This window comes from Paenibacillus sp. 01T431 (assembly GCF_056398625.1).
The window spans coordinates 1-57,671 of record NZ_JBFTPT010000005.1; the positions used below are offsets into that span (position 1 = coordinate 1).

Below are 57,671 nucleotides of genomic sequence, written 5' to 3' on the forward strand. Positions count from 1 at the left end.
AACAGACCGTTCGAGACTACATCACTTACTATAACGCAATTCGTATTCAAACGAAACTAAAGAACCAGTCGCCGATTGATTACAGGCGACTGGCCGTTTAAACTTGAAGGTGTTTTGATCCCTGTCTCACAAATGGGGGTCAGTCCCGAGGACAGAATGCTTTTTTTTCGAATGCACCGATACGAATTTACTATGGAAAAATTGGACATCTACGAACTTTTATCGAAGAAAGAATTAATAATGATGGCAAGACACTTTTGGCCGAAAATTTCGAGTTTACATGGATAAAAGAAGGCGTCGTTGCAATTATTCTTAAAGGAGAAGAGCAAGATGATAAAACATTAGAAATTACTTTTCCTAATTGACTTATTTGTGATGAGAAATTCAACATTTTTTCAAAATACTCAGAATATCGCTTGAGCTAACGGCCCGGATACTTGAATTTGAATCATTTGGCGAATAATATTAGAATTAAAATTACTTAGATACTGGAGAATGTAACAATGCAAATTCGTGCAATTGAAGAAAAGGACAATCAAACAATAGAGCGAATTATTAGACGCTCATTGGAATCATTTAACCTAAACATTCCTGGAACAGCATATTTTGACCCTCAACTCAGCAATCTGGCACAATATTACAAGGAACAACCAAATTCAAAGTACTGGGTTGTAGTGAATGAACAAAACGAAGTGGTAGGCGGTGTGGGGATTGCACCTTTTGGGCAGAAACCGGGAATTTGTGAGTTGCAAAAGCTATACATTACACCGGAAGCTCAGGGTATGGGTCTGTCAAGTGATCTTATGAAAGTAGCACTCGACTTCGCCAAGGAATACTATACACATTGTTATTTAGAAACATTGAAGAAACTTCAAGCAGCAAATCTCCTCTACATCAAATTAGGTTTCCAACAACTTGAAAAACCATTAGATGGTTCAGAGCATAATGCTACAGACGCTTGGTTTATAAAAGAGTTATCGATTTTGGATTAGTGCATTATCCCGAAGGTGATGTTAGCACATGGCTGGAGATTTTTGGGACGATAGTTCAATTAACTTTCAGATTTAATTAATTTAAAATAAAAAAAGTGATTCAGCTATTGGAACACGTTAGCGTGAAAACAATGAGTAGTCTGCCGCAGCAGCTGCTCATTGTTTTTTCTGTTACTCTACGGTTGTTTTTCATGTAGTCAATCCTATGGATTTGCCTTCTAATTTCAACGAGACAACAAAGGAGCACGGGGCCTTCCTACTAGACTTGTCTTCTGTTCACTGAGCTGAGAAAGAACCTACAGTATTGTGCAGTAAATGTCGGGAAGGGAATTACCTTCTCTGCTATGCTTTGAGTAACGAGGGGAGGCGATATGATGGATGTGCTGGCGAAACTGAACAAAGCTTTAAGCTATATTGAGGAGAATCTTACTGATCATGTGGACTATCAGGAGGCAGCGAAAATTGCCTGCTGTTCAGAATATCATTTTACACGAATGTTCTCATTCCTTGCAGGCATTACACTGTCGGAATACATCCGCCGAAGACGCCTAACTTTGGCAGCACTCGAGCTAAGCCACAGTGACATCAAGATCATCGATGCTGCGATAAAATACGGATATACCTCGCCGGATTCCTTTGCTAGGGCTTTCCAAAGCATGCATGGGATTAATCCCTCGGAAGCCCGAATCCATGGACAGTCCCTCAAAGCCTTCCCTCGGATGACGTTTCAACTGACTATCAAAGGAGGAAGTGAAATGAACTACCGAATTGAAGACAAAGAGGCTTTTCGCATCGTGGGAATCAAAAAAAGAGTGCCAATCGTATTTCAAGGGGTGAACCCGGAGATTGCATCGATGTTTGAAGGACTCACTCCAGAAATGATTGATAAGATTAAGAGTTATTCGAATGTTCAACCTTCAGGACTAATCAGTGCTTCCACGAATTTTAGTGAAGAGCGGTTTGAGGAGAAAGGAGAGCTCGATCATTACATTGGGGCGGCCACAACGAAAGATGGGGATGGCTTCGCCCAGTTGGAGGTGCAAGCCTCTACATGGGCTGTATTCACAGCCGTCGGCCCTTTTCCAAGTACGCTTCAAGAGATCTGGGGGCGCATTTATTCCGAATGGTTTCCATCCGCGGAATATGAGCTAAACAATGGGCCGGAAATGCTCTGGAATGAGCATAAAGATGTAGCATCACCGCAATTTAAAAGCGAAATATGGATACCCATCATAAAGAAGTAAGCGGCGGGAGCGTTTAATGAAGCAACAGAGAACTATAGTTAAATGATAGACAGTGATGGGCAGGTACTTCGGTAGCCTGCTCATTTCATTATTCTAACGGGAAAGATAGTGGAATTATTCCTTGGGGCAAACGTAAGATATGAATATCAATTTTGTGAAAAAAAGGGGTGATTTGGTGGTTATATTAGGAATTTTTGCAATTGTATTTTCGATTTTCTTCATATTTTTATTAATTTTTGGACTTATACAGTGCAGGAAAAATAACTTCATTGCAGGCTTTTACTTCTTTCTTATTATTTTAATATTGAAGATCTATGATTTTATTGCACCTTTTACAATAAGTCGACTCATTAATTCTTATGATGCGAACCGTACTACATTACCGCTTGGAATGACATTTGGAGAGATGATCACAATACTGAATATCATCCCTAGAATCATAGAAGTTGTTGCTTTTATCTTTCTAGTTGTCGGACTGTATCGAGTGTGGAGATCTAAGACACTAAAGCTATGAAACTGAGATAAGTGATTGTGCTAACGGGGAGGATCGTTTATTGAATGTGCGGAATACTTATAATGTTAGGTGTTTATGCAGTTCGCAAGAAGCATGATCTGATCAAAAAATAAGTTTTGTTTCAAGGAGGAAAAACATGGATTACACTTCACCATTTGAAGCGGCGTTAAAGGTGAAACGATGGCCTAAAGCTACAATAGCGACGGGTCGTCGACATACCGTTGGTCTCAAATCGGACGGAACGGTGACGGCAGTGGGTGATAATAAATATGGCCAATGTGAGGTGAGCGGCTGGAGCGATATTGTGGCGATTGCGGCAGGTAATGTTCATATGGCGACGAACACGGGTAATTCTCATACAATCGGGCTTAAATCTGATGGCACGGTGGTTGCTGTGGGTTGGAATAAGCATGACCAATGCAATGTAGATGACTGGAGCGATATTGTAGCGGTTGCGGCGGGATGGCGTCGTAGCGTGGGGCTTAAATCTGATGGCACGGTGGTGGCTGTGGGCCGAAATAATGAAGGCCAATGCAATGTAAGCGGCTGGAGTGATATGGTGGGAGTATCAGCTGGTGACTGGCATACCGTCGGGCTTAAATCGGACGGCTCGGTGATGATTGTGGGTAATAATCAGTATGGCCAATGTAATGCAAGCGACTGGCACGACATAGTGGCGGCAGCGGCAGGTTACCTTCATACCGTCGGGCTTAAATCTGACGGAACGGTGATGGCTGTGGGTTTGAATAAGCATGACCAATGCAATGTAAGCAGCTGGAGCAGTATTGTGGCGATAGCAGCGGGAAGTAATCATACAATCGGGCTTAAATCTAACGGCACGGTGGTCGCTCTGGGTAGGAATGAACATGGCCAATGCAATGTAAGTGGCTGGCGCGATATAGTGGCGGTAGCGGCGGGCTGCGCTCATACGCTCGGTCTTAAATCGGACGGCACGGTGGTTGCTGCAGGTGATAATGAATTTGCCCAATGCGATGTAAGCAGCTGGCGTGGCATTCAACTGCCGGGCAATTAGTTTCAATTTTGATAATACATATAAAGTTTTAAGTCGGTGGGACGTCTGCGTGGAATGTTTCATGCACCCTTGTGTGATAAAATTAGGGTATGATTATGGAGAAATATGAGAGAATGCAGGTGAGAGATTGAAATATATTTTCATTAAACGATTTGGAATATTAGTAGCAAGTCTTTGCATCTGGTTTATCATTCACACTACTTTCGTGATAATAGATGGGTTGAATGATAAATTGAAACCAGTTGAGGCAGCTGTAGTATTAGGAAATAAAGTAGAAGTTAATGGACAGCCTTCTGAGCGGTTAAAAGCAAGATTAGATAAGTCCGTAGAGCTTTATAAAGGGGGCTACTTTACTTTTATTATTGTAAGTGGCGGTATTGGTAAGGAAGGTTTCGATGAAGCAAAGGTTATGAAATCATACTTAATAGATAAAGGATTACCGGAAGATAAAATTATAGAGGATAATAATGGGTACAACTCATATATGACCGCCCAAAATACCAGCAAGATAATGGATGAATTAGATTTAGAGTCTGTGATGGTTATTACTCAATACTTTCATATATCTAGAACAAAATTAGCGTTTAGAAAAATGGATATTAAAGAAGTGTACTCAGCTCATGCCAAAGTCTTTGAGTTTAGAGATATTTACTCCTTAATACGAGAATTCCCAGCATATTATAAGTATCTCTTAAAATAATGAAATAAATAAAATGATAACCTTACCTGCATACAAGTAGGACGGAATCAGCTTCACATCTCGATAACTAACGGGCAGATTAACGCTATAAGCTTCTTAGGATTAGTAAGCTTAAATAAAAGAAGTATTCTCATGTGAATTCTCTAAAGTAAATAAATACAAATTCCACATCAGTTAATCCATTTTCTATAAATCTTTTTAATAGTATATTGAGGTAAATAAAGTGATTATTCACTTTGATAAATCCGAAATTCCTTTGTCGGTATCATTTTATGGCTTCGTAAGGATGGCAAAACCATCGAAGTATGGGAGTTTAAAACAGATGTTCTGGCGTAGTTAGTTTTATGAAAGGAAGGTATAGGGGTGAGTATTTATTACGCTTCAAGCAAAGAGGATATCACTAAGGATGCACTCCAAGAGTTATTTCTTTCGGTAGAATGGGAGTCTGGCAAGTATCCAAACGAGCTTTTACAAGCAATTGGAGGGTCTCATTCAATTGTTACCGCTTGGGAAGAAGGAAAGCTTGTCGGTTTAATAAATGCTTTGTCAGATGGTGTATTAACGGTATATTTTCATTATATGCTTATTAATCCGAGTTATCAGAATATAGGTATAGGTAAGGAAATGATGAATATAATGCTTGATAGATATAAAGGGTGTAAAACAAAAGTATTAATTTCTTATCCTCATGCAGTGGATTTCTATAATAAATTTGGCTTTAATACAGAGGATGGAGCTACACCAATGTTTATCTCAGAGTTGATATGATTGAACTAACAATGAACAATAGTTCAATAATTAAAGGGCTGCCGTTAATTAACGGACAGAATAATTTAATTACTTCACTAATACTTTAAGTATGGAGAATATGCGTAGTTTGTACAAGAGACGTTATATGAAAGGAAAGTAATACTTAAACTAAGGAGCGAATAGGTGTGATCATTCAATCTATCACAATATTATGGGATAAAAAGGTCAGAGGAGCTCCACACTCTACTTTGAGGAATAGATTTAGCAAGTCGTTCTCAATTCCAGATATGTTGATAAATTACATTGGAAGCACTACGATTCCTTTTCAGGAAATACTAATTACTCAAAATGAAAATGGATTTGAAATTGAAAGTAATAAAGTCGAGTATCTTGACTCACATCGAAATGATTGGAAGATAGCTAGTACTGAAATACAAAACAAGGATGACAAACTACAAGTATATTTTAAGTATTCTGATTCTTGTGGCAAACCTGTTCGTTATGATTCAAGATATCAATACTTATCTGAAAATGCGTTTATACTTCAAAGTAGTGAATATGGAAGGATTATCTATAACGGTAGATTAGTACACGAAGATACAGGAGATTGGATTTATCAGTTAAAGATATTGAATATTTATAATGGTCATAGTGATGACAAAGAGATTTTAACAAAGGAATCACCTTCGAAAGCTTATAAACAAATAGAAGTGCTTTTTTAGTATTTCACGAAGGCATTCCTATCATATAACATCATATTCACGCTTCGAGCCATTCGGATCTCGGTCCGGCAGAATTTAGAAGTTGATTCGAAGATGGTATTGGCAGCAGCAGGGAATTGGAATCAGACGAACATACCCTCACCGCATCACAGTTAGTTCAATAAAATAGCGACAGTCTAGGACTCTTTGTTTTCTCGTCCTTGGCTGTCGCTATTTCAATTTCTAAGTTCAGTCCAAAACTTATTTTATGGAGTCTAACGGTATGACAACTCGAAAAATCGGGTGGAATAAAGACATCCATTCTAATACTATTTATTCTTTTTACATATCGAATCATGACTGCTGCTTTTTCTTACCATGGAATTGAAAATTTATGACGCGTGCTTTTCCAATTCAACGTACCGGTCACGACTAGAGCAGCGAAATAAAGAAACAAGGAACAGAAGATTGAAATGATTACGCACCATAACTGCGGCATACCGTGGCTGACTAGCTGGTTATAGGTCAAGTGTCCGCAGATTGCCATTAGCATCATGCAGATCCCAACCTTGATATAAGGACGAATGCTCCCATAAAATCCGATCGAACTCGAGATGGAAAAAAAGTTCAATAGCGTTTGTATCAAAATGCCAATACCGATGCCGAACGCAACACCAACGATTCCTAATTGACTGCCTAACACGAAGACCGAGACACCCTTAAATACAGTAGCTATTACGTAATTCCATAGAGCTGCTTTCGCGCGACCGAGGCCAAGTAGAATCGCATGAAGTGGAGCATCGAAATAATGTAGAAAAAACATAGGCGCAAGTATTTTTAGAAGTAATCCTGCTTCAGGCGCATTATAGACTTGTGTCGTTAGTGGAGTTGCCCATTCGTACAGGATAACGGTTGCTGGCGCACCGATCAGAAGTCCCAATATCATAGCTTGATTCATCCGCTCATGTATGAGCAAACTGTTCTTGTTCACCGTGGCCTCACCAATCGCGGGAATAAGAGCGGTGGATAAGGATTGCGTGATAAAGCTCGGCATGAATAATAGCGGAAACACATAGCCGGCCAGCAGACCGAATTGCTTCGTGGCTAAAGCTGTGCCGATGCCGTACAGGCCCAGGCTGGTTGTAATAAGAAGCGGCTGGAAGGCGTTGTATAACGAATGAATGATACCATGACCAGTCGTCGGAAGTCCGATTTGCAGCAGCTCGGCGAGTGTGCTTCTTCCTTGCTTCAGATGGCTCGCCCAAGTCTCGCCCGATACCTTCGATTCACCATATAGCTTATAGCTTGTCATCAGAAATAAGAGGCTTATCGCTTCGCTGACGACAGAGGCAGCCATTGCACCAGCAGCTGCGTAAGCAATTCCGTAAGGCAGCAATAGGTGTACCAACGCTAGCACACAAGCGATTTGAACCGTATGCTCCAGCACATCGGAAGCTGCAATGGTCTTCATCTGCTGCATTCCCCGAAAATACCCCTTTAATACGGCGGAGACTGCGATAATCGGTGCGATGGGTGTAATCGCTAGCATGGCGTAATAAGCCCGCTGGTCGCTTAACAGAATTGACGCGATCCACTCTGATCCAAGTAACGATATGGTCGTTAGCGCTACGCTCAAAACGCCCGTAACTGCGAGCGAGACATACAGAATGCGCCTCACTTTCATCCGTTCGCCGCGTGCCTGGGCCTCTGCGACCAACTTGGAAATTGCCACCGGTAATCCAAGCTCCGTAATCGTAATGACGAGCGGAACAAGCGGATGCGCCATCATCAAGATGCCGATTCCCTCTGCGCCCAGTACGCGAGCTATATACATGCCGCTGATAAAACCTAGAATACGATTGATGAAAGCAGCAACAGACAAAACCAGAGTACCTCTCATAAACGATTGGCCGAGTTGTGACATGACTTGTGTCCTCCTGTTAATCTAATACATAAATGTATTCAAAAAATTGAAAAGCATGCGAACAAGCTCAAGACGCTAGCCAGGCGCCAGTGGTGTCATAAGAAAATAAAGTCTTAGGCAGACGATGCTTCATTAAGCTAACAGGTAAATAATCATCAGGACGAGGCTGCCGAAATAAATCGGCAGCCTCGTTGAGCTAACGGGCAGTTTATCAGGGTGGACAAGAAAAGTGAGCTGCACGATCAGTCTCACAAGTGGTATCCATGGTTACCACTTCATGGTTACGTGCTAAATAAGCGTCTTACAAAATTGTAAGGTAGATGTAAGGCAAAGCGATAGCTTAGGCCAGTTTGGCAGGATTATATTGGAATAAACAAAAATAGAAGTTTTTTAAAAGGAGAATCGAGATGAGGCTGTTTGAACTGTTGCTTTTATTGTCAAACATCGGCTTGTTTGCATTAACAGTCCTATTAAGAAAAGGACGGCGTAAAATTTCAGTATTCGTTGCAAGCGGGATCGCCACACTTTTACTAGTCATTCATTGGACGGTGGAAGGATACAGAGTTCAGCTATTCTTCCCGTATTGCATAACGATCATTTTTTTAGCCATTTCAGGTTATAGCTATTTTAAAAAAAACGTCCCAAAAAAAATCCCGCGATTCTTGTTGGGTTCAGCTAATACCGCTATAGGGCTAATGCTGGTCGTTACAGCGGGTCTCATGTATGCTTTTCCTGTATTTAAACTGCCTGAACCGACAGGCGAATTTAAGGTAGGAACGCAAACTTATCATTTTGTGGATACAGAGAGGGAAGAGATTTTTGACGAAGCCAGAGATGGTAAGAGAGAATTGATGGTTCAGGTATGGTATCCGGCTCAAGGTGGCACCGGGAAGTACGCTCCCTTTATTCCCGATCCCCAGATTTTACGTTATATGGCCGGGAATTATGGCCTTCCCGGGTTTACTCTTCAACACCTGAAGTACGTATCCAGTCATGCTTATTCGGGGGCCGAAGTTTCTTCGGCACAGGCTTCATACCCGCTGATCCTTGCCAATCCCGGGTTCGGCTCTTCCAGGTTCCTCCATACGTCGCAAGCCGAAAATCTCGCGAGTCACGGATATATCGTGGCAGTGATCGACCACACCTACAATACATTTGCAACCGAGTTTCCGGATGGTCGAATCACGACCAGCACAACCAACGACTTATTCTCGCCCGACCATGATTACCGGACGGAAAGCGGAAATCGCGACAAGTTGGGAAAAGTTTTAACCGACGATGTGGCGTTTACGCTGGACCAATTCGAGCTCATCCAATCGGGGCAGATTCCAAGTCATCTAAAAGGGAGGATTGATCTCGGACATGTCGGGGTGTTCGGTCATTCCATCGGAGGAGCGACGGCCTATGACGCTACTTACGATCCACGAATAACGGTTGGAATAGACTTGGATGGAGCGCTTTATCGACTGCGTGAGAGAGAGGGTCTGCGTAAGCCGTTTTTGTTCATGAACTCGCAAAGCGAATTCGAAAGATTAAAAATGGTGAAGGATAACCACGCCTATACGGAGGCAGAGCTTAAACGTATGGGCAACACAAGAGAGTGGATGGATCAAGTAACGGAAGATAAAAAGGTAGAGCTTGAACGGATGCGCGAAACGGTTGACGTAGGGGGACAATTCCTCTATATCGACAATACGGAGCATTTGAATTTTACCGACGTACAGTTCATTTCTCCGATTTTCAAAATTCTGGGAGTTACAGGGAAGATTGCGCCTGAAAGAGTGAACTCCGTTATCAATGCCTATATGCTGGATTTCTTCGGTATTTATCTAAAAAATCAAGGCGGAATCTTAATGAAAGGACCGGATAGCCGCTTTCCGGAGGTGAAGTTCGTAACCTCGCTGCTTTAATTCCGATATCAGGTCTCATATTAAGCGTTAAGGGCTGCCACATGGCAGCCCTACGCTGCGCTAACGGGCAGTAAGGACCAATAAATAGGAAAATATAAATGATCATTTTTCTCTTTTTTTGGATTATAAATTCAGAGTATCATTGACTAGATAAATGGTCAGTTCCTTACTTATATCAAAAAAAATCTTCGGAGGTGCAAACCGGACACGTTCATTTAATAACACAGCGTCAGTTTGACTTCGATTCCTCTCAAAAGACTGCATTTTTTAGGGTCAGTATCATACAGCGTCAAAAGGACTTTAGCATTCGCCGCTTCCAAAACTGCTTTCTTGAAATTTTGAAATCGGGCATTCAACGATGACGTCAACTTTACTGATTGCGGTGGCGAACCGCTAGAAGCCTTGTGTCGGCGAAACGACAAGCGCACCTGCCGCACAAGTCTTGTCCAATATCGACCGGAAGGAGCATCAAGAAAATGCTACTGTTGTTCACTCCGTTTCTTCTCCTAGCGTTCACCGCCCTCATTCGGGCGGTGTTTACGTTCGCGCGAAAAGCTGGGGAAAGCGAACAAGGCGAAGGATTGACGTTAACCCGGCTCGTAGACGGCATTCTACTTTCGATCGCCTCGTTTCTCCTGATCGTTGGCTTCATATTTGATGTGAAAGGGGTACCAGGAGGAGCGCCGTTGAAAATGTACTCAGAAACCGGAGAGCCATTATATGCATACGCATCTCTGTCCCACAAGCATAGTGCCGTACTTTGCGTAGACTGGTTGCTCGGCTTCTTTTCCTATTGGGCGCTGAGAATCTATCATAGGAAGCTTTCTCCAATTGTATATACTTGCTGCAACGTCTTTTTGGTTCTTTGCATTTCGCTGACCGCAGTCTATTTCATTCATACCGGCTTTTCCAATTACGATTTTAATGAGATCTTCTCCGTGTTGCTTCTTCAAACCGGGAGCTTAACGTCTTGCCTGCTGTATCTGGCGCAGCTCAAGCGCTCATTGGACGTATGGAAGGCGTTCGGAAGGGAGGAAGATGCGGAGACGATGCCCGCCTGGCAGCGGCCTCTGCATCGCTTCATCATCATGCGTCGCCGGGCAATTCCGGCGCTATGGATCGCACTGCTATTCCCCGTTCAGCTTGTTGTTCAATTGCTTCTAGTCTTGTTCGGGCAGCGGCCGGATGGTGTAGTTCGGGCGTTTCTGGATACGAGCGGCTTCTACTTATCGAGGCTGCCGGCGCCACCGCCGGAAATGGTGTCGGGGGATGGCCATTATTTGTGCACCGTCGCCGCTCTGGGACATCGATCCCTAGTCAAGCCGCTTAGGCCGGGAACCAGGCACGGCATGTCTATTACAGTGAATCGCCAGCTGATGATCGCTAACGCGTTCGAAAATGTGCTGGAACAGTACATGCCCGCCGGCCACCGGACGATTCGCCGACTATACGACAAATACGGCTATCCGGTAAGTCGGCAGATTCGCACGAAGACAGCAGCTGATGTGATCTATGTGGCGATGAAGCCGCTGGAATGGTTCTTTCTGCTCGTTCTGTATACCGTCGACATTCGCCCGGAAGACCGGATTCAAGTGCAATACAGTGGATTCGGTAAAAAGAGTAGTCGACCGGACGCCGAATTGACAGGGTAACGCTGAACATAAAGTATCGGAATGGAAAACAATATTATTTACTCAGCAATGAATCATGAGGCATTAATTTATTCAAGCGGATTTAAGCTAACGGATAACGTTAGTTCAATTAAGAACAAAGGCAATCGACCAAAATGATCGGTTGTCTTTTCTACACTAACGGTCGTAAACAAATATAATTTTGCAAAAGAATGATGATACTCTAAGTTTTTATCCACGTCCAAAATTAAAAGATCGGATATAGATCGTTTAACTAACTGGACAGGTTAGTTGGATAAAAACAAAAGAACCTCGGACACAGCTTATTTCAAGCAGTGCCCGAGGTTCTTAGTATTGGAATTGTCCTTAAGCGGCGACGTCGCGTCTCGTAAACAGTAACCAAGCTAAGAATTGGAATACGATGTAGTAGGCGACAAGTATCATAATCGAGAACGTCAACGTCATTTCCGGTCTTAGCGGCGTCGCACCTTGCATATATTGCGTCAGGTCGATGTTGGAGAAGAGCAAATACTTGACCCAGCTATAGCCGCTGAGAAGCGCCGATAGCGTATTGCCGACCAGCATGAACAGAAGCGAGAAGGCTATGGCCATCGAGGAGCTGCGGAACGTGGACGAAATCATGAAAGCCATCGTAACGTACATGAGCATGGATACGATCGAGAAAGCGTATTTCTCCAACGAATTCAACAAATAGGAACTTTCTTGGATAACTCCGCCATCGGTAATCGATATTTTCGCTTGGCTTGTTCCTTCGAAGCCTTCGAGAATACCGCCGGCCGCGTAAGCAGACGCAAATGTCAATATGAGCAGCAGAAGCGCGAACCCAAGCGTGGCGATGTATTTGCTGATCATAATTTTCGTGCGCGAAGCCGGACCGACAAGCAGCAGCTTGATCGTGCCCCAAGTAAATTCGGCCGCAATCATATCGGCAGCGATAATGACGGTTAGAATCGTCGCTAAAATAATTAAGTATGATGATGTATCTACATAATTCCACAATGACAATTCGTTAGGATTTGTATTTTGTTCCAAATAATATTCATTGAGCTTGATTTCGTTAGTGAAGTATGTTTTGTCCTCCTCCGAGAGTTCTTTGTTTTCTTGAAGCTCCTGCTGCATGTTGCTATTCCGTTCGGTCAGGTTGTTTTGCCAGTCGATCGTATTATTTTTGCCTGATTCCCACTTCATGATGCCGCTCATCAATGCGATTGTAAAAACGAGGAAGGCGATCATAAGCCATGTACGAGGACGACGATATATTTTCATATTTTCGTTTCGAATTAGATTAGACAGACTAGACAACCATCTCACCTCCGGTAATTTCCAAGAACTGTTCTTCAAGCGACTTCTGCGCCACTTGAATGCCGAGCACGTCAATCTCCGAGCTTACAAGCAGCCTTGTAATATCGGGGATGGCAGCTTTGTCAGCCGCAATTTCGAGCTGATTGCCTTTCACCGTAATGCGGGATGCATCGAAGATGGCGGATAGCAGCTGCTGAGCGGCAAGTAAATCGCCGACTTCGATAACAATCTTCGACTGTATCGAATCGCGAGTTTCCTGCAAAGAGCGAATATCGATGAGCTTGCCGGCTTGTATTATCGCAACCCGGTCGCACATAAGCTCCATTTCGGACAGAAGATGGGAAGAGACGATGACGGAGATGCCTTCTTCTCTCGTCAGCTTGCGCAAATAATCGCGCAGTTCTCGAATGCCTGCAGGGTCGAGCCCGTTTGTCGGCTCATCAAGGATGAGCAACGATGGACGATGCAGAATCGCTTGGGCAACGCCAAGCCGCTGCCTCATGCCGAGAGAGTAACGCTTAACCTTCTCGTGAATACGGTTCTGAAGTCCGAGAAGCTTAACGACCTCATTAATCCGTTCCTTCGTAATGCCTTTATGCCGACGGGCAAAATGAACAAGGTTTTGATAACCGGTCAAAAATTTATACATTTCCGGGTTTTCTACGATCGCTCCTACATGCGTCATAGCAAGCTCGAAGTGCTCGCGGACGGATATGCCTTTAATTAGGGCCTCGCCCTTCGACATCGATATCAAGCCAACGATCATCCGTATTGTTGTCGTCTTGCCGGCACCGTTCGGTCCGAGAAATCCGAATACTTCGCCTGCGGGTATATCGAAACTAAGATTGTCGACGATCTTACGTCCGCCAATCGATTTGGTCACGTTGCGAAGCTTCAAAACGGCTTCTGTCATGCGTTAAAACCTCCTAGTATTATCTTACATATGGAACTATACTGGAAGTTGCTTTGTCATAAAATAGACCTTTGATCAGGATTTCTCCCCTGCTTAGGTCGAGTATGAACGTTTTTCAAAGCATTTTTTAAACAAGTACTTAAAAATATGCTTGATAAAATAACTATGGATTATTTACAACATAATGAGGTATCTCTCGGATTTGTACTAGAGGGTATAGGTGCACTTTCTGATCATTACCCTGACTAGACAAAACCCGAAAGATGATCACTCTTTCTAAAGTGTCTATCTTTCGGGTTGCAGTTTAGCCACGGCAGCTGTTAATCTAACGGGCAGGTTACGCTAATGAGTATTCGTTCCATAACCGTGATCCGATATCTTGCCAAAATTGCATTAGAAGGAATCCCTGTTGTCAATAGAGAAGTCATTTAAATCAAATATGCTCGTTGCAGGGAGCTAGAATAGGAATGAAAAAGATCTTCATTATTGGAGTTGTAGCTAGTGGTAAGACGACATTGGCTAAACGCTTATCGCAGAAAGTTAGTGTACCTTGTTATGAACTTGACTCCATAGTCCATCATCAAACACCCATGGGACGATATAAACGTTCAGCAGAAGAACAAATTGAGGTTATAAAGGAAATAGATATACACGGTACATGGATATTTGAAGGAACAGATAGAGAGTCCTATCAATGTTTGTATGAAATGGCCGATACAATCATATTTCTTGATACTCCATTGTGGACGCGAAGGATAAGAATCCTAAAGAGATTTCTTAAGCAAAATCTTGGTATTGAAAAGTGTCATTATAAGCCAGACATCCTGATGTTGAAGATGATGTATAAATGGACAAAGGATTTTGAACAAAATAGAAGCGGTTTCGAAGCCAAGTTGAAAAAATACAAAGAGAAAGTGATTAGGTTAAGAAATAATAACAACCTGGACTTTACCTGAACGAATATGACTAAGGGATGGGGGACGTTAGTTGAACACCGAAGGGGCTGCCGCGTGGTAGCTCATCGTTAACAAGATACTGTTGTAAAATGAATACATTAATTGATCTAAAACAGTTGGTGTTTGTGATCTTTATAAGGAGTTTTATGAGAAAACTAAGAAAACACCTGTTGAATCTAGCTTTTGGTGAGTTAGTAGCGGCTATTTCTTTTTTTGTTGTATTTAAACTGTATCTAGATTTAGGATTCGCAAGCTTGCTTGCGTTTTCATTTCTTGTGTTGCAATTAATTCAAGGTGTGCTGTATTGGGTATTTAGATCTCAATCATTAGGTAAAGAGAAATCATTGTTAATGCGGAAAATCCTAATCATGCTTAGAAGAATTAATTTTCTTTTGGCTGTGATAATTGTTATTTTGTTGTTAATGCTTGCACAGAATAAAAGAGACTTATTTTTTGGTATGTTGATTTATGTTTTTTCCGTGATAGAATACATAAATTACTATTGGTATCGTTTAAGCTATGGGAAGTCGGGTTTCAATATTAAATTGCTTATTCAAGCTGGTTTAAAGCCTTCGATTATTCATAAATTAATAAAAAGAAAATAATTCTCTAAACTATCGGATAATAAGAATTCATTCACAAAGGGCTACCGCTATAAGCGATAGCCTTTTCAGCTAAATGTCCGGATAGCGGTTGTTATCGACATGTTCCAGATCAATCGATGTATTAGTATATAATGATAATTGAATAGGAGGGCGTTATCTAAATGGTATATATAGAAACAGGAATAAAACTATTTGTGTTTATAATAGTTATTTCTTTATTCTTTAGTTTGGTACGGTTCCTTGTCCAAAAATATCTAAGTGATTTCTTTCAAGGTTTCTCTGAAAAAACAATAAAAGTATTTAGGTTACTTAAAGGAAAGATTCAAAAAACAGGCTGACCATATGATTAGCGTTTTGAGAAACCGATCTATTTTAAGCATATGCCCAATAATGCTGAGCGTAGAAAAAACGTCAAATTGTTGGCGCTGCGCTATTTATCTGGCAGGGTATGTAAATCAATTTGCGAAAATTTCAAAAAACATAAGGGAAGAGGCAACATAGCTTTTTGAAACTAGGATAAAGGTTAACACAAAGGAAACCGCCTAGTATTTGACATATGACTTTGCCATATGTTAGCATAAATTTAACTTATACGAACGGAGGGGTTACGTGTGTTGATCTAATTCTTCGATACTTTTTGCACAATGAATTGGTTTGTGGTTTAAGACTATTTTGTGTGCATCGTAATCGAAGATTAGTTTGCCTTCACGGTAACCTAGTTTAGTTTTATATCATTGGGGAGAGGGGGAACCCTACCTTTATGCCATATAAACTAGATACAAAGGAAATGGATTGAACCTTTTATGATCTACCCGATGATTGGACTGATAGTCTTCCATAGGGTAATCATAATACTGTGTTCATTCTCAAATTCTTTTTCGATTACAGTATGCGCACAGGCCTATGGCCTGTGTTTTTTTATTTTGTAAGAAATATTGGAGGGTTCCATATGAACGAACAACTAATAAAAGTAGATGGGATTAATATATGTGCAGACAGTTTCGGAAATCCAGATCATCCGGCCATCTTGCTAATTATGGGGGCTCAATCCTCCTTGATTTGGTGGGAAGAAGAATTTTGTCAGCGTTTGGCAGATGCAGGACGTTTTATCATTCGTTATGATAACCGAGATGTTGGACGTTCAACAACTTATGAGCCTGGTCAACCGGGTTATACTTTTGAAGATATGGCAGATGATGCAATAAGAGTATTGGATGCTTATAAGATTGAGCAAGCTCATATCATAGGCATGTCCATGGGCGGTATGTTGACTCAAATGATCGCTCTGCGGCATCCGGAGAGGGTTAAAACCATTACCCTCGTTTCAACGTCCAATTTTGCTCCGCATCTCCCTCCGATGGAGGAAAGGGTTATGGAGTTTTTCTCGAATATGGGGGCTGTAGATTGGACGAACAAACAATCGGTAGTCGAATTTGCCATTAATAGATCAAAGATTCTGGTCGGTTCAAAGCATGTTTTTGATGAGAAGAGCATTGGCGCATTGGCGGAAAAAGAATTTGTTAGAAGCAACAATATCGCCAGCATGGGTAATCACGCCTTATTGGCAGGTGGGGAATCCTATCTGGTTAGGACGAGTGAAATCATTGCACCTACTCTGATTGTACACGGTACTGAAGATCCCATTATCCCTTATAAACATGGAGAAAATCTTGCTAATGAAATTCCGGATGCGGTTTTACTGACATTGGAGGGTACTGGACATGAACTTCATTATGATGACTGGGATATAATAATTACTTCTATTTCCAAGCACACATCAATATGAAATTAATACAAGCCGATTTATCGTATGGTTAAAGGCTTATTTCATGTTTTCTCTATGCGGATCTTCTCCATTTGAAGTTATGTTATACTTGTTAGGAAAAGGGGGTGCTTACTGATGGAAAATCTCTTAAGATTATCTGGTACTTCTTCCACTCATGCAAAGCCTGTTATTGGAAAAGCGTTACTTTGCGTGGGGCGAAACATTTTATAGCGCTGAATAAGCTTTTCTAATATTTTGGCTTTGCACCTTATTTTTAATTGTCAAAATAAGGAGCGGGCGAAGTTGAAATATATTAATGCAACAAAGATATTGCCTGAAGAGCTAATTATGGAAATTCAAAAGTATGTTCAAGGAGAGGCTCTTTACATTCCTAAGCAAGAAAAGGAATATAAAAACTGGGGAAGCTTGAGCGGTGGTAGACAATTACTGGATCAGCGAAATGCCGCTATTAGAAATGCTTTTATGAGTAAGAGTAGTATCGAGCAGCTTTCGAAGGAATATTTCCTCTCCATAGATACGATTAAGAGAATTGTGTATTCACATAATGAATAAAGAATAACGGGCACTGGTGAGAATTTCTCATCAGTGCCTTTTTTGTGTTAACAATGAATCTAAGCCATTGTTGACATATGAATAGCTGTCTACATTATTTAAAATAGGTTTAGCATGTGAGAGTGTACATGATAGTTGGAAATTAGCTGACGAAAGAAAGTTAGAAAGGGCTCTGATTTGTGCATAAAACGATGAGCAGCACATCATAATGAATGATGTGTATAAATAGAAAGCGAGGAAATTAAAAATCATGAGTGAGCAAAAAAACAGAAGCAGACATTTAGTTGATCAAGAAATTATCAGCGCTGTTGATTTATTTCCAACAACTGATCTTTCTGAATCAATGTTAATAGAATCGCGCACAAATCAAGCAAAAATGCTGCCGCAAATAGATGTTACGCAGTTGTTCCCAGTTACTTTTGAAGAAAAAACAGTACCAAGTTATTTTGGAGGCCCAGATATTCGCATAGAGATCATTAAACCAATCCAGCCAAAGCACAAGAAGTTGCCATTATTTTATTCTATTCACGGCGGCGGTATGGTTATGGGAAGTCCGATTGGTGATCGTACAGCTAATGCTTCGCTTGCTTCCCAGCATGGTTTTTGCTGTGTATCTGTCTATTATCGCTTGGCACCAGAGCATGCTCAGCCTAGTCAGCTACAGGATTGTTATTCGGGCCTTAAATGGTGTATTGAGCATGCTAAGGAATTAGCGATCGATTCTCAAAAAGTGGCCATATCCGGCAGCAGCGCAGGTGGAGGATTAGCAGCGGGTCTAGCCATTTACATTCGTGACCAAAAGGAATTTGATATTCATCATCTAAGGCTGCGTAATCCAATGCTTGATGACCGTACAAGTTTTGCGCCAGAACATCCCTATGCGGGTGAGTTTGTTTGGACAAAAGGAAGCAATTATTTTGGCTGGAAATCTGTTTTAGGGCATGAACCCGGTCATGAAGAGGTTAGTGAGTATTACGTGCCTGCGCGTGCAAAATCACTAGCCGGTTTGCCACCCACTTATATAAGTATAGGCAGCATTGATTTATTCATCGATGAAGCCTTATTATTTGCAAAACAACTGGTCTTTGATGGTGTGTTAGTGGAATTACATGTATACCCTGGGTACCATCATTTGTCCCCGATGTTTCCAGATGCTCATTTTTCAATAGAAGGCTTCAAATCCAGTGAATGGGCTTTGCTGAAGGCGCTGAATTTACTTTAAAGCGGAACGAATTTATGGCGAAGCCAATAGGGAACCAAAAAAGTCGAAATTTTGACCCAATCAAACTGAAAATAAACCTCTCTGCAGGATGCTGCGGGGAGGTTTTTTTGCTCATTCTTGTTATTAAGCTAACGAGCAGGATAGTTCAGTATATCTAACGAATTTTTAAATTACTAATTGTTATCGAGATTCTTTAGATGGAAAGATGGCACTTCAACCCTCATATGCCTAAGAACGGCGAACGATTGATTAAATATGCAATTGCAAATGGGTGGGATTATTATTTAGATAAGAAGCCGCTGATAGTCGAACAAGGTCATGGCAAACAAGAACGCATTAGAATACAACAATAGGGCTGGCATAGTATAACCATGAGGGGTGAGTAAAATACATGTATATAATCTCGGCTGTATTGTATTTCCTGACGCATCACCCGTTCTGGTCATTGTTGATAATCTTATTTTTCAGCTTTGCCATGGGGATCTTCTTATCGATATGGCGTAATCATGGAAAATGGTTTTTCATACTGCCGTCTTTGGGGCTTCTGGCAGCAATTCTCAACATTTTTATCACGCATTATCTAAACTCATTATTTCTTAACGCAGTTGGAACGGAAAGTACTGCAATCATTGTTTACGCAGAGGAAACTAACTCCCTTTACAATGATCAATATGTTTGGAAGTACGAAGCGGTCCTCAAAACCTCCGAGGGGCAAGATATGGAGGCGAGTTTCACTACCATGTCCGCCAGTATTTATCCGCTGCGTAATGCCATTCTTATTCCGCCTAAGGATGAAGTTTTCGTCGCCAAGTATGTTCCAGGTTTCGAACGTAATCTCCTCATCATGAGCGATAAGTCAGAATACGGGAAGAAATGGATAATCAATAAGGATTTGAAACCGATTATAAAAGCTGAAGCCAAGCTTGCAACAAACTCCGGCAACTCAAAATTCATTTCGCAATACCGCCAAGCGCTTCAAGCGTTCATCGAAAAACACCGCAATGGGCCAGATTCAGCCCTAATTCGTCAGTATGAGCAAAAACTCGAAGTACTTGAGGCGATGGAACGTGAGAGACAATCTGAATAGTATTGAAGGGTTCTAATTATTTTTATAACAAGGCTGGCTACGGATATATTGGTTGTTGAGATAACGGGATACAATAGTTGAAATATAAAAAATGTGAGCAGACACTGTGGTGGCCTGCTCATTTTATTAAAAGGGACTTGACTATAACACTAGTGTCATACTTTATGATGAACTAAGAATACAAAGAAAGGAGGTTGAGCTATGAAAATGAAAATAAGTCAAATAGCGAAACAGACCGGCACTAGTATTCGATCCTTAAGACATTACGAGAAAAAAGGGTTGATAACCGCTTCTCGTCTCGACAATAATTATCGCGAATTTGATGATTCTATTGTCGAAGTCATTCATACGATTCAACTCTATCTTAATTTAGGACTTACAACGGATCAGATAAAAGATATTATGTATTGCCAATATCCCGATAACGACGAATTCGGCGAAAAAGATGAGTATTGTGATGAATTACTTCAAATCTATGAAACAAAACTGGATGAAGTTATTCGACAACAGAATGTTTTAGCAGATGCGGAATTAAGCTTGAAAAAGCAAATCAATTTAATGAAAAACCACCAAGATAAAAGAAATCAAGGAGGCTGAGCCATGACGGTTTTAGTAACAGGAGCAACCGGAAATGTGGGTCGCTATATCGTTGAAGAACTCGTCCGAACAGGTCATAATGTGCGTGCGTTGACGCGTAACCCGGCAAAAGCAAATTTCCCCAAAGAGGTTGAGGTCGTATATGGCGATCTTGCTTCTCCAGAGTCTCTTGTGCCCGTGCTGAAGGGCGTTACAAGCATGCACTTAATCACTTTTAACAGTGAAGGTTTTGGCCCGCTGCAGACTGGACCCGAAATTGTTGAACTGGCCAAGAAAGCTGGAGTAGAACGAGTCACAGTATTGTGGAGCGGTGTGAACGGACCCGTGGAGCAGGCCGTGGAAGCGAGCGGCTTGGAGTGGACCTTTCTCCAGCCGCCTCCAGAGTTTATGTCCAATACACTTATCTGGGCAGAGTCCATTCGCTCGGAAGGCATTGTGAAGGAGCCGTTTGCTGATTCTTTGGATGCGATGATTCACCCGGCCGACATCGCTAGTGTCGCTGCAACCGCACTGACCAATACCGGTCATGCAGGTAAAATCTATACGTTGACTGGACCTGAAGTGTTAACGATACCAGAAAAGGTTCGCACGATCAGTACTGCAATCGGGAAGGATATCCAATTCGTCGTGCTCACCGAAGAGCAAGCGCGCGAACGCATGCGGAATATGGGAGCTCAAGAGGATGTTATTAACTTTGTAATAGGCTGGCATGCCAACCCTCCTAAATCTGCGTATACAGTGGTTCCTACCGTCGAACAGGTCACTGGCCGCCCAGCACGCACCTTTGCCCAGTGGGTGTCTGAGCATGTGCAATATTTTAAAAATCAATAATTTGAGATGTTACAAAGCAGCAACTATAACGGAATGAGAAGATATTTTATTAGAGAGAACTTCTCTGCAGGGTACTGCGGGGAAGTTTTTTTGCTTATTCTTGTTTTTTACTGTCGGGCAGTATGGTTCCAATATGTGTTAAAATTGGGTAACAAAAAAATAAAACTAACAATTTTTCCTGAGGTGATTCAGTACAATGAGCTTAAACCCTTATGAGGTAAAAACAAAAGAGGATATGCTTCATTTTGTAGCTTCTTTAATGAGCGATTTGGATACAAATAAAAATGATTGGGAAAATCCGAATTTGGAATCATTTTTAGAAGGGATGAAGGCGTGGCTTGAAGATTCAGGGACTAATCTTGAGCCAGATTGGCGTACTTTCGCAATTATTCTCTCTGCCGGAAAATCCTACGAGTGATGATTATTTATTAGTCCAATTTTGATAGATTAATTTACTTTGAGAGCACCTTAATGCAATGATCACAAACTTTTTAAATAAGACGTTATAATGGAAGGAAATTTAATACGTATCACTATACTCCCACATCGGCAGCTAGTTCCTTGATCCATATGATGGATCAGTCTGTTATGCATGAACAAAATCATATATTGTAAAATAAGGTAAAGATATATTTGGAGGAAAACAATTTGACTTTTGAACTGGTTATGATTATTGTTTTATTTCTTTTAAATATTCCAATATATAAATTTCTGTTCCGTATTTTCTTTGTGGATGAAAATGATTATAACGAATCTATTCGGCATACGTTCACTCCTAACATAATCTCATTTTTTAGAGGGGAATACTGGAAGGATAGAATTAACACAGCGAGACTTCAGTTTTTTATACTTTTTTGCATAGGAATAGTTGTGTTGGAATACATCGTTTTGAATAAGCTAATCGATGTTTTTCGTTAGCTTGATTGAACGATCAACAATTGTAAATTGTTCACTTTCCATATTTGGAGGCGATTACTGTGGCTATCGGAGATTATCAGTTTATTCTATTTCCATTTGGAAATGAACCAACTACAGGAACCGAATCAGAAAAGGCTGAAGAGATATCTGTCAGAACTAATGTTTATAATGGAGAGGGTAGTGTAACAGAAGCATTACGAATATGTAGGTTGTTATGCGCTTCCTTGAATTTGAATTGCTGGAGCATGAAACTTCGTAAACTAGTTGATTTGAATAATGAAGATGATGTGAAATCTACAATAAATCATTTTAATAAGCTTAGAAATAAGGATTAATTCCCTAAAACTTGTTTAACTAACAGGGAACATTAGTTAAATAACTTAAATGGATGAGTAGGCGCTTCAATGGCTTGCTCATTTTATTATTAATGGGAGGAAAGCATGAATAGGTTTTGAGGAGATTTTTTGAAATTTACCAAATAATTCAATGAAATAATGAAATGCAAATTGGGGGATTCTCAATGAACATGGACGAAAAATTGTTTCATTATTATCTTGAACTCAAAAGTCCCGAAGCTGGCGAGTGGAACTCATCACCACCTTGCATCCACACTGAATTGGTGACAAGAGATTACGTTAGAAAAGCATTCCCCATTACAGATGAAATGCAAGTATGCAATGTCGGTATCGGTACAGGGGATTGGGATGACTACCTTGGATATTGGTTAAAGGGAAAGGGGAATTTAACGAGTATTGATATAGACACTGAAATATGTGAAATATTCTCGTATAGGCAACAGAAGGAAAGACATCCGAATCCTTCAGAAGTTTTGTGCAAAAATATTTTTGATTCGGATTTGCCTATAGAAAAATATGATCTTGTGACATTAATAGGATCTGCTATACATGAGACTGGGGATTTTAAAAAATGCCTGGATTCATGTTTTAGATTGTTAAAGCATGGGGGATATCTAATGTTTATGTCGAGCTTAAAATACTCAATAGAATTGGTTTATGAATACATAAGAAATAGTAGCTGTTTCCTAGAACAAAAGGATGTATACGAAGTTTTTCCTGAATATTCTTTTTACATTTGTAAAATCAAAAAATGATTTAACTGACGGTACAAGATAGCATATGAAAATCAGGACGAGGCTGTTGCATGAAATAGCAGCCTCGTTGAGCTATCGTCCAAGATAGTTTCAATATGAATTAGAATGAGAAAGAACGCCGATTGAAGTTGAATTTTAAATTCATTGATGAAAGGCAGTGGCATAATTGGGGACAGACATTCATGTATATATCGAGCAGAAAACAATTAAGATTGATAATCCTTTGATTACTGAATGGATCAGTGTAGATGAATGGATATATAACCCTTACTTTGAGGTAAAAGAAGTTCGAAAAAGATACTGGACAGATAGAAATTATCTACTGTTTGCGGTTTTAGCTAATGTAAGAAATCTATATAATATTCAACCAATATCGCTGCCAAAGGGACTTCCTGATGATGCTAGCCCAGAGGTAAAGAATCAAAGTGATGAAGAAAATGGGGACGCTCACACAAGAAGTTGGCTCACTTTAAAAGAACTCCTCCAATATGATTGGCAACAAACAATAGAAGATGACAACGAAGAAATCTTTACTTTTGAAGAGTTGGTTATCCCTTTTGTGAGTGACTTTATCCCACGTCTAAGTAAAATTGACGAACCTGATAATGTACGCATGGTCTTTTGGTTCGACAATTAGTAGCGTTTAAAACTAACGGGACACTAAAGTTGACCAAAGAAGAACAGTTTACTAATGCCGTTGCTCCTTTGTTATCAAGCTATAACGGGTAGGTTAGCGTAAATATAACCATAATTTAGCGGTTAACAATATATGAATAAAACTCAATGAGTATGTAATGCGGTGCCTGCTCATTTTATTAAGCTAATGGGTAGATCAGAAAATTAATGGTAACTGAAACTATGATCGAATAATAATGAAAGCATATTTAATGAGGTGGGTTATGTTCGAGCTGAGTAGGAACGAATTTGCTAAAGTATTACCGATGTTTTCAAAAATCCAAAATAAAGCAGTCTTTGCCTTTTCTGTAATTGAACATGTGCAAAATGGAAGGATATTTGTAAACAGTAGATTAGACCCGTCTGCTGCTTTTCTTACAAGTTGCGGTGGATTTTATTGTTTAGTTGGTAATGCCTCAGATTGCAGATTTAATGATGCTGTAGCGAACTTTCTAAATCATAAAGACAACCACATTGGGTTCTATGCATTGGCGATGTTCACAGACGAATGGGAAAGAGCTTTCCAGAAATATCAACTAGAACATTCAAATAAAATAAAACGTACTTATTTTCGATATAATGAGCAAAAGTTTATTGAAAACAGTAAAGACATACATATAAACATCGATGAAGGACTGCAATATGATGTGCTAAACGAAGATATCTCGAATAGATATCGCGAGGATTTCTATACATACTATAAGATAGTGTGGGATTCAAACGAGCATTTTAATGAGTGCGGCATCGGACATTTTATTACAAAAGAGAATAAAATCATAAGCGTTTGTTCATCCCCTTACGTTGGCGGAGGTTTTGCTGAGATTGATATTATTACAATTGAGGAACATAAATGTAGAGGACTCGCGACAAAAGTTGGTATCGAGTTTATCAATGAATGTCGGAGTAAAAGACTACTGCCAAACTGGAGTTGTCATTCAGATAATCAAGTATCGATATCTCTTGCAAATAAACTTGGATTTGATCAAATAGCAGAGCATCCGATGTATTGGTATAACATGTAGCGTGGCGAGAGCCCATTGACGTAGCGAGCGCTTTGAAGGCGAGGAAATCTCAGATATTTAAAGGTTGGCAGCTTGTTTAATATAGGGAAAAGAAATTGTAGAATATTTTGAGATTAGTCTCCATAGTATAGAAGGTGAATTTTATATTCTACAAATTGGCTTCGTTAAACTTGTTATTGGACGGTGACGAGATATGAAAAAAAGGTATTTATTAATAATGGTACTAATGACTTTTACTGTTCTTTCAATAACGGGCTGTGTACCTGGAGATGGTGTAAATAATGCTCAAAATCCTGCAGGTTTTTTCTGGGGGATATGGCATGGCTGGGTTGCTCCTATTTCAATTATTATTGGCATTTTCAATCACGATATTAGAGTATATGAAATCTACAACTCTGGCTGGTGGTACGATATAGGTTTTTACATTGCTGTCATCAGCGGCTTTGGAGGGATATCACTATCTCGACGAAAAAAAGTAAAACGAGAAGAATAGTTGTTTGTATAATTAGCTCGTTAATCTAACAGATATGGTGATTGAATAGCATAGAAGAATGAGCAGGCGCTGCGGTGGCCTGTTTTTTTTTTTATTAAGCTAACGGGCAAAATAGTTATAACCGAAAATTACTAACTACGCATTGAATTTATTAGTTATAATTATAACAATTATTCATTAAGTGGAGGTGTTTCTGTGCAAGAAATAGACTACAGCTCTTACTTTTGGCAAGACGAAGCTATACGATTGCGGGGAATTTCACTAGAAGATTGGGAAAGCTGTTATGTAAGTGGATATGACACTGCTGCGCGTCGATTGTTAGAATGTGCAACAGAATTGCCGCCTACAATTTCTGAAGCAAAAAGATTTGTTGAGGAAAATACGGACTTTTCATCAACGAACAGTAGAATTATGTTTACCATTGTAGACTTGAATGGTGTAAGCGTAGGCGGTATTAATTTAAATAGCATTGACGAGAGGAATGGAACATTTAGCATAGGCATCGTGATTGATAAGCCCTACCGAGGTAAAGGATATGGTACCAGGGCAGTACACATGCTCCTAAGATATGCTTTCTTCGAGCGTAGACTAAATAAATTCAATGATTATGTTCTTGAAGGAAATGAGCCATCGGCTAATATGCTAAGAAAAGTAGGCTGTGTTCAAGAAGGAATCAGGCGTCAAGTGTTTTACATAAACGGAAAATATCATGATTCCATCTTGTTCGGTTTAACGAAGGATGAGTATGTGAATTTTCTTCACAAGGACCATTAAAATACATAGCCTGGTTAAGCTAACGGAAGAATAGAGATTGATAAACATGTTAGTGCGCTTATTTAAAAATAAAGTTTAAACTCCTAAAAAATTTGAAATGTTAGAGAGGTAATTAATGAAAAATATAAATGTTGATGTTGTTGTAAGATTAATAAATGAACAATTCACAGAATGGTCTGAGTTAGAAATCAGACCTGTAAAATTTAGTGGGAATGATAATAGAACTTTTCATTTAGGTGAACATATGAGTGTAAGATTGCCAAGTGCAGTATCCTATGCACCTCAAGTGGAGAAAGAGCAAAAGTGGCTGCCATTGTTATCAAAAAAACTTTCTTTACCCATTTCCATGCCAATAGCAAAGGGAAATCCTAGTGAAGAATATCCTTGGCCATGGTCAATCAACAAATGGTTGGAAGGAGAGACATTGTCTCAGGAAAATTTAAATGATCTTAATCAATTTGCAATAGACTTGGGTTCTTTTTTAATTGAATTACAATCCATTGATGCTAGTGAAGGTCCGTTAGCTGGGGAGCATAATTTCTATAGAGGCGGATCTATAGCTGTATACGATGAAGAGTCAAGATATGCAATTGAGAATAATAAAGATGTTTTTAATGAACAGGTATTAAAAGAAATTTGGGAATTGGCCCTTGATTCTAAATGGGAAATGGAGCCGGTTTGGGTCCATGGTGATATTGCACCAGGAAATATACTCATTCAAGACGGAAAACTTTATGCAGTCATTGATTTCGGTATATTGGGAGTTGGTGATCCCGCTTGTGATGCTGCAATGGCTTGGACATTTTTTGATGAAGAGAGTAGAAAGATATTCAAAAGTGTATTAAATATGGATGAAGGAACTTGGAACCGAGCAAGAGGATGGGCGTTATGGAAGGCGTTAATAACCTACAATGGTAATAAAAATACTAACAAAGCTATTGCAGACGAATCATATAAAATTATTAATATAATCGTAGACGACTGCGAATCAGAGAAAATTAAAAAATAACTTTAGCTGCCGTTTAACAGAGACTTTGGTTTTCGTCGTGGAGTTTGTTTTATATGAGTGAAAATAAAAATGAGCAGGCGCTGCGGTGGCCTGCTCATTTTATTTAATTAACAGGCAAGCTAGTTCAATTGAGCAGCGTTATGAGTTATAAGGACGGACGTCAAAACAGTACAAGCTGTAGGTCTCAAATTGATAATCGAATTTCTTCTCCTACTTCTGATTTTGTTCGCCATAACAAGACTAATGATAAAATCACAATCACCAGACAAATCCAATACACCGATCGAAATCCTGTAAACTGGGCAATGATACCACTGCCGAGCGTTCCTGCCAGCCTACCAATAGTGGAGGCGTTGGTATATAGCGTTGTAGCTACTCCCGGTGAATCAGGCATCATATTCGTGAAATAGCTAAGTCCATTGCCCATCACGATTGCCACAAACGTTGCCTGCATAAGCTGCGCTATAATCAGTTGAATCGGATCGTTCGAAACACCTAAGGTGACGAAATAGAAAATAGCAATAATGCTGCCAAACATTAAAAGAGTATGATTTGATATCTTTCTACCATACACACCTAAGATCAGCATAATGGGAATTTCAAGGCCGGCACAAATACCGACCACTAATCCAACATCCGTATGCGTGCCTTGAAGCTCGTTCACAATAAAGAGCGGCGTGTTGATTAAATTCATCGCGTTAACCGTGAACAGAAGAATAAAAGCGATAAACGGCAGCCTGATCTGCCTGTTAATGAGCAAAGAGGTACCGACTGTGTTGCTCAACCCGGTTTTTTTTCGATTTGCTTTCCGGCTTGAAAGAAACAGGGATATAAGAGATGCTGTCGTAAGATAGATGGCGGATGTCACCAGAAAGAGACCGCTATACCCAATCGCCGCCAAAAGGAGAGTCCCTGCCAACGGTCCGATTAGAAAGCCTAGAGAGATCAGAGAACGTAATGCAGACATCGCTAACGTTTTGTCGTCGGATTTGCTTTCATTGGCAGATTCCTGTGCATAAGCATAAATTTGCGGTATGGAGGCAGCACCAAATCCACTCAATATACTGACCAAAATCAGCAGAATAAAGAAGTTATCGAATGTCAAATACGCAGCATACACCAAAGCAGACGAAAGCATTGCTGCAATCAATATCCATTTGCGGTCTAGACCGCTATCGGAACGTTTGGCAATGAGCGTGTTCACCAAGATACCGCTTAACGAACTTACTGCCATGAACACGCCGAATGCCCCGGTAGTCATCCCTAAATCTTCTGTGAAATACAGAGCTAGATAAGGCGTTGTAATCGATATTCCGATTCCGATCATCAGCATGCAGATGACGAATAAACGGTATCCTTTAATTTCGAACAATTTCTTTAATCGTGCGTGCAATCTTTAATCCTCCTTCTTCCCACCCAGGATAGCTAGATATCAAGTTTCCGGGTGCCGATCCATTTCACCATTTCAGGATCCCGATGTGAAAAGAACTGGCTCTGTTTCGTATCTAATGAAGCAATTGACTCCATATCTTTAGGGTCTAATTCGAAATCAAAGATATTGAAGTTTTCGATAATTCTTTCTTTACGAGCCGACTTTGGAATGACAACGACTTCTCTTTGTGTTAGCCAACGCAAAACAACCTGGGCAACGGATTTATTATGCTTTTCGGCTATAGCTACCAATAATACATTTTGAAACAAGTTATTTTTCCCTTCAGCAAATGGCGCCCAAGACTCGATCTGAACATTGTTCTCTTTCATGAAGGCTGCATTATCGATTTGCTGGTTGAAAGGGTGTGTTTCCACTTGGTTTACGGCAGGAACAACTTCATTATGAATAATCAAATCTATTAGCCGATCCTCATGAAAGTTACTTACGCCAATTGCACGGACCTTTCCTTCACGATAGAGCTCCTCCATAGCGCGCCAAGAGCCATGCACATCGCCAAAGGGCTGATGAATTAAATATAAATCCAGATAATCAAGCTGCAATCTTGTTAGTGATCGTTCAAATGCCCTCTTTGTGCGCTCATAACCTGTATCCTGTACCCAAAGCTTTGTAGTGATAAATAACTCTTCTCTTGCTATGCCACTCCGTTTTATTGCTCTGCCCACCGCTTCCTCATTTAAATAAGAGGCAGCCGTATCAATCAGGCGATAACCTGCTTTAATAGCTTCATGAACGCTTTCATCACATTCATTTGCATCTGGAATCTGAAAAACACCAAAACCGAGAGTAGGCATTTCAATACCATTGTTTAGAATTACTTTTTGCACGGTAAGACCTCCATTATTTTAGTGTGTAAGTGCAGGGAGCTGAAAAATAGCAATTTCCTTATCAAATGATTCATTGTATATTTGCCGATTACAACCTTATTATGCACTGGATTAAAAAGAGACAGTTATCCCATTCGTATCAAATGTTTGCCTAATCCTCTCACTACCGCTTATGTAACAAATGCATATGGTCTATAATTGAACTATAAAAATAACGTCGTTGGAGGGGCTAATGTCTGAAATAATCATGAAACAGCAGAATGAACTCGCCGAAATCATTAAGCGTTATTCTGGAAGAGACGGTGTACACCCTACCGCTATTCCATCCTTATTTTTCATCCATATCTCAAATGTTAATGAACCCAGGCATGGAGTTTACAAACCTTCCTTATGTATAGTTGTCCAAGGTGCGAAGGAAGTATGGCTGGCGGAGGAGCGCTATAGATACAGTCCTGCTGAGTATCTTGTTGCAACTGTTCACTTGCCGGTCACAGCCCAAGTTACTGAAGCGTCTCCCGACGCGCCGTATTTAGGTTTTAAACTTGAATTTACACCAAGCCAAATCTTAGAGGTTCTACATGAGTCTGAAAATCAAGTGAAATCGAAAATAGATCCGAATCGGGCAATGTTTGTCAGCCAGATGGAATCGACTTTGTTGGATGCGGTGCTCAGGTTAGCTCGTATGTTAGATAATCCCAAAGATATTCCGGTTCTTGCTCCATTAATTACGAAGGAGATTCTGTATAGGGTGCTGGAAGGTGAGAATGGAAGTGTTTTAAAACAAATTGTAATGGAGGGCAGCTCAATCCACCAAATTAGAGAGGTTATTGAGCATATCATGAATCATTATGAACGCAGTTTCCGGATTGAAGAGCTTGCCGAAATAGCGAATATGAGTGTCTCCTCGTTTCATAGGCATTTTAAAGAAGTAACGGCTATGAGCCCAATTCAGTTCCAAAAACAATTGAGACTGCAGGAAGCTCGTCGCCTGCTTTTAAACGAGTCAACAGATGCCACTGATGTCGCATTTCGAGTAGGCTATGAAAGCCCCTCGCAATTCAGCCGAGAGTATTCGCGAATGTTTGGCTTTCCTCCAAGACAGGATATAAAGCGGCAGAAAGCATAATAGGTTAGAAATAAATCCGCGACCAGATAGGTAGGGAAATCCTTAGAAAGTAGACGTGAGCCTAACATTTTTCTTTTTTGGGATTTTATTGATTAGTAGGTTGATGCTTTATTTCAACCATAATTAAAGAAAAAAGACTCCTCGAATTGAGAAATCTCCATTTGTAAAACACGTGCATATATTTACTTTTTTGAACTTGTATCCTTATGAAAGAATAGTATTATTAAGCAATACTATGAAAACTTACTTATAAAAATCTTCATTGAAATTAAATAATATGAATCCCAAATAAATATAATCATTAATATTCTCAGTTGCTGGTTAGCGAAGGTTGAACAATGACATTTTGCTTGTCATCTCTTTTTTTGCCATATCGTAATCGCTTCCTTAATGGTTCTTCATAAAAGCGATATATCACTGCGCTTAGTAATAATGAAAGTACTAGGCAAATCAGAAAGTTCACTATGCTGTTCAACTTTAGAAATTCGAAATAGCGTATGACTAATTGATGAATCATATAAAATGAAAAACTGATCTCCCCTAAGTACACTAATACTTTACTTGATAAAAGCTTAGACAGAATTCCTACCTCATGAGCAAAAGTATAAATCAAGATACACCATATTGGCACAAAATACACACCTCTAACTAGTCCAGTATCAAACCTAACAGATATTAGAAGGAATATTAAGAATAACAATACCGCGAATAATTCTAATAGGTTAAACATTTTTTTGTTTAAATTTTTCATTGGTCTATTAGCAAAAATCATCCCTAAAATTATACCTGTGGAGAACTCGAATAACCTAACAAACGGAAAAATATGCATTAACCAAACTTTAAAATGATCAGACTCATCTATTCTCATATTTAATATGAACAGAGTCAGCCAGATTATAAAAAGAAATAAGCAAGTTTTAAAAATGTGTTTGTTTATTTTGAGTTTTGTAAAAGTCCAGATTAAGAAAGGGAATGTTAAATAAAAAATAGCTTCAACTGATAAAGTCCAAGAAACTCCATTGAAATTAAAGTATGTGCTTTGAATGGGAATGAACGTTTGTATTAGTAAGAGATTTACAGCTGACATAAACGCTAATTTAATGAAGTACAACCCATCGGGTTTAAAATAAAGAATCACTAATGGTGATGCAATCAAAAATGTTAGTACATGAACAGGATATATTTTTGAGAATCTAGCTCTATAAAATTTTTTAATTTTCTCCTTACTCAAGTTTGTAAGCTTGGAATGATAATTGTATGCTAAAATAAATCCGGATAATACGAAAAAAAACTGTACTCCTGCTGAACCTAATTGATATTGTTTCAAAATACCTAAATGAAATATAAATACCATCAGCGCCGCAATAAACCTAAAAGAAGTTAATGAATTTAGCAAGAATGGTCACTCTCCTCATTCAACTGATGTTCTTTAAAGAGAACATGTTGAAATCTTATAACGAATATCTTTTTATTTCAAGTGTTATTTTGTCGTTTAATGAGATATAAATGTAAATTCTAACAAAAACCTTTGAAAGTAGACAAAAGCTCGACTTTCTTTAGTTCAGGATTTTTATGGTTGACATACGATAGTTTGATTATTAATTGCATCAATATTCAACCAGCAAGGTTTACTAGTTTGACCAACTAAGAAACACATTTATGAGCAGGCGCTGTGGCAGCCTGCTCATTTCATAAAGCTAACGGAAAGCTAACTAAACGAATTTGGAATATAATGAAAATATTAGTTTGATGCAGAGATGATATGAGTGCTAGGACTACCCAAAGGTAAAGTCTTTTTTTGCGGCTTGGACGGCAGAGTGGGAGAAGGAATTTATATGGGAGAAGACACAAATAGAAAATGAATTAGTGAACTTATTTTGGCAGTCCACCATATAGGCAGTACAGCTGTGAAAAACTTATCCGCGAAACCTATTATTGATATAGGAATTGAATTGAAAGAATTTCAACTTGGGAGTCAATGTGTCAACGGCTTAGAGAAACTTGGATATGCTTATGGGGGAACAAACATACTACCCGACAGACATTATATCAGTAAGGGTGACCCAAGAACTCATCAAATTCATATGTTTCAAACAGGCAGTTTGTATCTTGAGAAGCAACTTGCATTTCGAGATTATTTATTGGAAAATAACGCAGCACTAAACGAATATCAAGAGTTGAAAGTGAAACTCTCCCAGAAACACCAGACAGATAAACTGTTGTATGCGGATGAAAAAACTGAGTTTATTAATTCAATTTTGGACAGTTTAGGATTCGAGCCAAGTAAAACTAAGAATATTAAAAACTAAACAAAAGATTTGAAGAATCATTTAACTAATGAGGAAGTTAAGTAGAATGATGCATATTAATGAACATAGTTAAAAAAATATATTTTAGGAGTGTCGCTAATTGATTGGTCCAGATATAAAAAGTGTTTTCCCAATGAAGGATATCAGAAGCTTATGTTTTCTTAATAATATAGTGGTTAATCCAAATATTGAAGTTGGAGATTACACCTATTATGACGATAATAATAATCCGTTAGGCTTTGAGAAAAACGTACTTTATCATTTTGACTTTATCGGAGATAAGCTGAAAATCGGAAAATTTTGCGCTATAGCATCCAACGCCAAATTTATTATGAATGGTGGGAATCATAATACAAACTCGTTTACAACCTTTCCTTTTGGGGCATTTGGAGGAGAGTGGGAAGCCGGCCTAAAGAATCTAAGTGGTGGTTTCAAAGGGGATACAGTTATAGGGAACGATGTTTGGATAGGCTATAATGCTACAATTATGCCGGGGATTCATATTGGTGATGGAGCGATAATCGCAACAAACGCAGTTGTAACTAAAGATGTTCCGTCTTATTCCATTGTTGGAGGTAACCCAGCAAAATTAATCCGTTATAGATTTGACGAGGAGACTATTGATATTCTCAATACTTTGAAGTGGTGGAACTGGGAAGTTGAAAAAATAACTGAATATATTCCAATTTTGACAAGCAATAATACGGATGCTTTAAAAAAATTACTGAAGTCATTATAAGAATGGTGTTCTGCTAACAAGGTACGATAGTTGGACAAATAAGGAGCAGTTTGCTATGGCGACTGCTTCCTTTTTCATTAAGTAAGCTGGAAGTTAACGCAATTGTCAGGAAGAATCGTGGACCGTTTCACGTATTTTAAATGTATATATTTTGAAGAAACAGAGGTCTGTTCATAATGATAACCGCAAAAACGGAAAAAGATATTAAAATTGACTCTGATTACTTACAGTCACTATTACGGCGAGTTGTAGCTTCTCAAAATTTACAGTTATTATCGTGGAATTGCAATCCTCTTGGAAAAAACAAGGAAGAAAGTTCGGTTTATAGGATATCTTGTATAGCTCTGGACAACGATAGAAAGCAAAATTATACAATGATACTCAAGTTATTAAAACCTGATCCTTTGCGTAATCAAGTCAATCACTACTACTACTGGAAACGCGAAGCTCTGGTTTATCGTTCAGGGATTCTGAATCAATTGCCACTTGGTATAAGGGCTCCCTTATGCTATACAGTAGAAGAGCATCCGGATGAAAATGTCTGGATCTGGCTCGAGGATATAGTTATTGAAAATGTCCAAAGCGAATGGTCATTCAAGCACATGTGTAAAATATCCTACTTACTTGGCAAATACAATGGCGCATACATAACAGGGACACCTCTCCCAACTGAATCTTTTTTATGCCACAATTGGATGCGTTCTTGGGTGGAGGTGTGTGCTGCTTATGCTAAACCCATTGAGGAGCAAAAAGTTATTTGGGATTCTTACTTGATTGATTTTAATGGTAAGAGCTCTATGTGGGAGCTTTATCGTATCAATAGAGACCGAGTAAACAGCTTGCTGGAGACATTAGAATTACTGCCTCGTGTATTTGCCCATCAAGACGTACACTGGGATAACATTTTTATAGAGCAATTGAATGGAAATGATTCATTAATAGCGATTGATTGGCAGTTTGCAAGTATTTCAGGTGTAGGGGAAGAGCTTGGTCGAATGTTTGGATATGCGTTATTAAAAAAGAAAATTCCCGTTAACAAGGTAGCAGAGTATAAGGAAGAGTTATTTCTAAATTATATGCAAGGACTCAGAGATGACGGGTGGGATGGGGATTTCAAACTTGCCCGTTTCGGTTTTACTGCGAGCGCATCACTTAGGTTTATCATGGTTATTGATAAGATGCTTAGCAATTTAGAAGTAGACGATAAAATAAACCAAAAAGAAAAATCAAGTCATCAGTTGTTAGTCGCTCAGATACTGCTTGATTTGGCAGAAGAGTCTTGGAACCTAAGAAGTCAAATACTATAGTACTTTTCGGGGAAAGGGTGGGAAAAGAGTGACAGCATCACTTGATCGTTATCTCAATGACAAGTTTTTAGGACTAAAATTGGAATCCCCTCTATTTTATAACGCGGATGTAGGTATTCGATTTGAAATTGGTGACCCGAATCCTTTGGTTTCTGATGAAAAATACAGAGAACAAGTTCTCTATCGTACTACTCAACTATTTAAAAAAACGCACAGTGAAAGTGATGAAATATTTATTGTGTTATTTCTTAGTTTTAGAAGGAAGAGTAAGCCTTACAAGATTAAATTTTTTAAAAAAGGCGTTAAAAGCAAGGAAACTTTAAAAAAACTTAATTGTAACAGCATTACGATATCTGATGAAGAGGATGATGAATGGGTATCGTTCCGTTATGTGCTGAGTTGCAAAACATCAGATATTAAACCTGCAATGTTTCTCTTCGCGTATCATAGAATATTTTTCGTGAATACAACTCGTAATACGATTTTTTATTTATATGACAGCAGAGGTTTAGATATTGTTTCTAACACAACGGCACCTCTCCAGGAACTTTACATAAATTATAATCACTGGATATTAGATTACGATAGAGAGAGTATCGACTCCATCTTCAAGTCGTAAGTCATGTTAGGAGGATAATAGATGTTCAAACCTATAACAGATTATGACTTTAGGATATATTCAGACGACAAAAAATCATACATTAATTTTACACTTGAAGAGTATATACATAACCGCCTTCCTAGTCTATCCTGTACCATTGATGTGATTGATAACAAATTTTCAGGTTGTAATGCAGAAGTATGGTTTTCAATAGACGAGCTGATGCAATTTATTAATCAAGTTGAGAGTGGGAGAGTTTCAAAAAAATGCAGTTTACAATCAATGTCTCCGAATGAATTTACAATGTCATTTGAGCGAATCAATCACAAAGGAGACTTTTTGGTTACATATTCATTATCAACTTCAAGATACGATTCCAATGGGCATATAAATTCGACTCTAGCGGGAGAGTTTCATTTTAACCAAGAATTTATCGATTTAACTATTCAGGACCTAAAACGGTTTTCTTCAGTGACGAAGCTTCAAACGGATACCGATTTCAGATTTGCCACATAGAACCATAGCGAAATAATCGTTAGTTCTGCAATAATATACTATAGGAATTTCATTTTAAGATGTAGGCTATGAGAAGAGCTTGAAAGGAGTATTCTCATGGATTTTACATCTTTTTTAATTTACTGTACGATTGCTACGTTTACACCTGGACCTACCAATATCGTCATATTATCCACTGTGCATAATTTCGGTGTGAAAAAGGCAATGAAATATTCGTTTGGAGCAACAATTGGTTTTGCCTCACTACTTGTAATTTCTGCTTTGCTTAACACGATTCTCATAACGATTATACCGAAAATAATCATTGTGATGCAGATCATTGGAAGTGGTTATATGTTTTATCTTGTTTATCAAATTTACAAAATGGATGCATCAAACGGAGCATTAAACCAAACGGCTACTTTCGTTTCAGGATTTCTTATGCAGTTTTTAAATCCAAAGGTAGTATTATTTACATTGACTGTGATTCCAACCTTCATTATGCCTAGCTATAACACAAGTTCTGCAGTCACTTTAAGTATTCTAGCTATCACGTTAATTGGCTTTTTGGCATTTATGACATGGGTTGTCTTTGGTGCGATTTTCAAAGCGTTTTTACAAAAGTATAATAAGACATTTAATGTAGTGATGGCGTTATCTCTCGCTTACGCTGCAATCATGATCTGGATGTAGGCAAGTGATGAAGAGGTGAATCGAATGAACAAATTTATTTATCGAAAATCAGCGGGTATTACGGTGCTGTCAGCGAATATGACTGATTTTACGTATAAAAAGCATGCCCACCAAGAATATGCAATGGGTGTAACTATACGTGGAATCCAAAAATATAATTTGGATGGCACTTTACAATTATCCCACCAGAATGGTGTTATGTTTTTTAATCCGGAACAGGCTCATGATGGAATGGCGCAGGATAAGACAGGTCTAGATTATGTTATGATCTATATTGATCCGCAATTGTTTTTGGAGGTTATTGAGAAAAAGGATATCGTACGTTTTCCTAAACCTGTTGTGTATGATGATCGACTAAAACAAGGGATATTAAACCTTTCCTATGCAATATTAAGCGGAAAAGACGAGGCCGTATGCAGTGAATTATTCGTATCCCTCACCGATAGCCTCGTCCAAACGAAGTTTTCGACGGACAACAAAAAGGATACCGCACTAATTCACAAGGCAAAGGATATGCTTCATGCCAATCTGGAACAGGTATTGAAACTTGATGAGATTTGTAACGAGCTTCATTTATCAAAGTTTAAGTTTATTCGCTTCTTCAAGGAGAATACTGGCATTTCACCGTATCAATACTTTCTTAACTGCAAAATCGAACTTGCTAAACAGTTGATCGAAAAAAATAGAGATATTTACTCTGCAGTGGCTGCATGCGGTTTTGTGGATTTAACCCATTTAAATAAACATTTTAAAAGTGTATATGGCACAACTGCTTTCGAATATATGACATATCTAAATTAGAGGGGCGATAGGTGCCTATGACAGTAGGTGAGATAATCTATAACCACTGGGATTAGACCTGTTATTCTCAATCAAATATAACTTATTAAACATTAAAACGAGGCTGCCGGCACAATGAACTGCACCCTGTCAAGTAGACATTACAAATAATAAAAACTGTTAAACGGCCTTAGTCCTAAACTCCATTGGACTGAGGCCGTTTAGTTTTGCCTGTAATCGTTCGTAATTGTAAAATTGAATGTAGGCTTCAATGTCCTGTTCAAGCTCATCAAAAGTTCGGTATGTTTGCAAATAATATTTTTCGCACTTCAGGGTTCCCCAGAAGGATTCTATAGGACTGTTATCGATGCATCTCCCTACACGAGACATGCTATGCGTTAATTTTTTGCCAAATAACTTTTTGAACCGTAGAGAAGTGTATTGAAAGCCTCGGTCACTATGCAGCATCGGTCTGCTCCTGGGTGCTGCCTTTATCGCTTTTTTGACGGTTTGAAACACGAGGCTGTTGTTGTTCGAGTGCCCGAATACATGAGATACAACGGTATTGTCATGGAGGTCTAAGATGGCGCTTAAATACGCCTTTTGGCTATGACCATATTTGAATTCCGTTACATCTATTACCCATTTTTCGTTCGGCTTTGTCGCAGTGAATTCGCGGTTTAACAAGTTCTCAGCCACGTGCTGAGGCGTTGATGCTCCATATTTCTTACGCTTTCTGCGGCGAATCACTGACTGAATGCCTTGCAGTTGCATGAGGCGCTGGATGCGCTTGTGGTTAATCTGCTGCTCCGTTTCTTTGCGTAAGTGAAGGGTTAATCGACGGTACCCGTAGATACCACCTACCTTCTCATGCAGCGAGATCATCGCTCTTGTGAGTTTTTGGTTTTCTAGTTCACGGTCGCTAGGCTTATGGTTCAACCATTTGTAATAGCTGGAACGTGGAATTTCTGCAATTTCACACAGTACCTTTATGCCGAACTGCCCGTCTTGCTGTACAGATTGAATGGCAAGATAGATGTTTTCTTGACGTACTTGACTTAGCGTCGCCTTCTTTCGAGTTCCTCTAACTTTTTTAGAAATGCAATTTCTGCGCGTAGACGTTCATTTTCAGCCTGCATCTTCATCATGGCAAGCTTTTGGCGGTCTGTATCAGTTAACTCTTCTTCGGTCTTTTTACGTCCACGTCCATCCTGCAGCGCATCTTGCCCGCCGTCTTGGTATTTCTTCACCCACTGATATACCTGTTGGTAGGAAACCTGATGTTGCTCCGCAGTCTTCCTATAGTCATCGTTATTTGTCAGGCAATATTGAACAATCTCTATCCGTTCTTTCCATGTCGTAGAACGCCCTTTCGTCATAGCCATTGCTCCCCCTTTATAGGCTTTTAAGCTGCTATGACTATTATACTTCTTTACCCAGTTCGATAGCTGTGTTCTACTCGCAATCTTGTATTTATCAATGATGTCGTATTGGGATATTTCTCCCTTGAGGTAATCCAACACCGCCTGCAGCTTAAGTTCTGCGGTATAGCTGCGATTAATCGTTTGAATTTCTAACCCTTCCGAACCATAGACTCTATACCTTCGTTGCCATTTCGCCAATGTTGTTTTTGATAAGCCATATTTGTAGGTAGCGGCCATAAGGCCTAGTTCACCACTTTCAATCTCTCCGATAATGGTAAGTTTCTCTAATACGGAATATTTAACTTTAGACATGAAAATGCTCCCCTCATAGCAACAGGTTTTTTATTATTTCACCTGTCTACTATTTGGGGAGCATATCACAAATCGGCAGCCTCGTTGCGTTTACGAGCAGCTTAGTTGAGATGAAAATGTTTATTTTGGAAGATATACCATAAATTAAAACATTTTTGGATATCTAACGTCTATACAGTTATGGTTTTCAAAATTAAAGAAAGGAGTTCTTATAAAATTATGGAGGTGTTTAATTGAAAACACTATATCTAATACTAGGTGGAATCATTAATTCATTTTTAGCGCAGATGTTTCCATACATTATAAAAATCAGTGCATCATGTATATATGTAATAGGTTATTTTATGGGATTTCATGACGGTTCTGATATGAGAGGAGAAGAAGATGTAATAATCGTCCTCCTACCCATAACTCTTTTATTATTAACTTTATTTCTAGCTATTTTAATATTTAGCAATCGAACAATTTTCAGAAAAATAAAGATAAGAAAATCACGGTTCGTTTTGTTTAGTTTTGTATCTTTTGTACTTTTTTTTAGTTTAAGCATGATGATTTTTGACCCTCCTAATCTTACATAACGACTTGAGATAAAATTGATAATTATGGAGGTTTAAAAGTATGGATGAAATAGTAGGAGAATGGTCTGCAGATGCTTTATTTGCTCCGGGACCTAGTGATGAGATCATTTATTTTCTAGAACACGGAGATGGGTGGATAGAATACCTAAATTGGTCACTTTCCGCAATCGAAACATTTAGATGGTGGCGTAATGAGGAAGGGAGAATTAATATTAAGGGAGAAACCTTTCATTCAAACTCTGAGCCTCTGAGAAAGTCAAACAAAGTACATTCAAATTTATTAATAAATATTCAACAAGGAATTACCACATTAGATAAACCCATAACTATCCTTACAGTAGAAAACGATATCCTATATGAAACAAATAAATATGGTCTAGTGAATAAAACAATAGAAAAGGATTATTTGGCTAAAAGACTGCTGCTTTTAAATAAAAGATAGTTTAACTGTGAACGACAGTTTAAGTTAATGGGTAAAATAGTAAAAAACAATGAGTGGCTGGAGTGTATGCGTAAGGTGGCTAAGCATATCGTGGAGCGATGTGCAGCTTATCCGGTGCTAATCGCAGTGTTCGCCGAAAAAATCAACTAAGATGAATATCGCCAGTATGCTCAATCGATGTTAGGCATAAAAGAGGAATGAATGGAGAGGCTTTCGGAATATTCCGGAGGCCTTTTATTCTGTTTGTGTAAAGTGTCAAAATGTAAAAATCGACTGATTTCATAAAACAATGAGAACGATAGTCCAACAAGCACAAGAATGAGGAGAACAGCAAGAAATATTAGGATCATTAGTGAGCCAATTGGCATGGTAATATCTTGTGAGGGTATATCTATAAATTTGGTTGTATACAATGAAATTGTTAAGATAAAAAAGTAATTTGTAATAGAGTTTGTATTCAAACTGTACAATCCATAAAAATGCAGTACAATGGAACCTATGTTCAATAGATGAAAAAGTGATGACACGGTATTAGTCGGTGTCCATCAGCTTGGAGCGGGCACAAAAAGGGACAAGCTTAGAAAGTAATCCAGTAGATTTATTAATGATCTGCTTATTATTAAAAACATAATAGTAATTTGATGAAGAGGGGTATTCCTTGATGACAAATAGTGGACTGAATCTTAAGGTTGATGGATTTATAGGTAAATCTAAAAAGTGGAAAGAAGAATATAAGAAGTTGAGAAATATCGTACTTGACTGTGAGCTGACCGAAGAATATAAGTGGATGCATCCTTGTTACACATTTCAAAATAAAAACATAGTTTTAATCCACGGATTTAAAGAATATTGCGCACTTCTGTTTCACAAAGGTGTCTTGTTAAAAGATCCCAATGGCATCCTAATCCAACAAACTGAAAATGTACAGACGGCACGCCAAATTCGGTTCACCAGCGTTAAAGAAATAGTTGAAATGGAAGCTATCTTGAAATCCTATATTAATGAAGCCATCGAAGTTGAAAAAGCCGGTTTGGAAGTGGTTTTTAAAAAGAATACAGAATACACAATTCCTGATGAATTTCAAAACATATTAGATGAAATGCCTGCCTTGAAAACTGCTTTTGAAGCATTGACGCCGGGACGGCAAAGAGCGTACATTTTTTATTTTTCTGAACCCAAACAATCCAAAACTCGCGAGTCAAGGGTTGAAAAATATAAGCAGCAAATTTTGGATGGAAAGGGTTTAAATGATTAGGATGTGTATTTGTTTTCCTGTTCGAAAGAAATAGAAGAACCAAGTCGCTAAATACCATTTAGCTAATGGGACTTATAATGAAATCTATTGGCTTTTTAAACTAAACGGTAAAAGAGTGATTTTATGTTCATTGTTACTGTGGAGATGACTCAGGAGCGAAAAGATCAGCTGCTTAACTGGATTGACTCACATCAGAAGGCTACAATGGAAAATGATAAGGGAACTCTGGCAGGGCTGAAATGGATGGTTGATAAGTTGGATTTAACTGATCATCTCTACTCAGAGATGGCTGTAACAACTCCTTTTATTATTAACCAAACTATTATTGATGAATGCAAGAAGAAGTTTGAAGAAAATTGGATTCATGCGTTATGGAATAGCGGATTTGCTTTGGCAGTATTTGCGGTTATGGATCTATTTAACATTCAAATTGTGGAATTTCCAACTGCAAAAAGAAACTAAGAAAGAATTCTTATATAAAGCGTGGGCTTCGTGGTTAGAAGGTAAATTAAATTACTCAGCACTGGGTCTTTTAGTTGCCTATTTAGCGGGAATAGTTATCGTAATCATTACCTTTAGTATTAAGCGGTCTGATGAAGATTTTGAGTTCATGTTTATCTTTAACTTTTTATTATGGGGTGGAGTTTGATTTTGCGGATAAGAACGGATACCAGCGCTGCTCCGCCAGCATAGGTATTGTATAAAATATTCGATCTCGTCAAAAAGTTGGTTATAATAGGTTTATATAATTAAACGCATGAACGGAAGTGAAGTGTATGAGCCAAAATACTGAACATATTGTACAGCAATTTAAAGATTCCATTCCCTTGCTGGATGTTCTTACAGATGAAAAACGTCAAGCCATAATTTTGCTGCTTGCACAGCATAAAGCTGGACTTAATGTTAATACTATAGCGGATCAAATTGACTTGTCCCGGCCTGCCATCTCCCATCATTTGAAGGTATTAAGACAGTCTGGCTATGTTAGTTACGAGAAAAAGAGCGTAGAAAATTACTATGTCCTGACTCTCCGCAAACCATTAGAGCAACTTAAATCTTTAATTGACGCTATTGAAGCTCAGTGTAGCGGATCTTTGCAATCTTCAATGGAATAAAATGAATTTTTTCGCTTTATACGTTTATATGTTTAAACGAATGATCTTAAAGGGAGTGATAATAATGAAGGCTATAACGATAGAGAGATATGGGAAAAATGTACCCTTAATAATGACGGAACGACCAATGCCTACAATGGGAGAACATGATGTATTAGTAGAGATTTATGCGGCGAGCTTAAATCCTATCGATTTCAAAATAAAAGAAGGAAAAGTAAAATTACTGCTAACGTATGACTTTCCTTTAGTTCTCGGAAATGATTTTTCTGGAGTAGTAACCAAGGTTGGTGAACGCGTGAGCACATTTAAACCCGGTGATGAGGTTTATGGAAGACCTCGCAAAGACAGGATCGGAACGTTAGCTGAATATATTGCCATTCATGAAGATGATATTTCTCTTAAACCAGAAAACCTAAATTTTGAAGAAGCGGCATCAATCCCACTGGTCGGACTTACGACATACCAAGCCTTTTACGATATTTTGAACCTTCAAAAAGGACAAAAGATTTTGATTCATGCAGGATCTGGAGGGGTAGGAACATTTGCTATCCAACTGGCCAAATGGATGGGCGCTTATGTCGCCACAACAGCAAGTGATAAAGGCTATGATTTGGTCAACTCACTGGGGGCCGATCAAATCATTAATTATAAAACAGAGAATTTTGAAGAAATGCTTACAGGCTATGACGCGGTGTACGATACCTTAGGTGGGACAGCATTGGAAAAATCATTCCAGGTACTGAAACCAAACGGTAAAATAGTATCGGTCTCCGGCCTGCCCAATTCCAGATTCGGCAAGGAAGCAAAATTAGGCTGGTTGAAGACGGCCGTTCTATCCATTGTGAGCCGTAAAATTACAGCCCTAGAGAAGAAAAGCGGTACGAGATATCATTTCCTCTTTATGAAACCAAGCGGAGCTCAATTAAAGATCATTAAGAAGTTTATAGAAGAGGGTGACATTATTCCGGTTATTGATAAAGTCTTTGATTTTAAAGATACAGGGCAAGCCTTTCAATACCTTGAAAGCGGTAGGGCTAAAGGAAAGGTAGTCGTTAAAATAAAGTAAGTTTTACCAAGTAAAATAGTAGAATGACAAAAGGCAGCCGATATAGGCTGCCTTTTCCGCTTATATACATATTCATAAATAGTCTGTGGGAGGCATTATAGCACTTACCTCTTTGCGCTTCGCTTCTCATCCAACTGCTTCTGTATTTCTTTCCGCACCTCTTCGATACCTGCTTGTTTTAGCTCCTCGTTAAATTTGGGGAGGATTGTGTCAACATCGACTGTACCGGTCATAAGGCTTGGATAGTATTTTTTCCAAATCATCTCGATGTTATCGGTTTGGGCGGTCAGCTTAGATAGATCAGGCGTGAAGCCAAGAATGGTGGACTTGATTGCTTCAGCGTTGTATTTGCGGAATTGATCCCACTTATCGAGCGGTTCCGGGTTATCGCCGCCTATAGTTTTCAAGATAAACCAGTTACCCTGTGTATATTGTACTCCTGCATAGCTCGCTGGTGCATCCGGGATCGGGTTGCCTTGGCTGTCTTTGCCGGGAATGGGGATCGCTTGCCCATGTTCACCTAGCGTGTAATGCAATCCTTCAATTCCATAGTTAAATAGGTTTCGTATTTCAGGGTCTGTATTAAGCAGGTTCAGAAACTTAATAGACTCAACAGGATGCTTGGTGTTGGCATTAATAGCCATGATTCCGCCACGGACGGATTCCGTAGTGACGACACTATGGGTTACAGGATTCGATACAACCTTGTAGCCGCGATCCTTACTCCAATTCGTATCCGAGAGTGGGCCGCCGCCTGAGGATTTCCAGAATACCTGATCCCCACGCTTAAGTCCGCCAGGCTCCCGCAGTGCAGCATCCTTGTTAATGAAGCCCTCTTTATAATACCGTCGCATTGTGTCTAATATCTGCCGGGCTTCCTTTGTTTCAAAAATATTCACGACCTTAGAGTTAGGGTCCAGTGATTTCACCATTAACGGAACTTTATGATTCAAAATATACTCGTAGCCATAGAGAGCGAAGAAATTTTGTGAATCCCGATCTAATTCCATTGGTATATAGGATGGTTCATTCTGCTGAATCATCCGGAGCAATGGTTCTAGCGATTCCAGCGTATTATACTTGGTGATATCGATATTGTACTTTTTTACGATCGAAGCAGGGTACATCCAATGATCACGTACAGCCAGCTCTTTATTGGTCGGTACACCATAAATGCCTCCATCATTCATTCGTACCCCTTGCCAGAAGGTGGGGTCAATCGTGTCGTACAAATCCTTACCTAGACTCAAAAGATAGTCATCAAGTTTCAGCCATGCGCCGCGCATAGCGGTAGTTGCATAGTTGGGGGCAAAAGCAATGTCGAACGGGCTACCTGCGGATATGAGCGTGTTCAGCCGATCCTCATACTCCTGCCAACCCACCTTAATATAGGTGATGGTCACGCCAATTTTACGAGCCATAACCTCATTGATTTTATCATTTACGAGCTTCAGATCTTTGTCAGGCTCTCCAATTGTGTAATAGATCAGATTTACCGTGTCCCCATGATACTTATCATTGTTGTTTTTGCTAGCTTGCCGGGAGCAACCGGTTATATATGCTGTGAGCAACAGAATAATACTGAATGTTATGAAGATATATCTGTATCTAGAGTGCTTTTGCATCGATATCCGCCTTTCTGCCGAGTTCGTTGTTAACCTTTTCCCCGCAGATCAGAGGGAGATTTTCCGAAAAAGCTTTGAAAATGTGTATAGAAATAATTGAGATTGTTGTAGCCGACGGAAAGGGCGATAGAAGAAATCTTCTCATCTGTCGATTGAATTCGTTCTTGTGCGAGCAGCATACGGTAAGCCATTAGATATTCTGAAAATTTCATTTCGGATTCTTTAAGAAATAATTGTCCGAGATAGGTACTGTTCATCTGGAAACGTTCTGCCACTGATTTTAAAGTAATATTCTGAGCATACTCCGTCTTGATCATGAGCAAAATGCGGTTAACCAGCTTGGATAAGCTGTCATAACTTACACCGAGTACCGGGTCCTTGTTCAGGCTCTCGCAGCTAGCATTACCTATCGTACCATGGAGATCCTCAACAATAATTTTCTCAATTACTTGCTGCAGCTTTGTACGATCTAATGGCTTGAGCAGATAGTCTTTCACACCACAGCGAATGGCTTCTTGGGCATACTTGAATTCACTATAGCCGCTCATAATCACATATTTGGTAGGGATTTGGAGCTCATTAAGTCTATGAATCGTTTCATAACCAAGATCCTTGCCAACACAGACATCAAAAATAGCGACATCAGGCAGCAGGTCTACAACCTTGGACATGGCGGCTTCCGTAGATTCGCACGTATCTATTCGACTGAAACCGTATTGTTTCCAGTCGAGGATTCGCTTCATCCCCTCCAAAATCTGTGGTTCATCATCCATTATCAGCAGTTTGTACATGTTCAATCACCTCTTTTGGAATCCGTACAGAAATCTTAACTCCAGCTTCCTCATTATTTCCAATCTCTATAAAAAAGCTTTTCCCGTAAAAGAAGTGCAGCCTCGTGTAGACGTTGCGCAAACCGATACTCTCGGAAGAAGTATCATCCTGGTTGGACAGTGTGCTTCGCACTGCATTTAAACGCTCCGCCCCAATACCACGCCCATTATCCACAAATTCCAATACATAATAATCTTCGGCTTCCCAGCCGTTAACGATATACAAATTAAACTCATTGCTTGCGCTAAAGCCATGGATGAAAAAGTTTTCAGCCAAAGGCTGCATCCAGAACTTTACGGTAGGGATCGAGAGTAGCGCAGGATCTACATTGACCTGATAAAAAAAACGTTCTGGATATTTAAACTCCATAATTTCTAAATACTTTTGCAACAATTCCAGCTCACTTGAAATCGAAATAATATTTTCCTTTTTGACGATTTCGCGATAGAGCGCCCCTAAGGTAGCAATGGCATCAGCGGTATCTCTGTCCTGATTAACTAGAGCAGTGGAGCGGATGACCTCTAACGTATTATAGAGGAAATGTGGGTTGATTTGATTCTGAAGCGCTTTCATCTCGGTTTCTTGCTGCTTTAGTTTAAGTAAATATTCATTGCGGATATGCTTATCTAACTGCTGAATCATATCATCTAGTTCCCTTGCAATCATGCCGTATTCATTTCGACGATAACGGGCAGGGCGATTAGGTGTGAAATTAGCAGATTTCACGCGACCAATCGATTGAATAATGCGGTGCAGGAAGCGGAAATCATCCCGCATATTATACACAATTAGCAGTAGTACACTTATCATGGTCGTTATTACGATCAGAAAGATGGTAAGCAGCATCCTGGCATGCTGCTTAATCAGCATGGATAAATCAACGATGCTAACGAACTTGAAATTAAACTTGGTGGATGGAAATGTAATATAAAATATATGCTTGAACAAGCCCTGTGAAATAACGCCATGACTGCGTCCATTCGCCGCTGCGAGACGCGATAATTCCTCTAATTTCTGATCCTGCCCGCTGCCGATAAGGTAGACCTCACCAGAGGTACTGACTGCAGCAGCTTTTCCCAAACGATAATTTTGTATAGATTTAAAGACTTGATCGCTGCTGACCAAGAAGCGCAGCTCCCCTAATTCCTTAGAGCCCAGTGATGTATCCGATAGTTTCTTGCGATATACGAAGCCTTTTAGAATCGTATCGTGAAAAGCTTCGTCTGTATTTGGAAGACCGAATATGAAGCTTGCAATTCCGTTTTCGTTAAAGCGTACAACATTGCTATACTGATTGGTATGCAGACTAACCTGCGTAATTTCACCCTGCGCCCAGCTGTACAGGTAGGTTTTAATATCCTCTGGGAAGGATACCAACGGCTGTGAGAATTGGCTGTTTTGCAGACTATTGGTTAAATAGCCTTCAACACTGCTGTTCAAAAAGCTGCGAGCATCTTCCATTAGACTATGATTGGAGTATATACGCTGCATGTAAGCCTCAATTCGGTCAGCATCGTACTGCAGCTCATTCTCTACACCTGCGAACGCATTTGCAGCCTCTAAACGAGCATCACCAACCCACTGATTCAGCAGCATGACACAGGTCAGAATGCCAAGAGCGAGTCCGATAGTTACGACAAAGACGACATAGGCAATAAACTTGTAACGATAAATTTTGATTTGTAAAAAAGAGCTCATATGGCACCTCAATTGCAGCAGCTCGCCTTAAAGCAAGTGGTTTCCATACCACTTTATCATGATTAAGCGAAGCTTCATAGATAGCAAGAAATAAGCATCCCATACAGAGTGTCTCAATAGGGGATGCTTATTTAACTTACTTAACTTACTTGAAGTAGTTATTAATTTGCTCTTGAGCCGCTTTCATAATCGTGTCCATGCCAGCAGACTTTAATTCAGCAGTAATTTTCGGAATCATTTTCTCCGGATCGGATGCGCCTGTAATGAGTTCATATTTGTATTTATCCCATACGGATTGGCAATTTGCCACTTCAGTCTGAAGATTGCTGATGTCCAGTGCGAAACCTAGTACAGTGGAGGATGTCGCTGCGTCATTCAGCTTTTTAACTTGATCCCATTGATCCTCAGGAGCACCTTTGGTAACTGCTAGATTAAAGAATGTACCTTGGGAGTATGCAGCCAGCGGCCAAGTATCAGAAGTACGCTCGATAACCTTTTCGCCATCCACATTTTTGTAATCTACGTCTAACTCGCCGAATGCAAGCATATTGCGTAGTTTTGGATCAGTGTTGACTAATTCGAGGTACTTCAATGCTTCTTTCTTATATTTCGAATTCGCAGAAATCGCATTTAAGGAGCCTTGGATCGTGCTTGTTGTATAAATAGGGCCAAAGTGTTGAACCATATCATATTTTTCAACAGCATCATTGATTTGCCAGCTTACTTCTGCACCTGGAAAAGCCTGGGCTGCAAAGAATGGTCTGCCTTTTTCATTCTCTGTTTTAGTCGGAGCATCTGGGTTGATGATGCCATCTTGGTACCATTTATGCAGGAGCTTCAGATCGGCCATAACATCAGGCTGCTCAAGAACAGAAACAACCGTGCGTGATGCATCATCAGCTTTTACGCCAACTGGAGTGAAGCCTAGTGTTAAATCATCATAATTGTTAAAGAAACCATTCAAGCCTTCACCTTGCGTCATCGGCAATGGGTAGAAGCTTTTGCCTTCGCCGGACTTGATGTTGTGAAGAGGTTGATCAAGATCCTGCAGGGTTTTGATGTTGTTGATATCAATATTGTATTTTTGCACGTATTTATCATCGTACACCCAATATTGCGTTAGTGCCGAATCCTTATAAGTAGGAACGGAATAATATTTGCCGCCAATTTTCGTGCCATCCCAAACCTTTTCAGGAATCAATTTGTATAAGTCAGGCGCATCACTTTGAACTAAATCAGTGATATCGGCAAAAGCTCCCATAGCCACTTGCTTGCTGTATTTACCGCTGTTTGTGAACATAATGTCGAAGGGTTCGCCAGTATTCACAATTGTGTTGATTTTGGTATCCCATTCACCCCAGCTGGCTACTTTGATGTCAATTTTCACACCAATTTTTTCCGCTGTATATTCATTCATGGCATCAATCGCTTTGCCGAAGTTATTAGGCACTTGGCCGCCGATCGTCCACCAGATGAGCGTCGGAATATCCTTGCTTGGTGTTTCGCTGTCCTTTGGTGCGTCTGTCGTTGACGGAGCATTTGTTGCAGCAGGTGAGTTCGAGCCGGAGCAGGCTGCTAAGCCACTCACCAGTAGTGTGAGAATACAAAGCGTAGAGATAAACTTCCAAGATTTCTTCATTTCATTTCCCCCTTATTGAAGTTGTGTCACCGTAAGCGTTGTACAGTGATCTATCATAAACCAAGCAGGCTTGGTTTATTTCGTTGATTATCCTTTAACTGCGCCAATCGTTAACCCGGAAATGAAATATTTCTGGAAGAACGGATAGGCGAAGGCTACAGGCAGAACAATGATAATCGCTACAGCCATGCGGGCAGATTCCTTAGGCATCGTTGCGACGAGCACGGCATAGCTAACGCCCATACTTGCAGCGTTTTTGGCAAGCGCATCGACATTGCTCATCAAGCTGTTAAGCAGTGCCTGCAAAGAATATAGGTTCTGGTTGTTGATGTATAACATCGATTGAAACCAGTCATTCCAATAAGAGAAGCAGAGAAAGAGTCCAATGGTTGCAATGACCGGCAGGGAAATCGGCAGAATGATGGAGAAAAAGATTCGCAGCTGGCTCGCACCATCAATTTCAGCAGATTCAATCAGCCCGTCAGGAATCGTGCTTTTAAAGAAGGTTTTACAAATGATAACGTTAAAAGAAGAGACGGCAAGCGGCAGAATAAGTGCCCAGACGCTGTCTTTTAGTCCTAATAGATTAGTATTAATGAAGTAGCTGGAAACCAGACCGCCATTGAATATCATAGGAATGAAAACGACCCAAGTTAGAAAGCCCTTCAGTTTGTAGTTTGGGCGAGAAAGGACATAGCCCATGGAGGTGGTAAGAAATATACCGAGCACAGTACCAACCACCGTAACAAGAGCGGATACGCCGAGCGCTCGCAAAATCATCGTTCCTTGCTTGATCACATAAGCGTATGCTTCGCCTGATAATGCAACCGGCAATATATGATATCCTGTCTCACGTATGGAGTCCTCACTGGAAAGTGAAATGGACAGCACTACAATTACGGGTATGACGCAGATCAGCGCCAAGACGATAAAGATCAGGTTGAAAAATAGGTTTACAACGTTGCTTGTACGGTTGAATTTCTCAAGACCTGTTTCGTAAGTCTTTCTCGTTGACATGGTCTTACCTCCTTACATCATCGCGCTATCTGGATCGATTTTGCGAACAATCCAATTAGCGATTAGAATAGTTGCACAACCCAGAACGGACTGTACGAATGCGGCAGCAGCTGCCATTCCTAAGGTAGCGGATTTCAGTTGTTTATACACCATGACATCGATGGTGGTAGACACGTTAAACAATGAATTGGAATCTCGCGTGACCTGAAAGAACAAGCCGAAATCGGTGTAGAATATACGTCCAACTGATAGAATGAACAGCATGACGATAACGAGTTTGAGCATTGGCAATGTAATAAAACGTGTTTGCTGCCATATGGAAGCGCCATCAATTACAGCTGCTTCATAGTACGTGCTGTCAAGGCTTGTGATGGTTGCCAAATAAATGACCATGCCATAACCTAAGCCTTTCCATACATTTAAGAGAATTAGAATGTACGGCCAGTAAGCCGGCTCCATGTACCAGTTAACAGGATCGCCGCCCATGTTGACGAGCAATTGATTAAGAATCCCTTTATCAAAGCTTAGGAACGCCCAGCCTACAGCAGATACGACAACCCAAGATAAGAAATAAGGGAGGAACATCATCGTCTGATAGACTTTGCTTGCTTTGCGGCTGTGGAGCAGCCCGATCATAATAGCGAAGAGAACGGGCAACACAATACCTAGAACGATAAAAATAATGTTGTATCCAATGGTGTTTCGAATAATGATCCAAGCGTCATTTGACTTGAATAAGAACTCAAAGTTTTTGAAGCCTACCCAAGGACTATTAAATACATTGCTCAAAAACCCGCCGCTAATTTTGAAGTTTTTGAAGGCAATAATGATCCCGAACATAGGTAAGAAACAAAACAGGATGTACCATATCGTTGTAGGCAATGCCAAGAGGGTGAGTTCCGTATCCTGCTTGTGCCAACGAATTCGTAAGCGCTTTCTTTTATCTTGAAGTTCAACTGTCGATTTCATGCCTTTTACTCCTTTCGGTGTCTTCTCGGATGTGTTGCACTTGTTAAGCTCATTGTATAATAGGAGGATTTGATGCTTCTAGATAACAAACTTGATACTATAGTCAACAAACGTTAGATTCGATCATTCTGTTTTACAGAACTTTAAGAATGGACTCAAGAACAGGACATGGATGAGATGGACGCGCTGGGCACTTCCATCTCGGCATCTGCTGGTGTCCCTGCTATTGGTACCCTCGTACATGATAGCGACTTGCTCTTCATGCGTCTGTACCGGAATGGCAGGATGGCCGATACGATAATCAATGACTTGGATCTATTCAACGAGATGTTCGAGGGGAGTCGTCCCCGAAAACGGAACGGGCTGCCTTCAAAATGGGCTGAGGTTTGTTCACCTGGTGTGAACCCTGTGGAACTAAAGGCGATTTGGGAGAAAGAAAGGGTCTTTGCTGAAGACGCGCTGGCGCTGGCGGCGGAGCTGCTGGATATTCCAGCTGATGCGGCAATGCGGGGTTATGAGACGGATTCAGATTTTAACCAACATACGAAGGTACTTCATTTGCGAAACGCAAATTAAGGGATACCACAGAAATGTCCTTTCCCGATGGCTATATACAGATGATGAATCCAGAGACAGCTGCCAAGCTAGGCCTCATGCGTAAATGGATGGACAGTTTTTATCAAAATGGCTATTCGTTTCAGCTTTCGTTTACATGAAAAAGGGTGGGCAAATCCGATCTATTCATTGCATTTTTTCCGAGAGAGATTGGGAAAGGCCAGCTGGTTAAAAGCTTGCCAGTATTTATTGGTGTAAAACCGGATAAAGGTTCAAGTTAAAGAAAAAAGATTGGTACGGACAGGCGGCAAATGTAGTTAATGACGTCGTTCCTGATCATAGTTCCTTTTGAAATAACCGGGATTGACCCCAGTTATGGACTTGAAAGTTTTGGATAAGTGATGAACATCAGTGAAACCGCAATATTCACTCGTCTGCTGCAGGGACATGCCTTCCTTCAACAGCTCCTGAGCATGCTGGATACGCAAGTTCAGTAAGTATTGATAAGGTGTCATATTAAATTGTTTCTTGAATAGTACTGTGAATCGAGAGGGAGAAAGGTCTGCTCTTTTGGCCATATCACTAACATTGATAGGTTCTGAGATGCGAAACGCTAAATAGGACGTAATCCAGTTCAAGAAAGGACGACGAGATGACGAGGCAGCTTGTGGCTTCATGTAACTTTTGAAAATCACGGTCAGAAATTCATAAGCCAGCTGATTGGCTTCCATGATGCCTAGATAGGTTTGTGACTGCCAGCATTCGATGATCTTGAAGACGAGGTCACGCAGCTTAACGGAGTGCGGAGTTTCAAGTTTAAATGGAATGAGTAAGGAGTCGCATTCATGCAATCTAGGTTGTGTGTAGGTGGAGTAGGGGGACATGTCCAATTGTCCTGGTCGCGTGATAAAGCTCTTATCTTTCTCTGAATTATAAAAGAAATCCAGATGCACGTAAGGATTGATCGTATCGGTAATGCCTTTGATTGTATGTACATCTCCGGGCTGAAGCAAACAGAGATCTCCTGCTTTCAAGAGATGAACGTTACCGTTGACCTCGATTTCGAACGAACCCTCCTGCACGTAAAAAATGATATAATCCAGCAAATTGCGCTCGCCTAGGAAAAAGGGCGGACGGATCGCATAATCTGATTCGCGAACATAAGGAGCGATGGTGTAGCCCTCTAATTTCATCGTAATCTGCCTCTTTCATTATAAAATAATCGTTTTATACATAAAAAATAGATCTTATATATACAGGAATAAAGCTTATATTCCATTAAGATGAAGGTAGATTGTTGTTCAAGTATACCATGATCTTAAGGGAGGGTATAAGCGTGAAAAAGGCGTATAAGGGTACTAAAATGAGAGAAATAAGTTTTCCGCTTGGAGGAATCGGCAGCGGAAGCATCGGTCTTGCAGGCAATGGCCGGTTGGTGGACTGGGAAATATTCAACCGTCCGAACAAGAAGAGTTTCAACGGTTTTAGCCACTTCGCAATAAAGGCGGAGCGGGAGGGAAAAGTGCTGGATGCGCGGGTGTTGAACGGCGATTTGCAAGCGCCTTACGTCGGTGAGCATCTTCGCGGAGCACCGCTTCATAGCGGATACGGATTCGGACCAGAAAGCCAGACGATGGCGGGTATGCCGCATTTTCGGGAGGTGGAATTCAGGGGCGAATTCCCGTTGGCAGGCATGTCATTCGCGGAAATCGATTTCCCCGGGCGCGTCGAATTAGTGGCCTTTAATCCGTTCATACCGCTCCAAGAGGATGACTCAAGTCTTCCCGCGGCATTTTTTGAGTGGGAAATTGAAAATACAAATCATGAAACGATTGCGTACACGTTATGCCTCTCGGCTGGCAACCCCATTCCGACGGAAAAGGTAAATCACCGATACAGCATGATGGAAGGCACCGAAGGCGAATGCATACACATGATTAAGCTAAGCTCTGACCAGCATGACAATGCGCACGCTCAGTTCGGCGATATCACTCTGTCAACTGATGCACCAGATGTCAGCTACCAAGAATTCTGGTATCGCGGCGGCTGGTGCGACAATCTCGAGATGTTCTGGCATGATTTCACGCAGCAAGGACGTTTGCAAAATCGGCAGTATCCCGTGACTGAGCCGCCTTTGGTTCGCAAAGACACGGCATCACTTGCCGCTCATATTGAGCTGAAGCCCGGAGAAAAGAGAAAGATTCGGTTCACGATCAGTTGGAACTTTCCAAACGTGGAGAACTATTGGAATCCCAATCCGCTAGGCTCTAACAGCTGGAAAAATTATTACGCGACGCTGTTTGAGGATTCCAGCGCATGCGCGAAATATGCTTTTGATCATTGGGATCGTCTTTACAGTGCGACCGTTAGGTTCAAAGATGCGTTGTTCTCATCGACGGTGCCAGATGTCGTCAAGGATGCAGTGTCCGCAAATTTATCCGTGGTCAAAACGGCAACAACACTACGTCTAACCGATGGTTCCTTCTATGGATTCGAAGGCAGCATCGAAGATACTGGCTGTTGCGAAGGTTCCTGTACGCATGTATGGAATTATGCTTATGCACTGCCCTTCCTGTTCCCACGCCTAGAGCGCAGCATGCGGGATTTAGATTTTAAATACAACAAACGTGACGACGGGAGAATGTCATTCCGGTTAATGCTCCCGCTCGGACGCGAGCGGATGGATTCCCGTGCTTGCGCGGATGGCCAATTCGGCGGCGTTATTAAAGCTTATCGAGATTGGAAAATATCGGGCAATACAGAGTGGCTTACATCCGTCTGGCCAGAAATTAAGCAAAGCATTACGTACGCTTGGGCCGATACTAACGAGGACAAATGGGATCCAGATAAAACGGGCGTATTGTCAGGCAGGCAGCATCACACTCTTGACATGGAGCTATACGGACCGAATGCTTGGCTGTGCGGATTTTACTTAGCGGCCCTTAAAGCGGGAGCGGAGATGGCGGCATTCTTGGGTGATAGTGAAACTGCTGACGAATTTGACAGCCTGTTTCGATCGGGGAAACGATGGATCGACGAGCATCTGTTCAACGGTGAGTACTACGTGCAACAAGTCGATTTATCGGATAAATCGCTGCTCGATAAATTCGACACGGATACCGTCAGCACGTATTGGAACAATGAACGAGGGGAAATCAAATACCAGATTGGGGAAGGCTGCGTCATTGACCAAGTCATTGCACAATGGCACGCTAATTTATGCGGTTTGGGCGAAATTTTCGATAAGGAACAGATGCGTACAGCTTTGAAGTCGTTGTATCGGTATAATTTCAAATCCAGCATGAGGCGGGAAGCGAATACTTGGCGCTTGTACTCTCTTAACGACGAGGGCGGACTCGTGATCTGCACTTGGCCAGAGGGCCGACATAAGCCGGCGATTCCGCTGACTTATAACTCGGAGACGATGACCGGCTTCGAATACCAAGCGGCTGCGCACATGATTCAAGAGAGTTTCATCGATGAGGGGGTTTCCATTGTTCAAGCGATCCGGGAGCGTTACGACGGCGAGAAACGCAATCCGTGGAACGAGATCGAATGCGGCAGCAACTACGCGAGATCTATGGCAAGTTACTCCTTGCTGCAAGCCTTCAGCGGCTTCGAATATGACATGGTCGAAGGCATGATCGGATTCAAACCTGTTCAGTCGGATGTGGATAAGTTTCGAACGTTATGGTCGCTTGACATGGGCTGGGGCGTCTACGAGCAAAACGAGACACAGACTCAGCTGCAATTACTGGGCGGCAAGCTGGTCTTGAAATCGATTGGATTACCCAAAGATAGAATTGAAACGATTAAACAAATCGAATTAGGCGATGCTAGTTTGGCTTATATCATCGTAGAAGATAGGATTCATTTTGAACCGCCGATTATCATTGATGAGGGAAACATGCTTGTAATTAAGCATGCTTAGAGGCAAGAAGTTTAGCTTTAACCAGTCTGACAGAACGTATCCTAATTAAGTTACTCATCTCGGCCAGAGTGGCATTTGAATGTATGCTTCATATGCGTTTTAACATCTAGAAAAGCTCTAGTTTATGGGCATTTGCGAACTTAAGCCTATAACCACTGTTCTCAGAAACGGTGGTTTTTTGTTTTATATTAATTTTAATCATTAGGAATAGTAGCTCACTATTTTTGAATGAACTAAGAATGAAAAACACTTGAACAACTCAGTGAAAAGTATAATATGGAAATGAAGCTATATTTAATAAGAACTTGGGGACTGCGTGAAGCAAGCTGGTAAGGTATCGTTGTGCAAATAAAGGAGGGGCGTGCATGAGGATGAGTCAAGACGCTGCTGTTAAAAGCCAATGGGTGGTGGAGGTTCGATGAGGATTGACGATCAAGAGTATATTTCGAGCGAGCTTCTTTTAATTTTGGAAGCGGTTGCAGATCAACTGATTCCAGGAGATGCATGGCCGTCGGCGACCGATGGAGGAGTTATAGCATACCTGAAACGTATTGCTGCTCAGGATACCGCTGCCTGGACGGATCTAATAGAACCAGGACTTCGTGCATTGGAAGCAGAGGCATTAGCTCTCCATGACCAACCTTTTTCGGAACTATCGCCTCATGAGAAGGATCGATTGTTGCGCGACGTTGAGCATGATTCTTTTGGCGGCTGGCCTGTTTCATCCAAACGTTTCTTTGACACTTTATTGTGTCTGGTCGTTGAAGGATACTATGGAAGCCCGGAGCTTGGCGGGAATAGTGAAGGAAGATCATGGGAAATGATCGGGTTTCGTCCGGGGACTGTCCCGGAAAGCATTGACACGGTCCCAGAAATAGATTTACCGCAAAAAAACTTCGATCAGCTTTGGGAGCAATATGATGTGGTCATCATAGGTGCTGGCGCTGGCGGCTCGGTAGCGGCGGCTGTATTAGCTGAATCAGGGCTTCAAGTTCTCGTTATTGAGCGTGGAAGCTGGCTTCGTTACAGTCAGGTAGGCAGTGATCATTTGCGCAACCATCGTTTTAGCAAATATGGTCATAACACTGGACCAGGAATGGAAGGCAGCCCTCGTACGATTCTATTGGCGGGCGGAGATGAGCGAATTACGTCGCCTATTGATGGGGACTATCATAATAATGCAATGACGCTGGGTGGAGGGACACGGGTTTACGGAGCGCAGGCATGGCGATTTCATCCAGATGACTTCCGCATGGCGAGTCGCTATGGAATACCAGATGGGAGCTCGCTGAGCGATTGGCCGATTAGCTATGAAGAACTTGAACCGTATTACATGCAGGCGGAGTGGGAAGTTGGCGTCTCTGGTGATGGGAATGCCCATTCTGGACGCGGGAAGCGACGACAGGATTATCCAATGCCAGCGCTGTCACGTACGCTGGAGGCAGAACGTCTAGCAAGAGCAGCAGAAAAGTTGGGATGGGAAGCGGGTCCGGTGCCGCTGCTCATCAACTCCGTTGATAGGGATGGTCGGCCAGCTTGCGGCCGGTGCGGACAGTGTGTTGGATTTGCCTGCCCGACCAATAGCAAGAATGGCGGGCATAATACGATGTTAGT

General features: G+C 40.5%; 56 protein-coding genes and 1 pseudogene (1 of these 57 running past the window's edge). 42 read left to right on the forward strand and 15 right to left on the reverse strand.

All coding sequences use genetic code 11. From position 1 onward, the window contains the following. The 7 genes from AC1DM9_RS10020 to AC1DM9_RS10050 all read left to right on the forward strand — a co-directional run. Nucleotides 1–101, forward strand: a 101-nt coding sequence (locus AC1DM9_RS10020; RefSeq protein WP_477580142.1) for an IS3 family transposase, incomplete at its 5' end; no start/stop codon positions are given. Nucleotides 102–503: 402 nt separating this feature from the next. Then, nucleotides 504–992 (forward strand): GNAT family N-acetyltransferase, encoded by a 489-nt coding sequence (locus AC1DM9_RS10025; protein ID WP_477512325.1) that lies wholly within the window; start codon nucleotides 504–506, stop codon nucleotides 990–992. Nucleotides 993–1,366: 374 nt separating this feature from the next. Further along, nucleotides 1,367–2,236 (forward strand): AraC family transcriptional regulator, encoded by an 870-nt coding sequence (locus tag AC1DM9_RS10030; RefSeq protein WP_477512329.1) that lies wholly within the window; start codon nucleotides 1,367–1,369, stop codon nucleotides 2,234–2,236. Between the two features lie 650 nt (nucleotides 2,237–2,886). Next, nucleotides 2,887–3,783, forward strand: a complete 897-nt coding sequence (locus AC1DM9_RS10035) for an RCC1 domain-containing protein (RefSeq protein ID WP_477579801.1) — start codon at nucleotides 2,887–2,889, stop codon at nucleotides 3,781–3,783. Nucleotides 3,784–4,003: 220 nt separating this feature from the next. Continuing rightward, complete coding sequence (locus tag AC1DM9_RS10040) at nucleotides 4,004–4,483, forward strand: YdcF family protein (RefSeq protein WP_477579803.1); 480 nt, start codon at nucleotides 4,004–4,006, stop codon at nucleotides 4,481–4,483. Between the two features lie 363 nt (nucleotides 4,484–4,846). Then, nucleotides 4,847–5,251, forward strand: a complete 405-nt coding sequence (locus AC1DM9_RS10045; RefSeq protein WP_477512322.1) for a GNAT family N-acetyltransferase — start codon at nucleotides 4,847–4,849, stop codon at nucleotides 5,249–5,251. 167 nt (nucleotides 5,252–5,418) lie between these two features. Further along, nucleotides 5,419–5,955, forward strand: a complete 537-nt coding sequence (locus tag AC1DM9_RS10050) for a hypothetical protein (protein ID WP_477512321.1) — start codon at nucleotides 5,419–5,421, stop codon at nucleotides 5,953–5,955. 352 nt (nucleotides 5,956–6,307) lie between these two features. Here the strand turns inward: AC1DM9_RS10050 and spoVB are convergent, their stop codons facing one another. Then, a complete protein-coding gene (spoVB, locus tag AC1DM9_RS10055; RefSeq protein ID WP_441884577.1) occupies nucleotides 6,308–7,858 on the reverse strand; it encodes a stage V sporulation protein B in 1,551 nt (516 codons plus the stop codon). 407 nt (nucleotides 7,859–8,265) lie between these two features. On the opposite strand from spoVB, the gene AC1DM9_RS10060 reads away from it, so the two are divergent. Both AC1DM9_RS10060 and AC1DM9_RS10065 read left to right on the forward strand, forming a co-directional pair. Beyond that, entirely contained in the window at nucleotides 8,266–9,768 is a 1,503-nt protein-coding gene (locus AC1DM9_RS10060; RefSeq protein WP_477512320.1) for an alpha/beta hydrolase family protein, read from the forward strand. 476 nt (nucleotides 9,769–10,244) lie between these two features. Then, entirely contained in the window at nucleotides 10,245–11,420 is a 1,176-nt protein-coding gene (locus AC1DM9_RS10065) for a DUF6688 domain-containing protein (RefSeq protein ID WP_477512319.1), read from the forward strand. A gap of 68 nt (nucleotides 11,421–11,488) precedes the next feature. Here the strand turns inward: AC1DM9_RS10065 and AC1DM9_RS10070 are convergent, their stop codons facing one another. The 3 genes from AC1DM9_RS10070 to AC1DM9_RS10080 all read right to left on the reverse strand — a co-directional run bounded on the left by AC1DM9_RS10070 (nucleotide 11,489) and on the right by AC1DM9_RS10080 (nucleotide 13,635). Continuing rightward, complete coding sequence (locus AC1DM9_RS10070) at nucleotides 11,489–11,638, reverse strand: hypothetical protein (RefSeq protein WP_477579806.1); 150 nt, start codon at nucleotides 11,636–11,638, stop codon at nucleotides 11,489–11,491. Between the two features lie 127 nt (nucleotides 11,639–11,765). After that, nucleotides 11,766–12,722, reverse strand: a complete 957-nt coding sequence (locus AC1DM9_RS10075) for an ABC transporter permease (RefSeq protein WP_477512318.1) — start codon at nucleotides 12,720–12,722, stop codon at nucleotides 11,766–11,768. Next, nucleotides 12,715–13,635, reverse strand: a complete 921-nt coding sequence (locus AC1DM9_RS10080) for an ABC transporter ATP-binding protein (protein ID WP_477579808.1) — start codon at nucleotides 13,633–13,635, stop codon at nucleotides 12,715–12,717. The genes AC1DM9_RS10075 and AC1DM9_RS10080 overlap by 8 nt, the downstream gene beginning before the upstream one ends. Nucleotides 13,636–14,102: 467 nt before the next feature. Here AC1DM9_RS10080 and AC1DM9_RS10085 point away from each other — a divergent pair, with 467 nt between their 5' ends. The 17 genes from AC1DM9_RS10085 to AC1DM9_RS10165 all read left to right on the forward strand — a co-directional run bounded on the left by AC1DM9_RS10085 (nucleotide 14,103) and on the right by AC1DM9_RS10165 (nucleotide 27,273). Next, complete coding sequence (locus AC1DM9_RS10085) at nucleotides 14,103–14,591, forward strand: P-loop NTPase family protein (RefSeq protein ID WP_477512316.1); 489 nt, start codon at nucleotides 14,103–14,105, stop codon at nucleotides 14,589–14,591. A 146-nt stretch (nucleotides 14,592–14,737) separates the two neighbouring features. Beyond that, nucleotides 14,738–15,196 carry a hypothetical protein gene (locus AC1DM9_RS10090; protein WP_477512315.1) on the forward strand — a complete coding sequence of 153 codons (459 nt, stop codon included), beginning with the start codon at nucleotides 14,738–14,740 and terminating at the stop codon, nucleotides 15,194–15,196. A gap of 949 nt (nucleotides 15,197–16,145) precedes the next feature. Then, nucleotides 16,146–16,982 (forward strand): alpha/beta fold macrolide esterase, encoded by an 837-nt coding sequence (mle, locus tag AC1DM9_RS10095; RefSeq protein WP_477528263.1) that lies wholly within the window; start codon nucleotides 16,146–16,148, stop codon nucleotides 16,980–16,982. Nucleotides 16,983–17,264: 282 nt separating this feature from the next. After that, nucleotides 17,265–17,534: a CD3324 family protein gene (locus tag AC1DM9_RS10100; RefSeq protein WP_076270608.1), complete on the forward strand. Its 270-nt coding sequence runs from the start codon at nucleotides 17,265–17,267 to the stop codon at nucleotides 17,532–17,534. Nucleotides 17,535–17,784: 250 nt separating this feature from the next. Then, on the forward strand, nucleotides 17,785–18,756 hold the full coding sequence (locus AC1DM9_RS10105) for an alpha/beta hydrolase fold domain-containing protein (protein ID WP_477512313.1): 972 nt from the start codon (nucleotides 17,785–17,787) through the stop codon (nucleotides 18,754–18,756). A 197-nt stretch (nucleotides 18,757–18,953) separates the two neighbouring features. After that, nucleotides 18,954–19,109, forward strand: coding sequence for a hypothetical protein (locus AC1DM9_RS10110; RefSeq protein WP_477512312.1), 156 nt, complete (start codon nucleotides 18,954–18,956; stop codon nucleotides 19,107–19,109). A gap of 122 nt (nucleotides 19,110–19,231) precedes the next feature. Further along, the gene (locus tag AC1DM9_RS10115) at nucleotides 19,232–19,843 is read left to right on the forward strand and encodes a hypothetical protein (protein ID WP_477579811.1); all 612 of its coding nucleotides are present in this window, start codon (nucleotides 19,232–19,234) and stop codon (nucleotides 19,841–19,843) included. A gap of 201 nt (nucleotides 19,844–20,044) precedes the next feature. Further along, entirely contained in the window at nucleotides 20,045–20,440 is a 396-nt protein-coding gene (locus AC1DM9_RS10120) for a MerR family transcriptional regulator (protein ID WP_441884600.1), read from the forward strand. Nucleotides 20,441–20,443: 3 nt separating this feature from the next. Next, nucleotides 20,444–21,271, forward strand: coding sequence for an NmrA family NAD(P)-binding protein (locus AC1DM9_RS10125; RefSeq protein WP_477512310.1), 828 nt, complete (start codon nucleotides 20,444–20,446; stop codon nucleotides 21,269–21,271). A gap of 196 nt (nucleotides 21,272–21,467) precedes the next feature. Further along, complete coding sequence (locus AC1DM9_RS10130) at nucleotides 21,468–21,689, forward strand: DUF7660 family protein (protein WP_441884604.1); 222 nt, start codon at nucleotides 21,468–21,470, stop codon at nucleotides 21,687–21,689. 559 nt (nucleotides 21,690–22,248) lie between these two features. Beyond that, nucleotides 22,249–22,524 (forward strand): hypothetical protein, encoded by a 276-nt coding sequence (locus tag AC1DM9_RS10135; protein ID WP_477579813.1) that lies wholly within the window; start codon nucleotides 22,249–22,251, stop codon nucleotides 22,522–22,524. A gap of 185 nt (nucleotides 22,525–22,709) precedes the next feature. Then, nucleotides 22,710–23,300, forward strand: coding sequence for a class I SAM-dependent methyltransferase (locus AC1DM9_RS10140; RefSeq protein WP_477579814.1), 591 nt, complete (start codon nucleotides 22,710–22,712; stop codon nucleotides 23,298–23,300). Nucleotides 23,301–23,466: 166 nt separating this feature from the next. Next, nucleotides 23,467–23,937, forward strand: a complete 471-nt coding sequence (locus AC1DM9_RS10145) for a hypothetical protein (RefSeq protein ID WP_477579816.1) — start codon at nucleotides 23,467–23,469, stop codon at nucleotides 23,935–23,937. Between the two features lie 262 nt (nucleotides 23,938–24,199). Continuing rightward, entirely contained in the window at nucleotides 24,200–24,997 is a 798-nt protein-coding gene (locus AC1DM9_RS10150) for a GNAT family N-acetyltransferase (protein WP_477579818.1), read from the forward strand. Between the two features lie 193 nt (nucleotides 24,998–25,190). Next, the gene (locus AC1DM9_RS10155) at nucleotides 25,191–25,490 is read left to right on the forward strand and encodes a hypothetical protein (RefSeq protein WP_477579820.1); all 300 of its coding nucleotides are present in this window, start codon (nucleotides 25,191–25,193) and stop codon (nucleotides 25,488–25,490) included. A 195-nt stretch (nucleotides 25,491–25,685) separates the two neighbouring features. Further along, nucleotides 25,686–26,264: a GNAT family N-acetyltransferase gene (locus tag AC1DM9_RS10160; RefSeq protein WP_477579822.1), complete on the forward strand. Its 579-nt coding sequence runs from the start codon at nucleotides 25,686–25,688 to the stop codon at nucleotides 26,262–26,264. A 115-nt stretch (nucleotides 26,265–26,379) separates the two neighbouring features. Continuing rightward, nucleotides 26,380–27,273 (forward strand): aminoglycoside phosphotransferase family protein, encoded by an 894-nt coding sequence (locus tag AC1DM9_RS10165; RefSeq protein WP_477579823.1) that lies wholly within the window; start codon nucleotides 26,380–26,382, stop codon nucleotides 27,271–27,273. Between the two features lie 184 nt (nucleotides 27,274–27,457). On the opposite strand, the gene AC1DM9_RS10170 is transcribed toward AC1DM9_RS10165, so the two are convergent. Together AC1DM9_RS10170 and AC1DM9_RS10175 are read right to left on the reverse strand one after the other, a co-directional pair. Beyond that, nucleotides 27,458–28,666: a sugar efflux transporter gene (locus tag AC1DM9_RS10170; RefSeq protein WP_477579825.1), complete on the reverse strand. Its 1,209-nt coding sequence runs from the start codon at nucleotides 28,664–28,666 to the stop codon at nucleotides 27,458–27,460. Nucleotides 28,667–28,698: 32 nt separating this feature from the next. Further along, entirely contained in the window at nucleotides 28,699–29,550 is an 852-nt protein-coding gene (locus AC1DM9_RS10175; RefSeq protein ID WP_477579827.1) for an aldo/keto reductase, read from the reverse strand. 232 nt (nucleotides 29,551–29,782) lie between these two features. On the opposite strand from AC1DM9_RS10175, the gene AC1DM9_RS10180 reads away from it, so the two are divergent. Next, a complete protein-coding gene (locus AC1DM9_RS10180; RefSeq protein ID WP_477579829.1) occupies nucleotides 29,783–30,676 on the forward strand; it encodes an AraC family transcriptional regulator in 894 nt (297 codons plus the stop codon). Between the two features lie 310 nt (nucleotides 30,677–30,986). On the opposite strand, the gene AC1DM9_RS10185 is transcribed toward AC1DM9_RS10180, so the two are convergent. Further along, on the reverse strand, nucleotides 30,987–32,072 hold the full coding sequence (locus AC1DM9_RS10185) for an acyltransferase family protein (RefSeq protein ID WP_477579831.1): 1,086 nt from the start codon (nucleotides 32,070–32,072) through the stop codon (nucleotides 30,987–30,989). A gap of 370 nt (nucleotides 32,073–32,442) precedes the next feature. Here AC1DM9_RS10185 and AC1DM9_RS10190 point away from each other — a divergent pair. The 7 genes and pseudogenes from AC1DM9_RS10190 to AC1DM9_RS10220 all read left to right on the forward strand — a co-directional run bounded on the left by AC1DM9_RS10190 (nucleotide 32,443) and on the right by AC1DM9_RS10220 (nucleotide 37,621). After that, nucleotides 32,443–32,985, forward strand: a pseudogene (locus AC1DM9_RS10190) (GrpB family protein). A 133-nt stretch (nucleotides 32,986–33,118) separates the two neighbouring features. Continuing rightward, nucleotides 33,119–33,724 (forward strand): CatB-related O-acetyltransferase, encoded by a 606-nt coding sequence (locus tag AC1DM9_RS10195; RefSeq protein WP_477580144.1) that lies wholly within the window; start codon nucleotides 33,119–33,121, stop codon nucleotides 33,722–33,724. Between the two features lie 176 nt (nucleotides 33,725–33,900). Next, nucleotides 33,901–35,031, forward strand: coding sequence for a hypothetical protein (locus tag AC1DM9_RS10200; RefSeq protein ID WP_477579833.1), 1,131 nt, complete (start codon nucleotides 33,901–33,903; stop codon nucleotides 35,029–35,031). A gap of 28 nt (nucleotides 35,032–35,059) precedes the next feature. Beyond that, on the forward strand, nucleotides 35,060–35,650 hold the full coding sequence (locus AC1DM9_RS10205; protein WP_477579835.1) for a DUF3885 domain-containing protein: 591 nt from the start codon (nucleotides 35,060–35,062) through the stop codon (nucleotides 35,648–35,650). A 21-nt stretch (nucleotides 35,651–35,671) separates the two neighbouring features. Continuing rightward, nucleotides 35,672–36,148, forward strand: a complete 477-nt coding sequence (locus tag AC1DM9_RS10210; RefSeq protein ID WP_477579837.1) for a WapI family immunity protein — start codon at nucleotides 35,672–35,674, stop codon at nucleotides 36,146–36,148. Between the two features lie 96 nt (nucleotides 36,149–36,244). Continuing rightward, on the forward strand, nucleotides 36,245–36,820 hold the full coding sequence (locus tag AC1DM9_RS10215; protein ID WP_477579839.1) for a LysE family translocator: 576 nt from the start codon (nucleotides 36,245–36,247) through the stop codon (nucleotides 36,818–36,820). A 24-nt stretch (nucleotides 36,821–36,844) separates the two neighbouring features. Continuing rightward, nucleotides 36,845–37,621, forward strand: a complete 777-nt coding sequence (locus AC1DM9_RS10220; protein ID WP_477579841.1) for an AraC family transcriptional regulator — start codon at nucleotides 36,845–36,847, stop codon at nucleotides 37,619–37,621. A 159-nt stretch (nucleotides 37,622–37,780) separates the two neighbouring features. Here the strand turns inward: AC1DM9_RS10220 and AC1DM9_RS10225 are convergent. Continuing rightward, nucleotides 37,781–39,336 (reverse strand): IS3 family transposase gene (locus tag AC1DM9_RS10225; protein WP_477579843.1). Its coding sequence is split into 2 segments (ribosomal slippage): nucleotides 37,781–38,697 and nucleotides 38,697–39,336, totalling 1,557 coding nucleotides; the frame shifts between segments, so codons are not numbered across the junction. Between the two features lie 618 nt (nucleotides 39,337–39,954). On the opposite strand from AC1DM9_RS10225, the gene AC1DM9_RS10230 reads away from it, so the two are divergent. The 5 genes from AC1DM9_RS10230 to AC1DM9_RS10250 all read left to right on the forward strand — a co-directional run bounded on the left by AC1DM9_RS10230 (nucleotide 39,955) and on the right by AC1DM9_RS10250 (nucleotide 43,792). After that, nucleotides 39,955–40,356: a hypothetical protein gene (locus AC1DM9_RS10230; protein ID WP_477579845.1), complete on the forward strand. Its 402-nt coding sequence runs from the start codon at nucleotides 39,955–39,957 to the stop codon at nucleotides 40,354–40,356. Between the two features lie 661 nt (nucleotides 40,357–41,017). Beyond that, nucleotides 41,018–41,611, forward strand: coding sequence for a YdeI/OmpD-associated family protein (locus tag AC1DM9_RS10235; protein ID WP_477579847.1), 594 nt, complete (start codon nucleotides 41,018–41,020; stop codon nucleotides 41,609–41,611). A 144-nt stretch (nucleotides 41,612–41,755) separates the two neighbouring features. Beyond that, nucleotides 41,756–42,073 carry a hypothetical protein gene (locus AC1DM9_RS10240; protein WP_477579849.1) on the forward strand — a complete coding sequence of 106 codons (318 nt, stop codon included), beginning with the start codon at nucleotides 41,756–41,758 and terminating at the stop codon, nucleotides 42,071–42,073. A gap of 314 nt (nucleotides 42,074–42,387) precedes the next feature. Further along, nucleotides 42,388–42,726 (forward strand): ArsR/SmtB family transcription factor, encoded by a 339-nt coding sequence (locus tag AC1DM9_RS10245; protein WP_477579851.1) that lies wholly within the window; start codon nucleotides 42,388–42,390, stop codon nucleotides 42,724–42,726. Nucleotides 42,727–42,790: 64 nt separating this feature from the next. Then, nucleotides 42,791–43,792: an NADP-dependent oxidoreductase gene (locus AC1DM9_RS10250; protein WP_477579853.1), complete on the forward strand. Its 1,002-nt coding sequence runs from the start codon at nucleotides 42,791–42,793 to the stop codon at nucleotides 43,790–43,792. Nucleotides 43,793–43,896: 104 nt separating this feature from the next. On the opposite strand, the gene AC1DM9_RS10255 is transcribed toward AC1DM9_RS10250, so the two are convergent. From AC1DM9_RS10255 to AC1DM9_RS10280, 6 genes are all read right to left on the reverse strand, one after another. Then, nucleotides 43,897–45,417 (reverse strand): ABC transporter substrate-binding protein, encoded by a 1,521-nt coding sequence (locus tag AC1DM9_RS10255; RefSeq protein ID WP_477579855.1) that lies wholly within the window; start codon nucleotides 45,415–45,417, stop codon nucleotides 43,897–43,899. A gap of 29 nt (nucleotides 45,418–45,446) precedes the next feature. Then, nucleotides 45,447–46,208, reverse strand: coding sequence for a response regulator transcription factor (locus AC1DM9_RS10260; RefSeq protein WP_076270578.1), 762 nt, complete (start codon nucleotides 46,206–46,208; stop codon nucleotides 45,447–45,449). Next, nucleotides 46,183–47,946 carry a sensor histidine kinase gene (locus tag AC1DM9_RS10265; RefSeq protein WP_477551660.1) on the reverse strand — a complete coding sequence of 588 codons (1,764 nt, stop codon included), beginning with the start codon at nucleotides 47,944–47,946 and terminating at the stop codon, nucleotides 46,183–46,185. The genes AC1DM9_RS10260 and AC1DM9_RS10265 overlap by 26 nt, the downstream gene beginning before the upstream one ends. Before the next feature lie 145 nt (nucleotides 47,947–48,091). Further along, a complete protein-coding gene (locus AC1DM9_RS10270; RefSeq protein WP_477579858.1) occupies nucleotides 48,092–49,585 on the reverse strand; it encodes an ABC transporter substrate-binding protein in 1,494 nt (497 codons plus the stop codon). 87 nt (nucleotides 49,586–49,672) lie between these two features. Further along, complete coding sequence (locus AC1DM9_RS10275) at nucleotides 49,673–50,602, reverse strand: carbohydrate ABC transporter permease (protein WP_477579860.1); 930 nt, start codon at nucleotides 50,600–50,602, stop codon at nucleotides 49,673–49,675. A gap of 12 nt (nucleotides 50,603–50,614) precedes the next feature. Continuing rightward, nucleotides 50,615–51,571: an ABC transporter permease gene (locus tag AC1DM9_RS10280; RefSeq protein WP_076270575.1), complete on the reverse strand. Its 957-nt coding sequence runs from the start codon at nucleotides 51,569–51,571 to the stop codon at nucleotides 50,615–50,617. 168 nt (nucleotides 51,572–51,739) lie between these two features. On the opposite strand from AC1DM9_RS10280, the gene AC1DM9_RS10285 reads away from it, so the two are divergent. Next, a complete protein-coding gene (locus AC1DM9_RS10285; RefSeq protein WP_477579862.1) occupies nucleotides 51,740–52,147 on the forward strand; it encodes a hypothetical protein in 408 nt (135 codons plus the stop codon). Nucleotides 52,148–52,443: 296 nt separating this feature from the next. Here the strand turns inward: AC1DM9_RS10285 and AC1DM9_RS10290 are convergent, their stop codons facing one another. Further along, a complete protein-coding gene (locus AC1DM9_RS10290; RefSeq protein WP_477579864.1) occupies nucleotides 52,444–53,319 on the reverse strand; it encodes an AraC family transcriptional regulator in 876 nt (291 codons plus the stop codon). Between the two features lie 143 nt (nucleotides 53,320–53,462). On the opposite strand from AC1DM9_RS10290, the gene AC1DM9_RS10295 reads away from it, so the two are divergent. After that, the gene (locus AC1DM9_RS10295; RefSeq protein ID WP_477579866.1) at nucleotides 53,463–56,057 is read left to right on the forward strand and encodes a GH116 family glycosyl-hydrolase; all 2,595 of its coding nucleotides are present in this window, start codon (nucleotides 53,463–53,465) and stop codon (nucleotides 56,055–56,057) included. Nucleotides 56,058–56,475: 418 nt separating this feature from the next. Further along, nucleotides 56,476–57,671, forward strand: partial view of a GMC family oxidoreductase gene (locus AC1DM9_RS10300; protein ID WP_477579868.1) — the 5' portion only. It continues 934 nt past the right edge of the window; only the first 1,196 of its 2,130 coding nucleotides appear in the window; it begins with the start codon at nucleotides 56,476–56,478; its stop codon lies off the right edge, out of view.

Excerpts from the sequence above, each read along its gene's own strand:
- AC1DM9_RS10025 (WP_477512325.1), top strand. The coding sequence starts at position 504 with ATGCAAATTCGTGCAATTGAAGAAAAGGACAATCAAACAATAGAGCGA.
- AC1DM9_RS10030 (WP_477512329.1), top strand. The coding sequence starts at position 1,367 with ATGGATGTGCTGGCGAAACTGAACAAAGCTTTAAGCTATATTGAGGAG.
- AC1DM9_RS10035 (WP_477579801.1), top strand. The coding sequence starts at position 2,887 with ATGGATTACACTTCACCATTTGAAGCGGCGTTAAAGGTGAAACGATGG.
- spoVB (WP_441884577.1), bottom strand. The coding sequence starts at position 7,858 with ATGTCACAACTCGGCCAATCGTTTATGAGAGGTACTCTGGTTTTGTCT.
- AC1DM9_RS10060 (WP_477512320.1), top strand. The coding sequence starts at position 8,266 with ATGAGGCTGTTTGAACTGTTGCTTTTATTGTCAAACATCGGCTTGTTT.
- AC1DM9_RS10065 (WP_477512319.1), top strand. The coding sequence starts at position 10,245 with ATGCTACTGTTGTTCACTCCGTTTCTTCTCCTAGCGTTCACCGCCCTC.
- AC1DM9_RS10080 (WP_477579808.1), bottom strand. The coding sequence starts at position 13,635 with ATGACAGAAGCCGTTTTGAAGCTTCGCAACGTGACCAAATCGATTGGC.
- AC1DM9_RS10085 (WP_477512316.1), top strand. The coding sequence starts at position 14,103 with ATGAAAAAGATCTTCATTATTGGAGTTGTAGCTAGTGGTAAGACGACA.
- AC1DM9_RS10090 (WP_477512315.1), top strand. The coding sequence starts at position 14,738 with ATGAGAAAACTAAGAAAACACCTGTTGAATCTAGCTTTTGGTGAGTTA.
- mle (WP_477528263.1), top strand. The coding sequence starts at position 16,146 with ATGAACGAACAACTAATAAAAGTAGATGGGATTAATATATGTGCAGAC.
- AC1DM9_RS10105 (WP_477512313.1), top strand. The coding sequence starts at position 17,785 with ATGAGTGAGCAAAAAAACAGAAGCAGACATTTAGTTGATCAAGAAATT.
- AC1DM9_RS10110 (WP_477512312.1), top strand. The coding sequence starts at position 18,954 with ATGGAAAGATGGCACTTCAACCCTCATATGCCTAAGAACGGCGAACGA.
- AC1DM9_RS10115 (WP_477579811.1), top strand. The coding sequence starts at position 19,232 with ATGGGGATCTTCTTATCGATATGGCGTAATCATGGAAAATGGTTTTTC.
- AC1DM9_RS10120 (WP_441884600.1), top strand. The coding sequence starts at position 20,045 with ATGAAAATGAAAATAAGTCAAATAGCGAAACAGACCGGCACTAGTATT.
- AC1DM9_RS10125 (WP_477512310.1), top strand. The coding sequence starts at position 20,444 with ATGACGGTTTTAGTAACAGGAGCAACCGGAAATGTGGGTCGCTATATC.
- AC1DM9_RS10130 (WP_441884604.1), top strand. The coding sequence starts at position 21,468 with ATGAGCTTAAACCCTTATGAGGTAAAAACAAAAGAGGATATGCTTCAT.
- AC1DM9_RS10140 (WP_477579814.1), top strand. The coding sequence starts at position 22,710 with ATGAACATGGACGAAAAATTGTTTCATTATTATCTTGAACTCAAAAGT.
- AC1DM9_RS10150 (WP_477579818.1), top strand. The coding sequence starts at position 24,200 with ATGTTCGAGCTGAGTAGGAACGAATTTGCTAAAGTATTACCGATGTTT.
- AC1DM9_RS10155 (WP_477579820.1), top strand. The coding sequence starts at position 25,191 with ATGAAAAAAAGGTATTTATTAATAATGGTACTAATGACTTTTACTGTT.
- AC1DM9_RS10165 (WP_477579823.1), top strand. The coding sequence starts at position 26,380 with ATGAAAAATATAAATGTTGATGTTGTTGTAAGATTAATAAATGAACAA.
- AC1DM9_RS10180 (WP_477579829.1), top strand. The coding sequence starts at position 29,783 with ATGTCTGAAATAATCATGAAACAGCAGAATGAACTCGCCGAAATCATT.
- AC1DM9_RS10195 (WP_477580144.1), top strand. The coding sequence starts at position 33,119 with ATGAAGGATATCAGAAGCTTATGTTTTCTTAATAATATAGTGGTTAAT.
- AC1DM9_RS10200 (WP_477579833.1), top strand. The coding sequence starts at position 33,901 with ATGATAACCGCAAAAACGGAAAAAGATATTAAAATTGACTCTGATTAC.
- AC1DM9_RS10210 (WP_477579837.1), top strand. The coding sequence starts at position 35,672 with ATGTTCAAACCTATAACAGATTATGACTTTAGGATATATTCAGACGAC.
- AC1DM9_RS10215 (WP_477579839.1), top strand. The coding sequence starts at position 36,245 with ATGGATTTTACATCTTTTTTAATTTACTGTACGATTGCTACGTTTACA.
- AC1DM9_RS10220 (WP_477579841.1), top strand. The coding sequence starts at position 36,845 with ATGAACAAATTTATTTATCGAAAATCAGCGGGTATTACGGTGCTGTCA.
- AC1DM9_RS10230 (WP_477579845.1), top strand. The coding sequence starts at position 39,955 with ATGGATGAAATAGTAGGAGAATGGTCTGCAGATGCTTTATTTGCTCCG.
- AC1DM9_RS10235 (WP_477579847.1), top strand. The coding sequence starts at position 41,018 with ATGACAAATAGTGGACTGAATCTTAAGGTTGATGGATTTATAGGTAAA.
- AC1DM9_RS10240 (WP_477579849.1), top strand. The coding sequence starts at position 41,756 with ATGACTCAGGAGCGAAAAGATCAGCTGCTTAACTGGATTGACTCACAT.
- AC1DM9_RS10245 (WP_477579851.1), top strand. The coding sequence starts at position 42,388 with ATGAGCCAAAATACTGAACATATTGTACAGCAATTTAAAGATTCCATT.
- AC1DM9_RS10250 (WP_477579853.1), top strand. The coding sequence starts at position 42,791 with ATGAAGGCTATAACGATAGAGAGATATGGGAAAAATGTACCCTTAATA.
- AC1DM9_RS10255 (WP_477579855.1), bottom strand. The coding sequence starts at position 45,417 with ATGCAAAAGCACTCTAGATACAGATATATCTTCATAACATTCAGTATT.
- AC1DM9_RS10260 (WP_076270578.1), bottom strand. The coding sequence starts at position 46,208 with ATGTACAAACTGCTGATAATGGATGATGAACCACAGATTTTGGAGGGG.
- AC1DM9_RS10265 (WP_477551660.1), bottom strand. The coding sequence starts at position 47,946 with ATGAGCTCTTTTTTACAAATCAAAATTTATCGTTACAAGTTTATTGCC.
- AC1DM9_RS10270 (WP_477579858.1), bottom strand. The coding sequence starts at position 49,585 with ATGAAGAAATCTTGGAAGTTTATCTCTACGCTTTGTATTCTCACACTA.
- AC1DM9_RS10275 (WP_477579860.1), bottom strand. The coding sequence starts at position 50,602 with ATGTCAACGAGAAAGACTTACGAAACAGGTCTTGAGAAATTCAACCGT.
- AC1DM9_RS10280 (WP_076270575.1), bottom strand. The coding sequence starts at position 51,571 with ATGAAATCGACAGTTGAACTTCAAGATAAAAGAAAGCGCTTACGAATT.
- AC1DM9_RS10285 (WP_477579862.1), top strand. The coding sequence starts at position 51,740 with ATGGATGAGATGGACGCGCTGGGCACTTCCATCTCGGCATCTGCTGGT.
- AC1DM9_RS10290 (WP_477579864.1), bottom strand. The coding sequence starts at position 53,319 with ATGAAATTAGAGGGCTACACCATCGCTCCTTATGTTCGCGAATCAGAT.